The sequence below is a fragment of the Nonomuraea rosea genome, from assembly GCF_039539705.1.
GTDB lineage: Bacteria > Actinomycetota > Actinomycetes > Streptosporangiales > Streptosporangiaceae > Nonomuraea > Nonomuraea rosea.
The window spans coordinates 115,344-173,014 of the sequence record NZ_BAABDQ010000012.1 but is presented as its reverse complement, the minus strand read 5'-3'; the positions used below and the strand labels follow the sequence as shown (position 1 = coordinate 173,014).

The window sequence follows — 57,671 nt, the reverse complement described above, 5'->3', positions numbered from 1 at the left end:
GACGGGCGGGCCGGTGAGGCGGCGTGGGTGGCGGCGGCCGGTGCGTTGCGGGTGGCGACGGCGGGGATGGCGACCGAGCTGCAGAAGATCATGGCGCAGCGTGGCCTCGACCCGCGCAGGTTCACCCTGGTCCCGTTCGGCGGCGCGGGCCCGACCCACGCCGCCATGCTCGCCGAAGAGGTCGGCATCGCCCACATCGTGGTCCCGCCGACGGCCGCCACGTTCTGCGCCCTGGGCGCGGCGGGCGCCGACCTGCGCCGCGACTTCGCCCGCAGCCTGCGCCGGCCTCTGGACGCCGAGAGCGCCGCCCGGCTGACCGGCGTGCTGGCCGAGCTGTCCGCCCAGGCCCGCGACTGGCTCACCGAGCAGTCCGGTGACGGCGCCGCGTCCGTGGCCCGGTTGTCCTCCTCGGCCGACATGCGTTACTCCGGCCAGGCGTACGAGCTGCGCGTCGCGCTGGAGCCGTACCGGCTGGACGCCGGGACGATCGCCGAGGCGTTCCACGCCGAGCACGAGCGCCTGTACGGCTTCCGCGACCAGAGCGCCCGCATCGAGCTGGGCACCGCCCGGCTCGGCGTCGTCGCCCCCGTGGCCGAGCTGCCGCCCGCCGCCGCCCCGCGCGGAACGGGCGACCCCGGCCCCGCCGGGCACAGGCCGGTGCTGCTGGCCGGGGCCTGGCACGACGCCGGCGTGTACCTGCGGGCCTCCCTGGGCGTCGGGGACGCGTTCGACGGCCCGGCGATCGTCGAGCAGGACGACACCACCGTGGTCGTCCCGCCCGGCTGGTCCGGGGACGTGGACGGCGCCGGCAACCTGCACCTCCGTCGAAAGGCCTGACCCGTGCGGCTCGACCCCGTCACCTTGGAGATCGTCGGCAACCGGCTCAGCGCCATGACCGAGGAGATGTGCCTGACCCTGCAGCGGACGAGCCGGTCCCTGTACGTCAAGGAGACCGCCGACTTCTGCTGCGCCTTCGCCGGCCTGGACGGCGGCTTCGTGGCCTATCCGAGGGGCATCGGCGTGTCCGGGTTCGTCGGGTTGAACGTGCTGACCGCCGTCCGCGCCGCCGGGCCGCTGGAGCCGGGCGACGTGATCATCACGAACGACCCGTACCGGTCCGGCGGCCTGGCCACCCACCTGACCGACATCCAGCTCATCGAGCCGTACTTCCACGAGGGTGAGATCGTCGGCTACGGCTGGGCGTTCATCCACTGCTCCGACATCGGCGGGCGGGTGCCGAGCAGCCTGTCGCCGATCAACGACGAGATCTTCCAGGAGGGCCTGCAGATCCCGCCGGTCAAGCTCGTCCGCGCCGGGGAGCCCGTCAGGGACGTGGAGGCGCTGATCTCGGCGAACAGCCGCACCCCCGAGGCGAACCTGGGCGACATCCGGGCCATGCTCGCCTCCCTGCGCACCGGGCGCGAGCGGCTGTCCGGCGTCATCGCCCAGCACGGCGTGGACACGGTGCTCGCCGCGCAGAGTGACCTGGTCGGTTACACGGCGGGCAAGGCGCGCGCCGCCCTGGCGAGCCTGGGCGACGGGACCTACCGATTCGTCGACTACCTCGACGACGACGCCGTCTCCAGCATCCCGGTACGCCTGTCCGTCACCGCCACGCTGCGCGCCGGCGACCTGCACCTCGACTTCACCGGTACGGATCCGCAGGTCGCCGCCGCCTTCAACATCGCGACCCTGGGCCGGCCGCACGCCTGGATCACCACGCGCGTCCTGGCGCTCATCTGCACCCTGGACCCCGGCATCGCGCTCAACGCCGGGCTCATCGCGCCGATCAGCGTCACCACGCCCGAAGGGTCGCTGGTCAATCCCGTGCATCCGGCCGCCGTGGGCGTGCGGCACGCCTCGGCCAACCGCGTCAACGACGCCATCGGCGGCGCGCTCGGGCTGGCCGCCCCGCACGTCCTGCCTGCGGCCTCCAGCGGCCTGGTGGTGCCCGTCGTGGTCGCCGAACAGCACGAATCAGGGCAGAACGTCCAGGTGCTGGAGCCGATGGTGGGCGGGACCGGCGCGCGCGACGGCGCGGACGGGGTGGACGGGCGCGACAGCGGCATCTCCAACCTGTCCAACAACCCGGTCGAGACCGTGGAGACGGAGATCGGCGTCGAGATCCTCCGGTACGGCCTGCGCGCCGACTCGGGCGGCGCGGGCCGCTGGCGCGGCGGCTGCGGGCTGGAGCTCACTTTCCGTGTGCTCGGGGAAGGCTCGAAGCTGCTGGCCAGGGGGCTGGAGCGGATGTGCTTCCGCCCGTGGGGGGTGCTCGGCGGCGGGCCTGGGGCGCCGACGGAGCTGATCGTGAACCCGGGCACGCCAGGGGAACGCCGGCACTTCAAGATCGACGTGCTGCCGCTGCGGCCGGGTGACGTCGTCAGCCTGCTGACCTCGGGCGCGGGTGGCTATGGCGACGCGTACCGCAGGGATCCGCAGGCCGTGCTGGAGGACGTGCGACGCGGCGTGGTGACGCGCGCGGCCGCGGCCCGCGACTACGGCGTCGTCCTCCGCGACGCACGCGACAGCGCACAGGGCGTCGTCCTCCGCGACGCACGTGACAGCGCGCGGGACGGCGCGCACGTAGCGCAGGACGATGTGCCGGGCGGTGCACGTGACGACGCGCAGGACGGTGTGCTCGTCGTGGACGAGGAGGCGACCGCGGCGGCCCGGCGGGAGCGCCGCGAGGTGGCCGCCGCCGGGCCCGAGCGCCAGGCGTGGGAGTCCGTCTTCGGCACGGAGGCCGTCGATCGCCTGGTGGCCGCGCTGTTCCGGCTGCCCAGGCCGGCTCGCGGGGCGCGCCGTGCCGCCGTGTACGCGGCCGTGCTGGGCGACCTGCCGGCCGGCTTCCCCCGGACGGCTCCCACCTCCGAGCAGGCCCGCGCCGCTCGTCGTACGCTCGACGACGAGATCTCCGCACTGGAAAAGGTGATGGTATGAGCGGTTCCGACGCGATCGGCGCGATCATGAAGGGGCTCGAAGGGCCGGCGCTCGACGAGCTCACGACGCTCTACCAGGACCTGCACCGGCACCCGGAGCCCGCCTTCAAGGAGGAGCGCACGGCGGGGATCGCGGCCGACCGGCTGCGCGCTGCCGGGTTCGAGGTGACCACCGGCGTCGGCGGCACCGGCGTGGTGGGCGTGCTGCGCAACGGCGAGGGTCCAGTGGTCGCGCTGCGGGCCGACATGGACGCGCTGCCGGTGCTGGAGGCGACCGGGCTCCCGTACGCGAGCACCGCGACCACCCAGGACGCCGAGGGCAGGAAGATCCCGCTCATGCACGCCTGCGGCCACGACATGCACGTGACCTGCCTGAGCGGCGCGGCGAGCCTGCTGGCGGCCGGGCGCGACCGGTGGCGCGGGACGCTCGTGGCGCTGTTCCAGCCGGCGGAGGAGATCGCGGCCGGGGCGCAGGCGATGGTGGACGACGGGCTGTTCGACCGGATCGGCACGCCCGACGTCGTCCTCGGCCAGCACGTCTTCCCGAACCCGGCGGGCACCGTTCTCATCCGCCCCGGCGAGATCCTGGCCACCGCCGACAGCATCGAGATCCGCCTGTACGGCCGGGGCGGGCACAGCTCCCAGCCGGAGCGGACGGTCGACCCGGTGCTCCTGGCCGCCGCCACCGTCATGCGGCTGCAGGGCGTCGTCTCGCGCGAGGTGTCCCCGTTCGAGCGCGCGGTGCTGACCGTGGCCCAGATCCACGCCGGTCACAAGGAGAACGTCATCGCCGACGAGGCGACCATCACCCTGAACATCCGCGCGTTCTCCACCGACGTCCGCCGCACCCTGCTGGCCGCGATCAAACGCGTCGTCAACGCCGAGGCCGACGCGTCGGGGGCGGCCAGGCGGCCCGAGTTCCGCACACTGAACTCGTTCCCGCTGACCAGCAACGACCCCGCCGCCACCGCGAAGGTGAGCGACGCCTTCACCGCCCGGTTCGGGGGCGAGCGGGTGGCGGAGATGACGCCGCTGATGGGCAGCGAGGACTTCGGCGTCTTCGGCGCCACCGTCGGCGCGCCGTCCGTGTTCTGGGGGCTGGGCAGCGCGGACGCGGACCTGTACGCCCGGGCCGAGCGGGAGGGGCGGCTCGGGGAGGACGTACCAGGCAACCACTCCCCCGCCTTCGCGCCCGCGATCCTTCCCACCCTGCCGATGGGCGTCGAGGCCCTGACCACCGCCGCCCTCACCTGGCTCACCACCGACTGACCGGCCCCGCTCGCGGCGGCCGTCAGACCTGCCATTCGTCGTTTCTGAGCAGCTCGATCGCGCCGCCGCCGGCCTCGATCCCGGTGACCGCGACGTCCGGGGCCGCCGACCTTGAAGTCGACGTGCACGCCGGAGCCGTTGACCCCGGCCGCGTCCAGCCCGGCGGTGTCCAGCGCGCGCAGGCGCGCGGGCACGCCGGGCGGCAGCCCCGCGTCCCAGGCCAGGTGGCAGGTGGCGTTCTCGTCCAGCAGCGTCTCCAGGTCCCGGATGACGCTCCCGTTGAGCGCGAGAGGCCGCGTCGAGCGCACGGTGCCCTCGACCCTGCGGTAGTCGGGCGTGGTGAACACCTCCTCCGTCGGGAGGTTGGCCGGGAACTCGTGCCCCTTGACGGATTCGAGCCGCACCGCCGTCCAGTGCGCCCTGTGCATGATTTACGGCGTTCCCCGGGTTCATGGCACACAAGCCGAGCGATGTAGGCGCCGGCAGCACGGGGATCAGGGTCGCCGGCTGCGCGTGGTCCCCCGAAGGCCACCGGCTGGCCGCCACGGGACCGGCCGGGCTGTACCTCTTCGACTTCGTTCAGAGGCGCAGCCTAGCGGGAGCGTCGGTGAGCTCTGACGCGTTCGCGGGTTGCGCAGCGGCGTGAGCAGTAGTGGCGTTCCGGGCCGCTGCCCTGGGCGATGAAGACGTTCTGGCAGCCGGATGCTGTGCAGATCCTGCCGGGTGGACGCTGGCGGTCCCAGACGAGGACGGTCAGCGCCATGCAGGACGAGGTCAGGAACCATTCGTCCCAGGGGGCGTTGTCGTCGCGATCGAGGTGCGGGTGCCAGGGGGTGCTGCCGCCGTGTGAGGTCAGGCGGAGCGGTCCGGTGTGCTCCCGCAGGAGGCGGTTGAGGATCGTGGCGGCCTCGTCGGCGCTGCCGGCGGCGAAGACCTCCCGCAGCAGGGCGGAGGCCGTACGCATCGCGGCGACGTCACGGGCGGTCAGGTCGATGGGGTCCAGCTCGCCATATTCGCGAAGCACCTCGGCGACGGCGCCGGGGGCGGCGGAGTCGTCGGCGACGGCGTTGACGAGGGCGGCGGTGCGGCGCGCCATGGACAGCACGGAATGCCGGGTGGACCAGTCGTCGATGGGGACGGACACCATGGCAATGTAACGCATATTGCTATGTTTTGCGTTACTTCAGTAGCGTCCCGCAGATGGAAAGGCGTTACTCCCTCGGGCCCTATCTCGCCGGAGCGGTGGCGGCCCGCGCGGGGGATGAAATGTCGGGACCGGCGCTGATGCTGGCGGGGTTCGCCATCGCCGGATCAGCCACAGAAGCCTCGTCGCTGCTCGCGGGCATCACGGCCGCCGCAGCCGTCGGCGGTCCCGTGCTGGGGGTGCTCCTCGACCGAGCGGAGCGACCAGGTCGTCTGCTGGCCTGCGCACTCTTGCTGTACGCGGCGGGCCTGGGGACGATCCTGATGGGGCTCGGTCGTCTCCCGATCGCCGTCAGCGTCCTGATCGCGGTGTTCACCGGACTGCTGGGGCCCGCGCTGTCGGGCGGCTGGACGGCTCAATTGGCTCGGGTGGTGCCGCGTGCCGGCCTGTCCCGCGCGAACGCGCTCGATGCGATGACCTTCAGCGTGGCGAGCCTGACCGGACCGGCGCTCGCCGGCGGCGTGGCCGAGCTGCTGGGGGCACCGGTGGCCGTGACGGTCTCCGTGGTGCTCATCGGCATGGCGGTGCCCAGCGCGTGGACCCTGCCGGTCCATGCCGGTTCTGCGCGAAATGGGCCGGCGACGCGGAGACGGGGGCGGCCGAGCTCGGTGATCGGGTCCCTCGTCTCCGGAGCGCGGGTCATGGTCAGGCGCCCGTATCTGGCCCGGGCGACCCTGACCTCGGTCATCTGCTGCGTGGCCGAAGGCATGCTGACCGCTTGTCTCCCGCTCCTCGGCGAACGCGTTCTCGGTGACGCGGGCCGCGGCGCGCTGCTGCTGTCATGCGCGGCGGCGGCCTCCTTGGGAGCCAATGCCGTGCTCTCGCGGTCGCGTCATTCCATCACCCCCGACACGATCATCTGGATCGGCGCCCTGGTCCAGGCGGCCGCCTTGGCCATGGCCGCGATCGATCAGCCGGCCGTGCTCATCGTCGCCATGATCGTCACCGGCATCGGTCAAGGGCCCCAGCTCACCGCCTTGTTCGCGGTACGCCACCGGGAAGCCCCGGAGAGCCTGCGCAGCCAGATCTTCACCACCGGCGCCAGCCTGAAGATCACCGGCTTCGCGCTGGGGGTGGCGGCCGCCGGGCCGATCGCCACCTGGTCGCTTCCCGCCGCCCTGGCGCCGGCGGCCACGCTGGCGGCTCTCGCGGCATTCCCCTTCCGGGTCATCCACCGGCGGACGTAGGGATCAAGGGTTCTCTCTGGCCGCGCGGCGTGCGGCGTCGATGGCCTCGGCGGGGGCCGAGCGGGCGGGCCGGGTGAGGATGCGCCGTACGGTCTCCATCGGCAGCTTGGGCTCGCGATCCTCGGTCAGCAGCCCATTGGTCTCCTGCTCGGTGTCGGTGAGCTGGGTCCAGCAGAAGCCGGCGAGCTCCGGGCTGTCCAGCACCGCGTCCACGAACTGGGCGAACGCCTCGGCCAGCTCCTCGGTGGAGCCGACGGTGGCGTACCCGTGCCAGGACTCGTCCTGACGGGGCCGCAGGCTGGTGCCGCCGATCTCGGAGAGCACCACCGGCTGCCCGCGCCCGGTGCCCTCGGTGAGCAGGGCGACGCGCCGCGCGGGCGGACGGTCGCCGAGTATGCGGCCCATCGCCTCCCGGTCGGCGTAACGCTCGCTGATGGAGGCGCCGGTCGGCGCGTAGTCGTGCAGCCCCCAGATGTCGCTCTCGGTATGCTCCCAGCCGTCGTTGGAGATCACCGGCCTGGTGCCGTCGATGGCCTTGGTGAGGTGGTAGAGGGCGGTGAGCGCGTGCCGCTGCTCGGCCACGTCGGCCGCGTGCCACACGCCCCAGCTCTCGTTGAACGGCACCCAGGTCACCACGCACGGGTGGCTGCGGTCGCGGGCGACGACCTCCAGCCATTCGCGGGTCAGCCGCTCGACGGTCCTGGGCGCGTACTCGTAGGCGCTGGGCAGCTCGCTCCACACGAGCATGCCGAGCCGGTCGCACCAGGCCAGGAACCGGGGATCCTCGACCTTCTGGTGGATCCGGACGCCGTTGAACCCCAGCTCCTTGGCCAGCTCGACCTCGCGGCGCAGGGCCGCGGAGCCGGGGGCGGCCAGGTGCGAGCCCGGCCAGTAGTTCTGGGCCAGGACCAGGCGCAGGAAGCGGGGCTGGCCGTTGAGGAGGAACCTGCCGTCCCTGAAGCCGACGCTGCGCAGGCCGACGTAGGAGGTGGCGGCGTCGATCGGCCGGCCGTCGCGGCTCAGCTCGACGCGGGCGTCGAGCAGGTTCGGCGTCTCGGGCGACCACAGCAGCCGCGCCTGCTCCATCTGGTGCCGGGCAGCCGGTACGGCGACCACCCACCGCCCGTCCCGCCTATCGGTGCGGAACGTCTGGTCGGCCAGCACTTCCTCGCCCAGCGTGAGCACGACGCGGACGTCCGCGGGGATCTCGGGCCTCCGCGAGAGCTCGACCTCCAGGGTGACCGCCGCGCCGGGGACGTCCGGCGTCCAGTGCAGCCGCCGCAGATGCAGCGCCGGCACGACCTCCGCCCAGACCGGCTGCCAGATGCCGGTGGTCCTGTGGTACCAGATGCCGTGCGGCTCGTCGCGCCAGTCCTGCTTGCCGCGCGGCTGGGTGGCGTCGTCGTGCTCGTCCTCGGCGCGTACGACGACTGTCTGCTCGTCCCCCGGCACGAGAGCGTCCGTGACGTCGAGCGTGAAGGGCGTGTGCCCGCCCTCGTGCTCGCCGGCGTGCACGCCGTTCACCCAGACGTGCGCCCGGTAGTCCACCGCCCCGAAGTGCAGCAACAGCCGCTCCCCCGCCGCGGGCACCCGATCGAGCCGCAGCGTGCGGCGGTACCACACGACCGGCGGCGTGCTCTCGTGGATGCCGGACAGCTCGCTCTCGGGCGGGTACGGCACGGTGATGGTCCGCGTGTAGGCGGCGGCGTCGCGGTGCCAGCCGGCGGCCAGGCCGCGGTCTCCCTCGTCCGTCGCGTACCCCCACGGTCCTGACAAGTCCTGCCAATCCGGCCGGACCAGCAGCGGGCGGGGGTATTCGAGGTGGTCTGTCACAGTTCTCCAGATGTCAGAGCGGTCGGCACGGTCGCAAGCACACCGTCAGAGGGTCAGCACGGTCACCGAGTGCGGCGCGACGGTCCAGGCGCCCCCGTCGGCCTCGACGCGGCCGAGGTCGCGGACCGCGATCGCGTCCGGCGACTTGAGCGTGTTGACGGCGGTCACGCCGGTGGCGTCGGCGCCGAGGGTCCTGACGTGCGCGTGGCCGGGCGTGTTCGCGGCGGCCCCGTCGAGCACGATCCGCAGGCGCACGCTCTCGTCGCGGTGCCGGTTGACGACCGCGATCCGCACCGAGCCGTCGTCGGCGCGGGTGGCCGACACGTCGAGGTAGGGCACGGTCATGGGCGCGGCGAGCAGCCGGCCGTCCGGGCCCCGGTTGTCGCCGAGCCTGACCGACGTGGTCCGCGCGGGCCCGTCCACCTCGGACGGCAGCACGATCCGGCCGGTGTGGTGCCGGTAGAGGTGCCAGACGTGGTAGATGGCCGAGCGCAGCGCGCCGTCCGGGCGGGCGACGACCAGGCCGTTGGCGTTCACCAGGTTCACCGGGTTGGCCATGCTCACGGGTGCGGGCAGGCCGGCGGTCCGGTGGATGGCGTGGAACACGCCCGCGCAGAACACGGCGTCGCCGACCGTGCGCGGGCTCCAGCGGTTCACCCGCGTACGGCCGGGGTCCGTGCCGTCCGCCGGCTCGGCCAGGTCGCGGGGCGCGGTGCCGCCGTCGTCGCCCGCCTCGGGATGCGGCCAGGCGGCGGGCTCCAGGTGGCGCATCGTCCACTCGTCGAGCGCGAGCGCGGGCGGGCGCTCCAGGCCGGCCTCCGCGGCGATCGCGGTGACGAGCTGGGAGTAGGCGTGGATCTCCCGTTCGAAGTAGAGGGACTGGGCGGCGATCTGGTCGTAGTCGTCGCCGGTCCACAGGTGGGTGCTCGCCCCGTACAGGTGCAGCGAGAGGTAGTCGAGCAGGCCGCCGGCGCGCGCCAGCAGCGGGCGCGTCCACTCCTCCTGGTCCCAGGGGATGCCCACGCCGATCAGCCGGATCGACGGGTCGACCAGGCGCATGAAGCTCGCGTGCTCGCGGGCGGCGGCGGCGTACTGCTCGGCCGTGCGGTGGCCCATCTGCCACGGGCCGTAGACCTCGTTGCCGACGCCCCAGTAGCGCACGCCCCACGGCTCGGCCCGCCCGTTGGCCGCGCGGCGGGCGGTGAGCGTGGTGTCCACGGCGGCGTTGGTGTACTCGATCCAGCGCACCGCCTCGTCCACGTCCCGCGCGGAGTGCACCAGGTACGGCTCCGCGCCCGCGGCCTGGCACCACGCCAGGAACTCGTCGGTGCCGAACCGGTTGGTCTCCCGCAGGCCCCAGGCCAGTTCGAGGCGGCTGGGCCGCGCGTCGCGCGGGCCGATGCCGTCCTCCCAGTGGTAGGCCGAGGTGAAGTTCCCCCCTGGCCAGCGGATGGGGCCAGGACCCAGCTCGCGGACGAGCTCCAGCACGTCGGCGCGGACCCCGCGCAGCAGCCCGGGCTCGTCGAGCGACAGCGGCGAGCCCTCGTCGAACACCCCGCCCTCGATGTTGCCGAAGAAGGCCGACTCCAGGAAGTGCCCGTAGACGTCGTCGTCGATCCGGCCCGACGGGTGGCGGGTGTCGACCGTCGCGAGGGCTTCACGGACAGGCATGTGTGGTGACTCCGTTTCCGATCATTGCTTCACCGCTCCCGCGATGCTGTCGACGAACTTGCGCTGGAGGGCGACGAAGACCGCGATGACCGGGATCAGCGAGATCACCGCCGCCGCGGCCAGCCCCGACCAGTCCGTGCCGCGCTCGCCCAGGAAGACGGTCATACCCACGGCCAGCGTCCGCAGGTCGGGCTCGCTCAGGGTGAACACCAGCGGCAGCAGGTAGACGTTCCAGGCGAACAGGTAGGTGAGGATGACCACCGTCGCGGTGATCGGCCAGGCCAGCGGCAGCATCACGCGGAAGAAGATGGTGAAGTGCCCGGCACCGTCGAGGCGGGCGGTCTCCTCCAGCTCCTTCGGCAGCCGCCGGAAATATCCGGCGTAGAGCAGCGTCGCGGCGATCTGCCCGCCGGCGCCCAGCCCGAGTATCACGCCGGCGTGCGTGTTGAGCAGCTGGAGCTGGTCGGTGAGCTGGGCGATCGGGATGATCGTGTACCCCTCCGGCAGGAAGAACGTGACCAGGAAGAGCCCGATGAGCGGCTTCTTGCCGATGAAGTCGTAGCGGCCCAGGACGTAGCCGGCCAGGGCGCTGCGGACGACGACGAGCAGCACCGTGCCGACCGTGATGATCAGCGTGTTGACGAAGTAGCTGCCGAAGCCCACCTCCGTCCAGGCCCTGGAGTAGTTCTCCCAGACCGGGTTCTCGGGCACGAGGCCGAGCCCGCTGCCGAAGATCTCGGGCGTGCTCTTCAGCGACGCCGAGATCAGCCAGATGAACGGGTAGACCCACAGGCCGCCGAGCACCAGCAGCAGGACGAAGGTCACCACCCGGCCGGTGCTCGGGCGGCGCCGGTGGCGGACCGGCCCGGCCGGTGCGACGGGAGCGGCCGCCCGCGCGGGGGCGGTCGCGGGCGCCGCCGTCATGACGTCCCGATCCGGCCACGGGCCCAGCGGACGCCCAGCGCCTGGACGATCGCGAGGAGCACGGTCAGCAGGCCGAACAGGACCGCCGCCGCGGAGGCGTAGCCGAGCTGGGGGACGGTGGCCTGGAAGGCCGTGCGGAAGATGAAGATCTCGATCACCTCGGATGAGAAGGACGGGCCCCCGCCGGTGAGGGTCTGCATCAGGTCGAAGACGTTGAACGCGGCCACGGTGTCGATCAGCGTGATGATCACGAGGAACGGCACGAGCAGCGGCATCGTCACGTGGCGGAACTCCGCCCAGGCGCCCGCCCCGTCGATCATCGCGGCCTCGTGCACCGCCTGCGGGACCGTCTGCAGCGCGGCGAGCCAGTAGATCAGGGTGATGCCCAGCCACTTCCACACCCAGACGGCGATCCCGGCGTAGAGGGAGGTGCCGGCGTCCGCCGCGAAGTTCGCCGGCGAGTCGATCAGCCCGGCCCACACCATGGACAGGCTCACCGGCCCGCTCGCGTCGAGCAGCAGGGTGAACACGACGCCGACGATGGCGCCCGTGGTGACGACCGGCAGGAAGAAGAGCGTACGGAAGAAGCCCTTGAACGGCGTCTTCTTCCTGTTGAGCACGATCGCCAGGAGCAGCGCCAGGCCGACCCGCAGCGGCACGGCGATCAGGAGGAACACGATCGAGTTCCAGAACGCGTTCCAGAACAGGTCGTCGCCCAGCAGCCGTTCGAAGTTCTCCAGGCCGATGAACGTTCCTCCGGTCGCGAACCCCGGCCAGTCCAGGAACGCGAACCACCACGAGGCCGCCAGCGGGTAGACGGTGTAGGCGCCGTACCCGACGATGGTCGGGAGCAGGAAGACGTAGATCCACCAGTCTTTCCGCAGGCGTTGCGGCCACCCCCGCCGTAGGTGGCTCCGCTCGTGCATTGTCGTCATCGCGCTCCTGTCCGATCGGCCTGGCGGGCCACGGCTCTCCGGGGCCGCGGGCTCAGCGCCCGGCGTAGGCCTGCTGGTCGTAGTCCTTCTTCGGGTCCCAGTTGGCGAACACCCAGGCCTTGCGGTCGACCTTGGCGCCCTTCTCCTCCTGGACGACCTTGATGGCGCGGTCCCGCTCGGCGCTGATCTTGTCGTTGAAGCGCTTGAGCTCACCGGCGATGTCGGTCGTCGAGCCGGTCAGCACCGACTGGACGATGTCACCGAGGTTCGGGTGGAGGTCGCGCATCTCGGCGAGGACCTGCCACACGGCGGGGTTGCCGACCTCGGGCACCGGGCCGATCCGCACGTCGTCCTGGAAGTTGGCCACGCACTGCCGGTAGGCGGCGTGCACCTCCGCCTCCGCGACCACCTCGGCCAGCGCGGGCGGCTGGTCCATCGCGGAGGCCAGCTTGAGCTGGAACTCCTTGGTCGTCATCTGCAGCATCACCTCGGCCGCGGTCTTCGCCTGCTTCGACTGGCTGGACACCCAGAAGGTGCCGGCCTGCGCCCCGTTGTAGACGAAGTTGCGGGTGCTCGTCGGGCACGGGAGGTGCCACGTGCCGACCCCTCGTTCGACCGCCTCGGGCTCGTCCACGAGCAGGCCGCCGACGAACCACGCGCCCCAGAGGTAGATGCCGGCCTGCCCGGCCGCCCAGCGGGCGCGGCCGTCGCGGGCGCCCATCGAGGCGGACGCGGGGTGCACGACCTTGTCCTTCTGCAGCGCGACCAGGAACTCGATGGCCTGGACGTACGGCTCGGAGTCGAAGACGTAGTCGCCCGTCTTCCAGTCGATGGCGCCGGGGCCCGGCGCGCCGGCCGCCATGGCCAGCCGGTGGACCAGGTTCTGCAGGTATTCGGCCTCCTTGCTGGGCACCACGGTCCCGTAGACGTCGCCCTCGGTGCCGTTGGTGACCTTGCGCGCGTACTCGCGCAGCTCGTCCCAGGTGCCCGGCCCCTCCTCCGCGTCGACGCCGGCCTCCTTGAGCAGCGCGGTGTTGTACCACGGCACCGCGTCGTGCCAGCGGCCGGAGAACGGCGGGAAGGAGTAGATCTCGTCGTTGAAGCGGTGGACGCCGTCGTAGAGCTGGTCGCCGAGCGGGCTGCCCGCGAAGTCGGCGAGCTTCCCGATGGGCTGGAACCAGCCCTCGCTCACCAGCGCGGCCGGGGAGATGCCGCCCAGGCCCGCCATCGAGTGCACGTCCGGCATCTGGTTGCTGCGGCGGCCGACCTGCAGCGCCTGCCCCAGGTCCGGCGCGTCCATCTGGCGGCGCTCGATCTTCACGCCCGGATGGGACTGCATGAACGGGGTGAAGAGGTCGTTCTGCAGCATCTTGGTCAGCGGCCGGAACTGGTCCCACCACTGGAGGGCCCCGCCGCTCCCGCCCGCCGCCGCGACGCTCTGCCGGCTGGTCTGCCCGCCGCCCGTGCACGCGGCGAGGAACGCCGCCAGGGCGCCGGCGGTCGAACCTCCGATGAGCTGACGCCGGCTGACGCTCCGGCCCGTAGTGCGGGTGACGCTGCGGCGGCCGGCGCTCGCCGCGCCCGGGCTGGATCCGAGAATCCGGTCATGCGGCCCCATGGCGACTCCTGTTCGTGTCGACTCGGTCATCGACCTACTCCCGCCCGGGACCAATTCCATGGAATTCCCGTAGGGATTTTTCTATGTTTGCGCTAACCTATGGCTGTTGTCTATCAGCGTCAAGACCGCAATGGTGCGGTTTTTCCAAACGGCTTCGGAAGTGGTCCCTCTCGGCCGGTCGGCCGCCACCGGAGTCGTACGAATGTTCGCGGAAACATGGAGGCTCTGTGAGTTCGCCCACCAACATGCTCTTTTTGATGACCGACCAGCACCGCGTCGACACCATCGGGGCGTACGGCAACCCCCACGTGTCCACTCCGCACCTGGACGCGATCGCCGAGGCGGGCACCCGATTCGACGCCTGCTTCACCCCGTCGGCCATCTGCACCCCCGCGCGGGCCAGCCTGCTCACCGGCGTCCTGCCGTACCGGCACCGGCTGCTGGCCAACTACGAGCGGAACGTGGGCTACTCGGAGGAGCTGTCGGACGAGTTCACGCCCTTCTCGCTGCGTCTGCGCGAGCGCGGCTACAACGTGGGCATCGAGGGCAAGTGGCACGTCGGGCGGCGCAGGGGGCCGGGCGAGTTCGGCTTCGACGGCGCGCACTACCCGGGCTGGCACAACCCCGTCGGCCATCCCGACTATCTCGCCTGGCTGGCCGACAAGGGCCTGCCCGCCCCCGAGATCGACGGGGAGGTGCGCGGCGTCTTCCCCAACGGCGAGCCGGGCAACCTGCTCGCCGGCGTGCTGCACCAGCCGGCGGAGGCCACGTTCGAGCACTTCCTCGCCGACCGGACGATCGACCGGCTGGAGGAGTACGCCCGCGGCTACCACGACGACGGCCGCCCGTTCTTCATGGCCGTCCACTTCTACGGCCCGCACCTGCCGTACCTGCTGCCGCGCGAATACCTGGAGATGTACTCCCCCGACCTCGTCGAGCTGCCGCCGTCGTTCGCGGAGACCTTCGAGAACAAGCCGTCCGTCCAGCGGCGCTACTCCGAGCACTGGACGCACGACACGCTGAGCGAGGAGACCAGGCGCTGGCTGGTGGCCGCGTACTGGGGCTACGTCACGCTCATCGACGAGCAGATCGGCCGGCTCACCGGCGCGCTGGAGCGCCTCGGCCTCTGGGACAGCACGGCGGTGGCGTTCACCGCCGACCACGGCGAGTTCACCGGCGCCCACCGCCTGCACGACAAGGGCCCGGCGATGTACGACGACATCTACCGGATCCCCGGCCTGCTGCGCGTCCCCGGCTCACCCGGGGGCGGCTCGACCGAGTCGTTCGTGAGCCTGGTCGACTACACCGCGACCATCCTCGACCTCGCCGGCGCGGAGCCCGACCCGGAGGCGGACGGCCGCAGCCTGGTGCCGTTCGCGCTCGGCCAGGAGCCGGACGGCTGGCGCACGGACATCACCGCGGAGTTCCACGGCCACCACTTCCCCTATCCGCAGCGCATGCTGCGCACGCCCCGCTTCAAGCTGGTGGTCAATCCCGAGAGCGTGAACGAGCTCTACGACCTGGAGAACGACCCGTACGAGCTGGCCAACCGCTACGGCGACCCCGCGTTCGACGAGGTCGGGGCCGAGCTGCTGCAGCGCCTCTACCAGCGGCTCCGGGACTCCGGGGACAATTTCCACCACTGGATGACGTCGATGTACCCTGTCGGCGGCAAGGACTACGACACGTCGTTGAGCGACTTCGAAGGGGCCAATCACCAGGGCCTCGCCTGAGATCATCGCCCGCCCGCGGCGCGGTATCGTGCGCTTCTGCATGCGGTTTCGACGAGGGGAGAGCCTGGCGTGACCCGACCACCAGGGACGAGGGCATCCGGCGGGGCGTCCATGGCCGACGTCGCCAAGCTCGCCGGAGTGTCGGGCCAGACCGTGTCCCGGGTGGTCAACGGCAACGACCGGGTCACCGCCGAGACGCGGCTCAAGGTCGAGACGGCCATGAAGCAGCTCGGCTACCGCGCCAACATCGCCGCCCGCGCGCTGGCCACCGGCCGGTTCGGGACGATCGGCGTGGTCATGTTCAACCTGAGCGCGATCGGCAACGTGCGCATCCTGGAGGCCGTGGTGTCCGGGGCACAGGCCCGCGGCTACTCGGTGAGCGTGGCGGTCGTCGACGCGCCGACCGAGCAGGACGTACGCGCCGCCGTCCGCGGCCTGACCGACCGCGCGGTGGACGGCGTGATCGTGATCGAGGCGCGGGTGCTCGACACCCCGCACCTGCAGCTCCTGGAGGAGGTGCCGCTGGTCATCGCCGACAGCCGGGCGGCGCACCGGCACCCGACGTTCGGCATGGACGAGGCCGCCGGCACCCGTGCCGTCGTCGACCACCTGCTCGGGCTCGGGCACGCCACCGTCCACCACATAGCGGGGCCGGCCGGGTCCAACCCGGCGCAGCGGCGCAGGGCCGCCTGGCAGCGGCAGCTCAAGCGGTCGGGGCGGGCGATCCCGCCGGCCGCCGTCGGCGACTGGTCGCCGCAGTCGGGCTACGACGCCGCGCTCCGGATGCTGGCCGGCGACGGCGTGACCGCCGTCTTCGCGGCCAACGACCAGATGGCGGCCGGCGTCCTGCGGGCGGCGGCCGAGCTGGGGCGGCGGGTGCCGGAGGAGCTGAGCGTGGTGGGGTTCGACGACCTGGACTTCGCGCCGTTCCTCAGCCCGCCGCTGACGACGGTACGCCAGGACCTCGCGGCGGTGGGACGCCGCTGCCTGGAGCACCTGGTGGCGCGCATCGAAGGGCCGGCCGACTCGGCCGAGGTGACCTCCCGGTTCGTACGGCCCGAGCTGGTGGTCCGCGCCTCCACCGCACCCCCGCCCGCCTGACCCTCCACGGGCTCCGCACGCGCCGCGCGGCCGGTTTTCCGCAGACCCCGCACGCTCTGTACGCGTGACCGCGTGCGGGCTCCGCACGCTCGTCTCACCGTCACCCATTGACAGCGTGATCAAGTTAGCGCAAACATGAACCGGCAAGTGAGTCGATGACCATGTCGATCACCCGTCAAGCCCTCCGCGCACACCAGGGAGCACCGCCCATGCTGCGTCGACTGTCGATCATCGCCTTGACCGCGGTTCTGGCCGCCTCGACCACCCAGGCGGCCACCGCCGAGGGAGGAAAGCCCGTGAGCCATGACAGACCTCTTAGCCGCGCGTACGGCGCCCTGGGAGCCAACTTCAACCAGAACCTCGACGCGCTCGACTACCGGGAGCTGCGCGAGTCCGGCACGAAGTGGGTGCGCGGGTTCTTCCCGATGCCCGCGACCGACCAGGGCGACCCCGCCGGGCACTTCGCGATCAGCACCATCACCGAGACCGCCGGCCGCGGCTACGACACGATCCTCAGCCTGAAGTTCCCCTACGACCGCGCCTCGTTCCCCGAGCCGGGCAGCGCCGGGATGGCCGCGGAGCTGGCCCGGCTGGACAAGGTGCTGCCGGCCGTCCTGAACAAGGTGGACATCCTCACGATCGGCAACGAGCCGTTCATCGAGAGCCTGCCCGCCGAGCGCGACCAGCGGCTCAACGCCTTCTACGAGACCGTCGCCCGGCACGTGATCGACTTCCGGCGCGAGCACTGCGGCGCGAGCTGCGGCACCGCGCTGTACATGGGCGCGCTGAACCGGCTCGATCTGGCCGACCGCCGCACGCCGGCGGCCGAGCGCTGGATGACCTTCGTCCGCGAGACGCCGGAGATCGAGGGCGTGGACATCCACCCGCACGTGCCCGCGCAGGCGGACGCGCAGGCCTTCCTCGACTACATCCTGCCGAAGATGCGCGCCGACCAGACGTTCCTCGTCACCGAGTTCTCCCTCGTGTGGCTCTGGAAGCAGCACCTTCAGGACCCGATCCCGGCCGAGTTCGCCCAGCGGTACGGGTTCGCCGCGGACACCCTCGTCTGGCAGGTGATCAAGGCCGCCATCGACAGCCCGTTCAGCGAGCGGCAGTGGACCGACTTCTTGACCGGCAGTCCGTGGTTCATGAGCCAGTCGGGGTTCCTGCGCGACCAGATGCGGCTCTACCGGGGCACCGGGCGGCTGGCGGTCGCCACGTACGGCTTCAAGCAGGACGACCTCATGGTCACGAACTTCGGCCCGGCCAAGGACCCGTGGCTGCTGAACAGCGTGTTCGCGCCGTACACGGTGCAGCCGCGCGCCAACGGGCTGTCGGGCCGGGGCTTCTGGCTGGCGGACTTCAAGGCCCTCCAGAAGCGCGCCGGCGCACGGTAGGCGGCTACTCGGCGGGCACGTCCGCCAGGTACGGCGGCGCCGGGTCGTACTGGATGTGACGACGCACCGCACGGGCGTGCTCGCGCCCGTGCAGGCGCCCCATCAGCCACAGCGCGCTGTCGATCCCGGCCGACACGCCCTGGCTGCTGCCGACGGCGCTGCGGCTGCGGCTCACGCCGTTCAACGCGAACGCCTGACCGCTGGGCTCTCCAGCGTGCGGCCCGGTCAGGACTGTCGCCGCCTCTTTCGATAGATTTGTCTATAAAATGGATTAAATCATCGGATTTGAGGATCCACGTGACCACTCCCGATCTGACCGACGTCCACCCAGCCTGGCTGCCCCCAGAAGCCTTCCGGGCGATCGGTTCGCGTCGCACCCTCGTACGCGGCGACGGCCTTCTCGCGGAAACCGTGCGCGAGGAGGTCGCCCGCGCCTCCGCCCTTTACGGCGGCGGCCCGGCGGACCCGGCCGGCCCGGCCGATCTGGTGCTCGCGCTCACCACGGCGACGCCGCTGCCGCCCGCCGCGCAGGCGCTCCTGGACGGACCGGGGGCCGACGAGCTCGCCGGTCTTGGGGACGAGGGGTACGTGCTCGCCCGCCACGACGGCGTCACGGTGGTGCTCGCGGACGCGGCGGCGGGCCTGCTCCACGGCCTGTTCCACGTGGTGCGCCTGGGCGAGCGGGCGTTCGGGGCGGCACGGCCCGCGCAGGCCCACCGGCCGGCGATGCGGCGGCGCATGCTCGACCATTGGGACAACATCGACGTGCACCCCGTGATGGGCCAGGTCGAACGCGGCTACTCGGGCGGGTCGATCTTCTGGCGGGACGGCGCGCTGACCGGGGACCTGGCACGGGTGCGCGCCTACGGGCGGCTGCTGGCCGCCACCGGCGTGAACGCGATCTCGGTGAACAACGTGAACGTGCACGCCACCGAGGCCCATCTGCTGACCGACCGGCTCGGCGACGTGGCGGCGATCGCGGACGAGCTGCGTCCGTACGGGATCCGCGTGCACCTGTCGGTCAACTTCGCCTCCCCCATCGCCCTGGGCGGGCTGTCCACCGCCGACCCGCTCGACGCGGACGTGCGCGCGTGGTGGGCGGCGACGACCGAGCGGGTGTACGCGACGATCCCCGACTTCGGCGGCTACGTGGTCAAGGCCGACTCGGAGGGGCAGCCGGGACCGTTCGCGTACGAGCGCACCCATGCCGACGGCGCCAACATGCTCGCCGACGCGCTGGCCCCGCACGGCGGGGTCGTGCACTGGCGGGCCTTCGTCTACAACCACCGGCAGGACTGGCGCGACCGCTCGACCGACCGGGCCCGCGCGGCCTTCGACCACTTCGCGCCGCTCGACGGGCAGTTCCGCGACAACGCGATCTTGCAGGTCAAGCATGGTCCGCTGGACTTCCAGACCCGGGAGCCGGTATCGCCGGTGATCGCGGCCATGCCGTCCACCCGCCTGGCGGTGGAGCTGCAGGTGACGCAGGAGTACACCGGGCAGCAGCGGCATGTGTGCTACCTGGCCCCGATGTGGAGTGAGGTGCTGGGCTTCCGCCCCTGGGGCCCGGACGGCCGCGACGTGGCCGCCCTCGCCACCGGCGGCACGGCGGACGGCAGCGTGGCGGACAGCGGCACGGCGGACGGCGCTCTGGCGGGCAGCGGTGCGGCGGACGGCGGCGCCGGCGGTCCTGGTGGTGGTCTGGTGGCGGTCTCCAATGTGGGCGACGACCGCTTCTGGACCGGTCACCCGCTCGCCCAGGCGAACCTGTACGCGTTCGGCCGGCTCGCCTGGGCGCCGCGCCTGGACCCCGGGGCCGTGCTGGACGAGTGGATCGGCCTGACGTTCGCGGCCAGCCGGGACCGCGCGGCGCTCGGGCGGACGCTGCACGAGATGATGGACGGCTCCTGGCACACGTACGAGCGCTACACCGCGCCGCTCGGCGTCGGCTTCATGGTCCGTCCCGGCCACCACTACGGCCCCGACGTGGACGGCTACGAGTACACGCCGTGGGGCACGTACCACTTCGCCGACCGTGACGGCGTGGGCGTGGACAGGACGCGCGCCACCGGCACCGGCTACACCGGCCAGTACCCGGAGCCGTGGTCAGAGGTGTACGAATCGCCGGAGAGCTGCCCCGACGAGCTGCTGCTGTTCTTCCACCACGTCCCGTACGGACACGTGCTCCAGAGCGGCTCGACGGTCGTCCAGCACATCTACGACACCCACTTCGCGGGCGCCGAGCAGGCCGCGGAGACCCGGCTGCGCTGGCAGAAGGCCGAAGGTCTGGTGGACCCGGCGCTGTGGGCCAGGGTGAAGGAGCGGCTGGACGAGCAGGTCCGCTCCGCCGAGGAGTGGCGTGACCAGGTCAACGCCTACTTCCTGCGCAAGTCGGGCGTGCCCGACGCCCATGGGCGCCGCATCCACTGAGACCGGTTACTGAGGTGCGGTGAACCTCTCCTGGACCTCGGCGGTCAGCTTGCGGCTGTTCCACAGGAGCACCGCGGCGGCCACCGAGGCCAGCACGACGGGCACCACCTCCGAGGCGAACAGCGTGAGGCCGCCCGCCACGATCAGCAGGCACGCGTTGGCCAGGGTGGCGCCGGGGAAACGCCCGAGCGAGTACGCCGCCAGCCTGGCCACGTCCATCCCCCTGAACGCGAACAACGAGGTGATCACCAGCGCGTTGGCGACCCAGAGCGTGGCCACCACGGCGATGACGACGAGCAGCACCGCCCACCAGCCGGGCACCCCGGCGGCGGAGAAGTTGCCGAGGGTCATGCCGACGATCGTCAGCCACACCAGCCACGGCGCCCATACCTTCAGCGCCCCGGCGGCGTTGAGCCGGTAGCCGCGCCAGAACACCGTGGCCGGGCGCAGGTCGATGAGCTCGGCGCGGCGGTGGCGCATCGCGTACAGGGCGGCCGAGAGCGCGGGGCCGAGCGGCAGCAGGCAGAGCGCGGCCAGCGGCACGTTGCTGGCGTCCCGGTCGAGCAGCACGAGACCGGCCAGCCCGGGGGCGGCGGTGAGCAGGAACAGCAGCTCGACGATCAGCAGCGTGTAGATCAACGCGGCGGCCCGCGAGAGCGGCCCCGTGCCGAAGCGCCGCCCCATACCCGTGCCCACATCCGTGCCCGCGCCGCTCATGCGAAAGCTCCCATGCTCACGTCGCTCATGTCAGGCCCTCCCCCAGGCCGAGTATCCGGCTGTCGTCCCACCACGGCGGGGTCTCGTCCACCACCGCCGTCAGCTCGGCCAGCGTGACCTCGTGGCGTTCGAGCGTGAGGTCGAGCTCGACCGATCCGCCCGCTACGGGGAGGTTGCGATGGCTGCGGATGGGTTCCGCCGCTTCCCGGAGGATATCGAGCTGCCGGGAATGGGGAGACCGGGGGCGGCCCATCTCGCACCAGGCCGCCCAGGCGTTGCCCTGCTCCTCGCTCACCGACGAGCGCAGCATGAAGACCGAGGCCGCGTCCCCGACGGGGATGGACAGGCGCACGGTGTGCCCGGCCGTGTGCCCGGCCGTGTGCCCAGCCACGGGGTCGCCGCCGGTGACGTCCACGGGCGCCCACGCCAGCACCGTGACCCGGCCGGTCGCGTCCCTCGTGACGAGGTGGTCCGCGCCCCTGGTCAGGAGCTGGTCGCCCATCCTGGCCATGAACGCGTACAGGTGGTACGTGGGCTTCTTGATCTGGCGGTGGGTCAGCAGGCCGAAGCCGCCGTGGAACAACGACGTCGGGATCCCGACCTCCTCGAACATGTCGCTGAAGGTCCAGTAGGAGAAGGAGTCCGCCAGCTCTCCCCCGGCCGCCAGCACCGGGGCCAGGTAGGCGGCGTTGAACGCCGTGTCGTGGAGGGGGTTGTCGGGCCGGTAGGAGGAGTTGAACTCGGTGATGTGCACCGGCAGGTCCGCCAGCGGGCCGCCGGCGAGCTGGCGGCGCGGCATCCCGAACTGTTCCAGCAGCTCAGCGGCGGGCCGCAGCGTCTGGTGCACACCGAACGGGACGTGCTGGGCCGGGCCCGAGGTGTAGGCGTGGCGGCTGACGAAGTCGACCGGCACGGAACGTTCTGTCACGAAGCCGGCGAACCGCGTCATCCACTCGTCCGAGCCGGGCGAGATCGCCGGGCCGCCGACCTGGAGCGCGGCGTCCACGTCCTTGACGGCGTGCGCGGTGACCTCGTACAGGCGGTGGTAGGCGGCCTCGTCCGCGTCCTGCCAGAAGTCCTTGAGGTTCGGCTCGTTCCACACCTCGATCGGCCAGGTACGCACCTCGTCCAGGCCGTACCGGTCGATCAGGTGCGTCACGGTGGCCTTGACCAGGGCGGCCCACTCCCGGTGCGAGCGGGGCGGGGTGACGTTGCCGCGCCACCAGAAGACGGTCTGGTCGCCCGAGGCCAGGCCCGAGGGCATGAAGCCCAGCTCGACGAAGGGCTTGATGCCGAGCTCCAGGTAGGCGTCCACGATCTGGTCCACGTACGTGAACGAGTGCCGCACGTGCCGCGAGCCCGCGTGCTCGTACGGCCGGTGCACGCCGACGCCGTCGCTCAGCAGCCCGTGCCCGCGGATGTGCCGGAAGCCGATCTCCCGCTGGACGAGCGCCAGCGAGTCCTGGTAGTCGCGCCGCAGCGCGAGCTCCAAGCGTCCCGTGCCGACGCAGAAGCGCCAGGCGTCGGACAGCCGCCCCGAGGGACGGCCGGGAACGAGGTTGCGCATGATGATCCTCAGGCCGGGGCCGCCCCCGGGAGGGGAGCGGCCCAGAGGGGGCAGGTCAGCCGTGTTCCTTCTTGAACCGCTCGTAGGCGCCGTTGACCAGGTTCAGGTAGGTGGTCGAGTTCTTGCCCTCCAGCTCCTTGACGTAGGCGTCCCACTCGCTGATGTCGCGCTCGCCGAGGATGAACTTGAGCGTGTTCTGGGTGACGGTGTCCTTCAGCGGCGTCTCCCACAGGCTGGCCTGCTCGCGCTCCTCGTCGTTGAACGGGTGCGGCGGATCGACCGGCCACGGCTTCCTGGCGTTCATGACGTCCTGGAAGGCCACCTCCTCCTCGGAGAAGGTGGAGTTCAGCAGCTTGGTCGTGCCGCCGTAGGCGAAGACGCCGTTGGAGAAGCCGAAGTCCTTCTGCAGGTGCTTCGGCGCCCCGGGGTTGAGGCCGATGAAGTCGACGTCCTTGGCGATCTTGTAGTCACCGGCCGCGTCCTTGGTGAACGTCGTGCCCTCGATGCCCCACTTGGCGAACTCCTCGCCCTGGTCGGAGTACCAGAGCCAGTCCAGGAACTGCATCATGGCGACGAAGTTCTTGTTCTCCAGGGCCTTCTTGGAGATCATGACGCCGTTCTCGAGGCGGGTGCCGATCTTGTAGTCCCCGACCGGGCCCATGGGCACCGGAATCTTGGCGATCTTGGCGTCCGGGTTGTTCTCGGTCAGCGCCGTCCGGTAGTCGTTGATCAGCGACTGCGCGTTGCTGCTGATCACGAACGACTTGCCGGAGGTGAACTTGGCCTTGGCGGCGTCGTCCGACTGGGTGAAGCTCTCGGGGTCGAGCAGCTTCTCCTTCACCAGCTTGCCGAGATACTCGATCATCTGCTTGTACTGGGGCATGGCGCCGGTGTAGGCGAACTTCCCGGCCGCCGGGTCCCAGGTCGCGTGCTGGAAGTCCCACCCGCCCCTGCTGCCGAACGCCTGGGCGACCAGCTTGATCAGGTTGCCGCCCGGCGTGGGGACGCCCCACCGGTCGGTCATCGGGTACTGGTCGGGGTACTCGGCCTTCATGGCCTTGAGCACGGTGTAGAGGTCGTCCCAGGTCTTGGGGACCTCCAGCTTGAGCTTCTCCAGGATGTCGGTCCTGATGGCCAGCGAGTAGTCGACCCAGATGTCCTCGTGGAGACCGGGCAGCAGGTAGAAGCGGCCGTCCGTCTGACGCAGCGTGTCCAGCTCAGGCTCCAGCTTCCACTTGGCGACCTTGTCCTTGAAGTTCGGCATCAGGTCGAGGTAGTCGCTGACCGGCAGAATCGCGCCCGAGGCGACGAACGTCTCCTCCGCCGGGTGATACGTCTTCGGGATGATGAGCGGGGCCTGCCCCGAGCCCACCAGCAGGCCGCGCTTCTTCTCGTAGTCGCTGAGCGGGACGGTCACGGCCTTCAGCGTCACGTTGGTGCGCTTGGTCAGCTCCTGCCAGAACAGCCAGTCGTTCTTGTGCGGATAGAACGGGTGGTTGTTGTAGAGCACGTCGAACGAGATCGGCTCGGTGGCCTTGAACTGCTGGTTGACGCCGTAGCCTGCCATCGCGCCCGCCTTGTTCGCGGACACGTCGGCGGTCTTCTTCGGTGCCTCGTCCTCGCCGCAACCGGCGAGGACGAGGGTGAGCGCACCCAGGCCGACTATCGCCTGACGTCGTGAGAATTCGCGCATGGGGGATTTTCCTTAGGTGAGGGGCTGACGAAGAGGGCTAACCCTTGACCGCGCCGATCATGACTCCAGAGACGAAGTACCTCTGGACGAAGGGGTAGACCGCGAGGATGGGCAGGACGGTGAGCATGACCGTCACCGACTGGATGTTGGCGGCGGCCTGCGTCACCTCGGACGTCACCGCGCCCGCGGACTCCGCACCGGTGGCGCCCGCGATGAGGTTGCGCAGGTAGATCGTCACCGGGAACAGCTCGGACTCGTTCAGGTAGAGGAAGGCCGTGAACCACGAGTTCCAGTACGAGACCGCGTAGAACAGCACCATCGTGGCGATGACCGCTTTCGACAGCGGCAGCACGATCTTCCACAGGATGCCGTAGGTGTTCAGGCCGTCGATGGCGGCGGCCTCCTCCAGCTCCTGCGGCAGGCCCTCGAAGAACGCCTTCATCACCAGCAGGTTGAACACGCTGATGGCGTTGGGCAGGACGATGGCCCAGATGGAGTTCGTCAGTCCGAGGCTGTTGACCAGCACGTACTGGGGGATCAGGCCGCCGGAGAAGATCATGGTGAAGACGGCGACCCAGACCAGGATCGTGCGGCCCTTGAGGTGCTTCTTGGACAGCACGTACGCGTAGCACGTCGTCAGCACCATGGCGATGACCGTGGCGACGACGGTGTAGATGACGGTGTTGCCGTAGTTCGTCCAGAACATCGGGTCGGTGATCACGATCCGGTAGGTCGTGAGGTTGAACCCGCGCGGGATGAGGTTGACCTCGCCCGCGACGATGTAGCGCTCTTGGCTGAAGGAGCGGGCGATGATGTTGACGAAGGGATACAGCGTCACGATCACGACACCGGTCAGGATGACGGCGTTGATCCCTTGGAACACGCGGTAGCCACGGCTCTTGGCGGTCGTTACCACAGGCTCGCCCCTACTGTGCGGCGGGAGATCACGTTGGCCGAGCTGATGAGCACGATCCCGATCAGGGCCTCGAACAGGCCGATGGCGGCGGCATAGCTCATGTTGCTGGACTCCACGCCCATCCGGTACAGGTACGTGGAGATCACGTCGGCGGTCGGATACGTCAGCGGGTTGTACAGGAGCAGGACCTTCTCGAAGCCCACGGCCATGAACGTGCCGATGTTGAGCACGAGGAGGGTGATCGCCGTCGGCCGGATGCCCGGCAGCGTGACGTGCCAGATCTGCCGCCACCGGCTGGCGCCGTCCATCCTGGCCGCCTCGTAGAGCTGCCCGTCGATGGTCGTCAGCGCGGCCAGGTAGAGGATGGTCCCCCAGCCGACGGTCTGCCAGACCTCCGACGAGACGAAGATCGTGCGGAACCAGTCCGGCTTCTGCAGGAACACGGTCGGCTCACCGCCGAACGCCTTCACCATCTGGTTGATCGGCCCGTCGATGGACAGCATCTGCATGACGATGGCGGCCACGATGACCATCGACAGGAAGTGCGGCAGATAGGACACCGACTGCAGGAACCGCTTGAGCTTCGTGCTGCGCACCTCGTTGAGCAGCAGCGCCAGCACGATCGGCAGCGGGAAGCAGAACACCAGGGTCAGCGCCCCGAGGACGAGCGTGTTGGTGAACACGGTCCAGAACGTGGGGTCGCTCAGGAACATCTTCACGTAGCGCAGGCCCACCCACTGCTCGCCGAAGATGCTGCCGCCCGGCTCGAACTTCCTGAACGCGATGACGTTGCCGACCATCGGCCCGTACCGGAAGATCAGGAAGAACAGCAGCGGCAGGATCGCCAGCGAGTAGAGCTGCCAGTCGCGGCGCAGCGCGGCGCCCCAGCCGGTGCGGGCGCGTGCGCGGTGTCCGGGGGCCCGGTCCGGCCGTTGCGGGCCGCCGCGGGTGCCCGGTGACGGGTCCAGCGTCTGGGATGTGCTCATCCAGTGACCTCCGGTGCGATGCGGTCCATGCGCGCCAGCGGCTGCAGCTCCCGCAGGTGACCGACCTCGCGCTCGGCGCCGGTCAGGCGCAGCGGCAGGGCCGCGGTCACCTCGCCGCTCGAACGCCCGAACCGCAGCTCGACGTCGCCGGGCTCGACGATGCGGGTGCCCCGCACGCCGGTGAACGACGTGACGTCCGCGGGGACGGTGAACGTCGCGCGGGCGGACTCCCCCGGCTCCAGCGGGACCCGGAGGTGGCCGATCAGGCGGACGACCGGGCGCGTCGTCTGCGCGACGGGGTCGTGCAGGTAGAGCTGGACGACCTCCGTGCCGGCCCGCGTGCCGGTGTTGCACACCGTGACGCCGACGCTGACCTCGCCGTCGACCGGCCACGCGGTGCCGCCGCCGGCCACGTCGGCGTCGCTCCACTCGAAGGTGGTGTAACTCAGCCCGTGCCCGAACGGGAACGCGGGGGTCGGGTCCACCGAGGACACGTCGGAGCGGCGGCCCAGCATCGGCGACAGGTACGTCGAAGGCAGCCCGGCGGCGTCGCGGAGCACGCTGACCGGCAGCCGCCCGGACGGGTTCACCGCGCCGGTGAGCACCTCGGCCAGCGCCTGGCCGCCCCGCTGGCCGGGGAAGAAGCCGTAGACGATGCCCGCGGCGGCGTCCACCTCGGCGCCCAGCGCGTACGGGCGGCCGGCGAGCAGCACCAGCACCACCGGGGTGCCGGTCGCCAGCACGGCCTGGACGAGCTCGGCCTGCACGCCGGGCAGGCGCAGGTCGGTCGCGTCGCAGCCCTCGCCGGAGGTGCCGCGCCCGAACAGGCCGGCCCGATCTCCGACGGCGACCACGCACACGTCGGCCTCCGCCGCCGCCGCGACCGCGGCCGCGATGCCCGAGGTGTCGTCGCCGGTGATCTCGCAGCCCGGCGCGTACGTGAGGTCCCCGCCCAGGTCGCCGAGCGCCTCGCGCAGGGACGGGATGTCGAGCCCGAGCCCGTGCTCGGGGTGCGGGCCCACGTGCGCGGGGAAGGCGTAGCAGCCGAGCATGCCCATCGGGTCGTCGGCGAGCGGGCCCACCAGGGCGATCCGCCGGCCGGGGGCCAGCGGCAGGATCCCGCCGGTGTTCCGCAGCAGGACGACGGACTGCCTGGCCAGGCGCAGGGCGACGTCCTGGCTGGCCTCGTCGTCGAGGCGGAGGTTCTCGACGTCGGCGGGCAGCGGCTCCCAGCCCTCGTCGAGCAGGCCGACCTCGGCCTTCTGGGTCAGCACGCGGCGCAGGGCGCGGTCGATCAGCGCCTCGTCCACCTCCCCGGCCTTCACGGCCTCGATCAGGGGGGTGCCGAAGGTGTCAACGGTGGGCAGCTCGACGTCGATGCCGGCCCGCAGGGCGAGCCCGGCCGCGTCGGAGGCCCCGGCGGCGAGGCCGTGCAGCTTCTGCAGGAAGCGGATGGCGAAGTAGTCGGCGACCACCGTGCCGGCGAAACCCCATTCCTCGCGCAGCAGCCCGGTGAGCAGGCTCTCGTCGGCCGCCACGGGAAGGCCGTCGATCTCGGCGTAGGAGTGCATCACCGACCGGGAGCCGCCCAGGCGCAGGGCCATCTCGAACGGCGGCAGGATGACGTCGGCCAGCTCGCGCCGGCCCATGTGCACGGGGGCGAGGTTACGTCCGCCGCGGGAGACCGAGTAGCCGGCGAAGTGCTTCAGCGTGGCGACGATGCCGGTGCTCTCCAGGCCGCGCACGTAGGCCGCGCCGATCGTGCCGACGAGGTAGGGGTCCTCGCCGATCGTCTCCTCGGTACGGCCCCAGCGGTAGTCCCTGGTCACGTCCAGCACCGGGGCCAGGCCCTGGTGGATGCCGGCGGCCCGCATGGAGCGGCCGATCCGCCCGGCCATCTCCTCGATCAGGTCGGGGTCGAAGGAGGCGCCCCAGCTCAGCGGCGCCGGATACACGGTCGCCCGCCAGGCGGCGAACCCGGTCAGGCACTCCTCGTGGACCTGGGCGGGGATCCCGAACCGGCTGGTCGCCACGATCTGCGCCTGCGAGGCCGCCAGCGAGCGCGCGCCGGCGACCGGATCGACCGGCGCCGTGCCGAACGGCCGGGTGAGCTGGCCCAGCCCCTGGCTGATGACCGTGCTCCACTCCACACCCTCCATGTCGGACTGGTGCGGGGCGACCCCTCCCCCGGAGGCGTCGGCGCCGACCCACACGCCGACGAGTTGAGCGATCTTCTCCTCGAGAGTCATCAGCGGGATGAGCGTCTCGGCCCGCTGGGCGGGCGACAGCCGTTCGTCCTGCCACGGCGCGCTCTCTCCGGACGCAGGGCTCGTGTCGATTGGTACCTGGCCCCTCATGCCATCCCTTCGGCCGGTGACGGCGCAGGACCCACGCACGGCGAGTGGGGGGTCACGCTGGCGTGTCGCGCCGAAACTTTCACGACGATTTGTTTAATATTGCGGCAACATATGGGCACCGTTGGGGCGTGTCAAGAGTGCCGCCATCTGCAACGTTGCGGAAGCGACCTGTCAAGGCCAGTTCGTGTCACAGCCTTGGATCGGCGCCGATCGAGCGGTAAGTTGCCCGAAACTTTCGGAAATCTGGGACGCGACTCCGGCGGCACCGGAAGCCCGGCGAACGGGTTACCGGATCGCGCCGTTCCCGGCGGTCCGCGAGCGGCCACCAGAGAACAGCCATTATCGCGAAATATTGACTCATATGGTCAATCGGCGCCGCAACCGCCTCAGCCAGGGAGGACACGCGGGGGGTACCGGGGGATGACTCGCTTCTCATACCCGAGTCGGATGCGCTTGTCCGGCCTTCTGATTCACGATCAAGTACCCGACGAATGGATGGATGATGCGAAGACTCGTCCTCGTACCCACCGTTTTATTGGCCCTCGTCGTCCCCTCGCTGCCCGCCACGGCGAGCAGCGCGGCGGGCGCCGTCGCGTGGGCGCCGTGTCAGGAGGATCCCACCGCCGAGTGCGGCACGCTGAGCGTGCCCGTCGACTGGAGCCGGCCCGGCGGGGAGAAGTTCGAGCTGGCGCTCGCGCGGCGCACCGCCACCGATCCCGCGGCCAGGACCGGCTCGCTGGTGATCAACCCCGGCGGGCCCGGCGGGTCCGGCGTGGACGCCGTGCTGAAGAACTGGCTGGGGTTCTCCCCCGAGATCACCCGCCGGTTCGACGTCGTGGGCTTCGATCCGCGCGGCGTCAGGCGCAGCAACCCGATCCTGTGCTCGCTGGAGCTGGCCGTGCAGGCGCCCGATCCGCTCTCGCTGAAGAGCCAGGCCGACTTCGACGCGCTGCTCGCCTTCAACGAGCGCTACCGGCAGGACTGCAGGAGCCGTACCGGGCCGCTGTTCGACCACGCGGACACCGGCAGCGTGGTGCGCGACCTCGACGCCCTGCGCGCCGCCCTGGGCGAGGACAAGCTGACCTACTACGGCGTCTCGTACGGCACGCTCATCGGGCAGCTCTACGCCGAGCGCTTTCCGCGGCGGGTGCGCGCGCTGGCGCTCGACAGCAACATGGACCACAGCCTCGGCACCGCGGCGTTCCTGGAGTCCCAGGCACTGACGGTCCAGGACTCCTTCGACGAGTTCGTGGCCTGGTGCGCGGAGACCGCCTCGTGCGCGCTGCACGACAGGGACGTGCGCGCGCTCTGGCACGAGCTGCTGGCCCGCGCCGAGCGGGGCGAGCTGCACCTGCCGGGGTCGCCTGAGGTCACGCTGAGCAGGTTCGACCTCATCGGGCAGGCCTTCGGCGCGTTCTACGGACCCGCCTACAAGGAGCTGGCCGAGTTCCTGGCGGCCCTGGAGAGCGGCGGCCAGACGGCGCGGGCGTTCCTCACGCCGCCCTCGGCGCTGGCCGAGAACGTGATCAACGACCCCACCCAGGTCTTCTGCCAGGACTACCTGCTGCCCATCCGCGACTACCGGGACTTCGCGCGTCACATGCGCAGGTCGGCGGCCGTCGCGCCGGACATGCTGCTCAGCGCGGCGGCCCACCCCATCACCTTTGCCTGCCTGGGCACACGGGGCCCGATCCCCAACCCGCAGCACCGGCTGCGCGTGGACCACACGCCCACGCTGCTGCTGGGCAACGCCCTGCACGACCCCGCCACCGGCTATCCGTGGGCGGTCGGCGCGGCGCGGCAGATCGGGCGCGAGGCCAGGCTGCTCACCTACGAGGGGTGGGGGCACGGGATCTACGGTCGTGGTGACTGCCCGACGGCCGCGTTCGACGGCTATCTGACCTCGCTCACCGTGCCGGCCAAGGGCGCGAGATGCCCGGCGGTGCCGCCGGCCGAGCTGAGCACCTTGAAGGCCCGGCCGATCCCCGGTCCCGTCCCCGGCCTGCCCGGCTGGACGCCCGCGACCCCATAGTCCGGATCCGGTGGTCCGTCCGCGCACGGCGCGGTCAGCCACGCATCGGTGCGGGAGAGGCCATGACGGGCCTTTCCCGTGCCGGTCTGCCTAGAACGGCAGCACCCGGCCTGCGGGGGTGCGAAGGTCGAGTGAGCGGCTCTTCGCCTTTCTGGGCTTGCTGATCCTGATTCGTTTCATGATTCGACAGTAGAGAAGTGCGGCTTTCGTCCACTATCGTCCGAGTATTCGGGAGCGCACGGCGCACGGCCGTGGCGACCGCGGCCAGGGCGGCCGTCTCGGCGTCCGCGCCCGAGCCGACGCCCCACCAGAGCTGGCCGCGCACGCGGCACTGCGCGTAGACGGTCACCTGGCGGCCCAGCTCGGCGCCGCCTGTGCGGTGCAGGGCGCGGACGTCGATGCCCTTGGGGGCGAGCGCGGCCGTCACGCGCTGCACCGCGTCCGCCCGGTCCGCGCCCACGTCGAAGGGGACGCCGTCGAGATAGAGGTCGGCCGCCACCGGCTCATCCGGCGCCACCTCGGTGAGCGCCCCCTGGGGGCTCACCCGGTACTCGCGGTCGAACAGGTCCTTGATCCGCTCCGGCGTCAGCTCGCCGCCCGCCGCGTCGGCGTCCGCCTGGACGATCCTGGCGAACTCCGCCTGCAGCGGGCGCGGCAGGCGCAGGCCGTAGCGGGCGCTCAGCACGTACGCGACGCCGCCCTTGCCCGACTGGCTGTTGATGCGCACGATCGCCTCGTACGTACGGCCCACGTCCTCGGGGTCGAGCGGCAGGTACGGCACCTCCCACGGCAGGTCGCGCACGGGCACGCCACGCCGCACCGCCTCACCCTCCAGCGCGTCCAGGCCCTTCTTGATGGCGTCCTGGTGCGAGCCGGAGAAGGCCGTGTACACGAGGTCGCCCCCGTACGGGTGGCGCGGGTGCACGGGCAGCTCGTTGCAGTACTCGACCGTGCGCCGGACCGCGTTGATGTCGGAGAAGTCGATGCCGGGGTCGACGCCCTGGGTGAGCAGGTTCAGGCCCAGGGTGACGAGGTCGACGTTGCCGGCCCGCTCCCCGTTGCCGAACAGGCAGCCCTCGACCCGCTGCGCCCCGGCGAGCAGCGCCAGCTCGGCGCTGGCCACGCCGGTGCCGCGGTCGTTGTGCGGGTGGACGGACAGGCACACGTGCTCGCGCCTGCTGAGGTTGCGGTCGAGCCATTCGATCTGGTCGGCGAACACGTTCGGCATCGACCGCTCGACCGTCGTCGGGAAGTTGAGGATGATCCCGCGGCCCGGCTCCGGCTGGTAGACGTCCATGACCGCCTCGCAGACCTCCAGCGCGAAGTCCAGCTCGGTCTCGTTGAACAGCTCCGGCGAGTACTGGTAGCCGAAGTCGCAGCCGGCGAGCAGGCGCTCGGCGTACTTCATCGCCAGCCGGGTGCCGTGCACCGCCAGGTCCTTGCACTCGTCCCTGGTCATGCCGAACACGGTCCTGCGGAACTGCGGCGAGGTCGCGTTGTAGACGTGCACGGTCGCGGCGCGAGCGCCCTCCAGGCTCTCCACCGTGCGGTGGATCAGCTCGTCGCGGGCCTGGGTGAGCACGGTGATGCGGACGTCGTCGGGGATCAGGTCCTTCTCGATCAGCAGCCGGACGAAGTCGTGGTCGTCCTGGCTGGCCACCGGGAACCCCACCTCGATCTCCTTGTAGCCCATCGACACGAGCAGGTTGAACATGGCCAGCTTGCGGTCGGGGCTCATGGGGTGGGGCAGCGACTGGTTCCCGTCGCGCAGGTCCGTCGACAGCCAGCGCGGCGCGGCGGTGAGCCTCCTGTTCGGCCAGGTCCGGCCGGGCAGGCGGACCTGCGGGAACATCCAGTAGCGGGCGGCGGGTCGTCGGGCCTTCATGTGTACTCCCTGGATTGACGATGCCGAATACGGTCGACAGGCACAGATCGCGCGATCCTTCTGCCGACCAGAATGGGCACGCCCGCTATCGGCCTGGCTTCGGCCCGCTATTGGTGGCCATGCCGGTAGGGGATCCAGGGGTCGGTCTCGCCGCGTCACGGCGTTTGTCGAGCTCGGCCCGTAGCTGGTGGGCGACCACGGGGTCCATCTCCTCGGTGCGCTCCACGGCGCGGTCCAGGGCCACCCGCGCCGCGTCCGCGTCGCCGAGCCCGGTGTGGGCGTCGCTGAGCAGCGCCAGGGCGAGCGCTTCGTCGAACGGCACGCCCACCGTGGCGAACAGGGCCAGCGCCTGCTCCGAGGTGGTGACGGCGGTGGCGGGATCGCCCTCCGCCAGGGCCAGCTCGGCGAGCGCGTTGAGCACCCGGCCCTTGGCCAGCCGCTCGCTGGTGGTGCCGGCCAGCAGCAGGGCGTGGCGCAGGTCGTCGCCCGCCTCCGCCAGGTCGCCCAGCCGCAGCCTGGCCAGGCCCATGCAGTGCAGGATGTACGCCTCGCCGGTGGAGTCGCCGATCTCCTGGATCGCGGCCAGCGCCTCCTGCAGCGGGTCGAGCGCCTGCCGCAGCTCACCGGCCTGCAGATGGGTCTGGCCCAGCCGGAAGAGCACCTGGGCACGCAGCCGCGCACCGCCCTCGTTCTCGGCCAGCTCCATGGCGTTGCGCAGCAGCTCCTTGGCGCCCTGCGGGTCGTTCCTGAGGAGCTTGACCTGGGCGAGGTTGTGCAGCGCGTAGATGGTGGCGCTGTGCGCCCGCGAGGAGCGCGACAGCTCCAGCGCCCGCTCGAAGAACGCGGCGGCGTCGTCCAGCCGGCCGGTCACCAGGTCCAGGTGGCCCCGGTTGGCGAGCACCGAGGCCAGCGCCCGCTCGTCGCCCACCTGGATGAACAGCTCGACGGCGGCGTGGAAGTCCGCGCGGGCGGCGTCGAAGCGGTGCTCGGCGGTGGCCAGGGCGCCGCTGGAGTAGAGCATGGCCGCCTGGCCGCGCAGGTCTCCGTCCTGCCTGGCGGCGGTCAGCGCGATGCGCATGGTCTCGCGCCAGTCGTCCAGGTAGACGCGCGACTGGAAGAAGGTCGCCGCGCCGAGCGCCAGCCCCCAGCTGATCTCGGCCAGGCCCGCCTGGGCGGCCTGCCTGATGCCGGAGACGAGCATGCTGCGCTCCCGCTCGAACCAGGCGGCGGGCACCGCGACCAGCCGGTCGATCAGCGTGTCGGGCAGCGACCACGTGGCGGTGGCGCCGGGGATCATGATGCGGTCCTCGTGCTCGCGCCGCCGCGCGGCCTCCACCATCGACAGCAGCCCGCCGAGCACCCTGGCCAGGGCCGCGGCACGGTCGCCGGCCGGCTCCTCGCTCGCCAGCCGCTCCCTGGCGTAGACCCTGAGCAGGTCGTGGAAGCGGTACTGGACGTGCGCGCCGCGCCCGCCGCCGGTCGTCTCGATGAGCTGGGTGTCGGCCAGGTCGTCGAGCAGGTCGGCGGCCTCGCCGATGGGCTGGTCGAGCAGCGCGGCGCTGAGCCACGGGGAGAACACGTCGGAGTCGACGATCGCCAGCCGGCGGAACAGCCGCCGCGTGTCGTCGCCGAGGCTGTCGTAGGTGAGGGAGATGCTGGCCCTGATCCCCATCTCGCCGTGCTTGAGCTCGTCCAGCCGCCTGGTCTCGTCCTCCAGCCGCTCCACGAGCTGTTCGACGCTCCAGTGCGGCCTGGCCGACAGCCGCGCGCCCGCGATGCGCAGCGCGAGCGGCAGGTGGCCGCAGAGGTCCGCGAGCGCCGCCGAGGCGACGGGCTCCGCGCGGATGCGGTCGGTCCCCGCGATGCGCGACAGCAGCTCCAGCGACTGGCCGGAGTCGAACACGTCCACGTCGACGTGGACCGCGCCGGACAGGCCCGCCAGGCGGCTGCGGCTGCTCAGGATGACGGCCGAGTCGACGCTGCCGGGCAGCAGCGGCAGGATCTGGCTCTCGGTGCTGACGTCGTCCAGCACGACCAGCATCCTGCGGTCGGCCAGCAGCGCGCGGTAGAGCTCGGCGCGCTCCTCCAGCCCGTCGGGCACCGCGGTCCCGGTGACCCCCAGCGCTCTCAGGAACCGCTCCAGCACCTGCATCGGGCCGACCGGCCTGGCCGAGCCGCCGTGCAGGTCGGCGTAGAGCTGGCCGTCGGGATAGTGCTCGACGACGCGGTGGGCGGCGTGCACGGAGATGGCGCTCTTGCCGATGCCGGGCTTGCCGGCCAGCGCGACGATGGGGACGGCGTAGCCGACGCGGCCGCCGTCGGCGACCACCAGGTGTCTCATGATCTCGTCGAGCTGCCGCGTCCTGCCGGTGAAGTCGGCGATGTCGGTGGGCAGCAGCCGCGGCACGCCCGTCTGCGGCTCTGCGATCCTGGGCTCCGCGGTGAGCTGCACGGGGGCGGCCGGCGGGTCCAGGTCGGGGTTGGAGCTGAGGATCGCGTGCTCCAGTTGCTGGAGCCGCTCATTGGGCTCGATGCCCAACTCCTCGATCATGGTGCTTCTCGCGTCGCGGTAGGCCTGTAACGCCTCGGCCTGGCGGCCCGAGCGGTAGAGGGCGAGCATGAGCTGGCCGCGCAGGCGTTCGCGAAGGGGGTGCTCCGAGACGAGGGCGGTGAGCTCGCCCACCAGCTCGTGGTGGTGGCCCAGCTCCAGCTCCAGATCGATGCAGTCCTCGCAGGCGGCGACGCGGTCTTCGTTCATCCGGCTTGCCGCCGCCTGCAGCACTCTGCTGTCGATGCCTTCGAGTGCGGGCCCCCGCCAGAGTGCGAGGGCCTCCCGGTAACGTTCTACGGATTGCTCGGCCTTGCCTTCGCGACGTTCGAGTCTGGCCTGTCGGACCAGTCCGTCGAAGTGGCTGGCGTCGAACTCCTCCGCGGGCACCCTGGCCACATAGGCATGTGACTGGGTGACGATGATGTCTGGTCTCCCCTGAGCCGCGAACAGGCGGCGAAGTGCTGAGATACAGATCTGGATCTGCGCTCTGGACGTCGTCGGCGGGGCGTCCTCGTAGATCGTCTCTGTCAGCCGGGCGATCGTGACCGCTCGTCCCTCGTTGAGCAGGAGGAGGGCGAGGACCGTCTGCTGTCTGGCCCCTCCCAGATCCAGCCGGCGGCCGTTTGCGACAACCTCCAACGGCCCGAGGATGCGAAACTCCACATCCGTCTCCCCAAATGGTGCTGCGCTCACTCCCCGTGAACCGCATCTCTCCGGACAGACTAGGCCATAGCTACTGCCCCCTGCTATGACGGCCGGTCCGTGCTCTGGTCAGGGAAGACGGTCAGGGCCAGGTGCCGCAGCACTGCTCGGGCTGATCGGCGTTCACGATTACGGTGCTCTCCACGGTGATCCCGGCACCGATGGTCGTGGCCGACGCTCCGGTGCTGAAGGCGGAGATCGCGAGGACGGTGGCGATGAAGGTGGCGGCGGTGAGCCGGCCAAGGCGGGTGATCGTCTGCTTGTTCATGGTGTTCCCCGGCGCTTTCTGAGTGAGTGTTACTCCGATGGGCAGAACACTAGAAAGGGCCGCCATTGCTTCGGTATCGAATCGTCATCGCGCAGCTCAAAGGGGTTGTGCGGGCTCTTGACCGGGCTCTGGGAGCCTCGGCGCGGAGGCCACCAGCCGCCGCGTGCAGGGGTGGAGGGGCGAGCCGAGCACGTCCGCCGTGCCTCCGCGCTCGGCCACCCGGCCGCCTTCGAGCACCACGACCTCCTCGCACAGCTCGGCCACCACCGTCAGGTCGTGCGAGACGAGCACCACGGTCAGGTCCCTGGTGTCGCGCAGCTCGGCGAGCAGATCCACCAGCCGTACCCGCGTGACCAGGTCGAGCGCGCTGACGGGCTCGTCGGCGAGCAGCACGCGCGGGTGGCAGACGACGGCCCGCGCGAGCGCGATCCGCTGGCGCTGGCCGCCGGAGAACTCGTGCGGATAGCGGCCCGCGGCCTCCGGCGGCAGCCCGACCGCGCACAGCGCCGCGGCCACCCTGCGGTCCGTCTCCGCGCGCCGGCCAGGGCCTTTGACCAGGCCGAGCGAGCGCAGCGGCTCGGCGACGATCCGGTCCACGCGCTGCCTGGGGTCGAGCGAGGTGTAGGGATCCTGGAAGACGGGCTGCACGGCCCGCCGCAGCGCCCGCTCGTTCCCGCGCAGCGGCTCGCCGTCGAAGAGCACCTGGCCGCTGCCCGGCCGCAGGAGGCCGAGCAGCAGGCGGACCAGCGTCGTCTTGCCCGCGCCCGACTCCCCCACCAGGGCCAGGCCGCGTCCCGGCACGACCTCGAAGCCGACGCCGCCGAGCACGGGCGGCCCGTTGCGGTAGGCGAACCCCAGGTCGCGCACCTCGATCAGCGGCGTGGTCATCGGCGCGGTCAGCGGCGTGGTCGGCGGCGTGGTCATCCGGGCCCCCGTGAGACGCGGCCGCCGTCGCCCGCGTCCCGCCGGGCCAGGCCAGCGAGGGTGCCGTGCAGTCGGCGGGCCGCCGCGACCAGGTCCCGCGTGTACGGGTGCGCGGGCGCCCGCAGCAGCTCGGCGGCCGTCCCCGACTCCACCTCGCGGCCGTCCTTGAGCACCAGGACCCGGCTCGTCACGGCCGCCACCACCGCCAGGTCGTGCCCGACGAACAGCAGCCCCATCCCCCGTGCCCTGACCAGGTCGTCAAGCAGCGCGAGCACCTCGGCCTGGACCGTGGTGTCGAGCTGGGCGGTGGGCTCGTCGGCGATCAGCAGCGCGGGCTCGCAGGCCAGCGCCATGGCGATGGCGACCCGCTGGCGCTGGCCGCCGGAGATCTCGTACGGATAGGACCTGGCGACGCGCGTGGTGTCGGCGAGCCGTACTTCCGCCAGGGCGTCGTGCACCGCGCCGCGCAGCGCACGCCCCCGCAGCCCTCTGTGGCGTCGTAGCGGCCCGGCGACCTGTGCCCCCACCCGCATCAGGGGGTCGAGCGCGGCGAGCGGCTCCTGGAAGACCACGGCCACGGACCGGCCGCGGAGCCGGTCGAGCCGCCGCTGGGACGCTTCGAGCACCGCCAGGCCGTCCAGGAGCACGCTGCCCGAGGCGGTCATGCCCGGCGATAGCAAACCGATAAGCGCCAGTACGGTGAGCGACTTGCCCGATCCTGACTCGCCGATCAGCCCCAGCCGGTCCCCCCTGCCCACACGGAACGACAGACCGGAGACCAGCGCCCGCCCGCCGTCCGCGCGCACCGACAGATCGTCCACCGTCAGCAGGCTCATCCGCGCCTCCGCAGCACCGGGTCGGCGGCCTCTCTGATGCCGTCGGCGGCCAGGTTCACGCCGATCACGAGGACGGCGAGCAGGACGCCGGGCGCGATCACGCCGATGGGGGCGGTGAACGCGGTGGCCTGGGCCTCGTTCAGCATGTGGCCCCAGGAGGCGTTCGGCGGCGGCGCGCCGAGCCCGAGGTAGGACAGGCTCGCCTCGGCGAGGACGGCCACGCCGAACTGCAGCGCCAGATTGGTGGCGAGCACGGGCCAGATGTTGGGCAGCACGTGGCCGAGCACGATGCGCGGCCACGTGGTGCCGGACGTGCGCGCGGCCGTGATGTAGTCCTGCGCCAGCACCCGTTTGACGAGCACCCGGACCAGCCGGGCGATCACGGCCGACATGGCCAGCCCGATCGCGAACACGGCCGCGTCGAGCGAGCCGTGCCGCCCCGCGATCACGAGCATCGCCAGCAGCAGCGTCGGGAAGGCGATCAGGATGTCGAGCATGACGGCCAGCGCGTCGTCCGACCACCGGACGGCGAACCCGGCCAGCAGCCCGGCGGCCAGCCCGAGCGTCCCGCCGACCGCGACCGCCCCCGCTCCTGCCGCCACGGCGGTCCTGGCCCCGATCATGAGCTGGGTGAACAGGTCGCGCCCGAGCCTGTCGGTGCCCAGCCAGTGGGCGGCGCCCGGCGGCTCCAGCCGTCCGCCGGTGGTGTCGGCGGGATCGTACGGCGTCCAGAACAGCGACAGCAGGGCCGCCACCGCCACGACGGCGACCAGCGCGCACCCGACGGCGAGCGTCCGCGCCCTCACGCCGCCGCCCCCGTCACGGTACGCCGCAGCCGCGGATCGACGAGCCGCTGGACGAGGTCGGCCACGAAGCCGATGGCCAGCACCGCGCAGGTGCTCAGCACCAGCACGCCCTGGATGACCGGCCAGTCGTGCTGCGCGAACGCCTTGACCAGCAGCGACCCGAGCCCCGGCAGGGCGAAGACGTTCTCCACCACCACCGCGCCCAGGAACGTCGTGGCCAGCTCGACGCCGAGGATCGGGATCACGGGACCGGCGGCGTTGCGCAGGCCGTGCCGCCAGACGGCCCCGGCCAGCGGGGAGCCGAGCGCCCTGGCGGTCCGCAGGTAACCGGCGTCGAGCACGTCGATGGCGGCCGAGTGGACGTAGCGGATCAGCGAGGCGGACATGACCAGCGTGATGGTCAGCATGGGCAGCGCCAGCGAGGTGAGCGCGGCGGCCGGGTCGCTCCAGTCGCCGGCCGGGAATCCGCCGGCCGGCAGCCAGCGCAGGCGCAGCGCGAACACGGTGATCAGCAGCATGCCGATCCAGAAGACCGGCACGGCCAGGCCGAGCTGGCCGAGCCCGGACAGCAGCGTGCCGTACCAGGTGTTCCTGCGCAGCGCGGTGACGAACCCCGCGGGCACCGCGATCAGCACCGACAGCAGGAAGGACAGCAGCGTGAGCGGGACGGTGACGGCCAGGCGGCCGGCGACCTCGGCGGCCACGGGCAGTGAGCTGACGAAGGACCGGCCGAGGTCGAGCGTGGCCATGCTGCATGCCCAGACGGCGAACTGCTCGGGCAGCGGCCGGTCGGAGCCCAGCTCGTGGCGGGCCGCGGCGATCTGCTCCGGGGTGGCCCCCACGGACAGCAGCGCGTTGGCCGGGTCGCCGGGCAGGATCCTGAGCAGCGCGAACAGGACCACCGCCGCGACCGCCAGCGACAGCACCAGCAGCAGGCTTCTGCGGAGCACGTAGCCGGCCATGGCGGGTCAGTGCTTGTCGATCTCGATGGTGTACGCGGGGAACTGCGCGTTGAGCCCGTTGACCGCGTACCCGGAGACCTTCGAGGAGCTGACCACGATCTGCGGGTTGAGATAGAGCCAGTCGCTGGCCGCTTCCTCGGCGATCCGGCGGGCCGCGCGGCGCAGCAGCGAGGCCTGCTCGGCGGCCGTGTCCGCGGTCTCCGAGCGCTTGATCCAGCCGGCCACCTCGGGGTTGTCGTAGCCCCAGTAGAAGCCGGGGTCGCCGTACCAGCGGATGTCCCGGTCGTTGACGTGCTCCTGCAGCGTCGCGGTGAAGTCGTGGCGCTGGTAGACCCGGCTGTACCACTCGTCGGCCGTGATGATCTTGATGGTCACCTGGACGCCCACCTTGGCCAGCTCCGACTTCACGAAGGTGGCGATCGTCGGGTGGGGGTCGTAGGCGGGCGTGTCGAGGGTGAAGGAGAAGCCCTCCGGGAAGCCGGCCTCCGCCAGGTGCTTCCTGGCCAGGGCGGGGTCGTACGCGTTGACGGCGCTCTCGTCCTGGTACCAGGGATCGGTGGGGGGCACCATCGAGCCGATGAGCTCGCCGTAGCCGTTCCAGATGGAGCGCAGCAGCTTGGCGTCGTCGATCGCCTCGCTCACGGCCTTGCGGACCAGCACCTTGTCGAAGGGCGTCCGCCGGTCGTTGAAGGCGAGCAGCAGCTTGGTCGTCGAGTGCCCCTCGGCGATCTTGAAGGCGGGGGTGGCGAACTGGGCCAGCGCGTCGGGGTTCTGCTCGCTGGTGATCAGGTCCACCTCGCCGGACAGCAGCGCGTTGTTGAGCGCGGCGGCCTCGGTGAAGTAGCGGAAGACCACCTGGCCGGTCTTGGCGGGCGGGCCCCAGTAGCCGTCGTACTTGCCGAGGGTCAGGGTGGAGCCGCGCTTCCACGCGGTCAGGGAGTAGGGGCCGGTGCCGTCCTCCTTCGTCGCCGGGTCGGCGACGGCGCTGTTGCCGATCCACACCTGCGTCAGGTTGTACAGCAGGGAGATCGACTTGGTCGACAGCTCGACCACGACGGTGTGCTCGCCGGACGCCGTCACCTTCTTGATCATGCTCAGCGTGCCCGTGCGCGAGGACTTGGATGAGGCCGCGAGTATGCGGTCGATGCTGTGCTTGACGTCGGCGGCGGTGAGGGCCTTGCCCGAGTGGAAGCGCACGCCGGGGCGCAGGGTGAAGGTGTAGGTCAGGCCGTCGCGGCTGACGGTGTGGGCGCGGGCCAGCAGCGGCTCGACGCCTCCCGCGTCGGTCAGCCTGAACAGGCCCTCGTAGACGTTGCCGCCCAGGGCCTCGGTCGCACCCTGGCCGCCGCCGCCGGCGTTGTCCAGGTTCTGGGGCTCGTACAGGGAGCCGATGGAGAGCGTGGGGGCGGAGGTGTCCCGGCTAGGGGGCTGCGTGGTGCAGGCGGCCGCGAAGGCGAGAGCGACAAAAAGTACGATAGTGCGCGTTAACCGACATTTCACAATCTCTCCTGGATTGCTGTGTACAGGACAACCCGCAGGGCCCATTCTGAAGGCTGTCCAGCGGTATGACTACGGCGTAAACCCGAACACATGCTCATGTTCCGCCGAGCTCCAGCGCGTTCCCTATCACTTATCCGAAAAAGTGTGCGGCCACATCGCCGGGCGCGATCTTCCCAGACGGCCGGTCACGCACGTTCCGACACTGCCATGGAACGCGGCCGTACCAACCCCTGTCCGCCCCTCGATCCGGCCGATCCGCGAAAATACCGGCCGCGGAAATGGTGGGGGCGCATAAGGGGTTCGTAGGGGATTCGCCGGAGGTTTCCCCCGCGTAATGTCCGGCATTAATCGAGAATTCTGGAGGAAGGGCGGGGATGAGTCGATGTCTCTTGTGCAGGAGCGCCTCCTGGCACCCGAGCTCGCCGACGCGCGGCCATTGTTCCGCACCCCTATGGGGGTCGAGATCACGGGAGTGCCGCTGTCCGGCATCCCGGTCGCCGAGCGGCTGCGCATGGTCCTCGCGACCCGCGCGCTCACGCAGCACTGGCCGATGCTGATCGACGCGGCGCTCCCGACCCAGCTCGAATACCACTGGACGCTGCCGGACATCGCGATGCCGCTGAAAGAGGTCCTGGCACGGGCGAACGGGCTGAGCCCCGGCGACGAGCCGGACGCGCGGCCGGCGAACGTGGTGTGGCCCGAGTTCGGCCGTACGGAGCGGGTGGCCCGCCCGGCGTCGGCCCCCGGCGGCCTGCTCCCCGGTGAGAGCCAGGTGTACCTGGCGCTGATGCCCGTCGAGTCGGGCTGGCAGGTGCCTGGGCTGCTCAGCTACGGCGGCTGGAACCGCTATCCGGAGCCGGTGGCGCACACCGCGCTGCTGCGCGACTGGTACCGGCGCTTCGGCGCCGAGCTGGTGGCCATGACCGACTGCACGGCGGAGTTCGTCGTCCGGCGCCCGCCGCGCACCAGGGCCGGCGCGTGGGCGCTGGCGTGGGAGCTGCTGCGCTACAGCGACGCCGTACGCGGCAAGTCACCTGACGCGGCCGTCAATTTCGCGGCCGACCTGCTCGGCGCCGGCCACTGGGTGGCCTGCTGGCGATGAGCCGATCCGGCGGAGCGGCGCGGTCAGGCCGCGCGCCGGGGCGGCCTTCTCGCGCGCGGGCTCCAGGACGATCGAGGTCAGCAGCAGCCCGTGCTTGGCCTGCCAGCGCCCGGCGAACCTCCTGAGCGGCCGCCCGTCGACCATCGCGCCGGGGACCAGCAGCCGCGCGGAGAACGTGCCCGCCGGGTCGATGACGATCAGCGCGTTGTCGAAGCCGAGCCAGCACTGCGTCAGCGGGAACCACGCCTTGTAGACCGACTCCTTGATGCTGAACAGCAGCCTGTCCCAGCTCACGTCCGGATCGGCCGCCCGCAGCCGATCCACCTGCGCCGTCTCGGCGGGCAGGGCGATGGCCTCCAGCACGCCGTAGGGCAGCTCCTCGTCGGGCTCGGCGTCGATGCCGATCGTGGTGACCCAGGGCGACTCGCCGAGCACCACGCCGCGATATCCCGTGCAGTGCGTGATGCTGCCGACGACGCCCGATGGCCACAGCGGCTCGCCGCGGGCGCCGGGCAGGATCGGCGCGGGCTGCCTGCCGAGCAGGCCGAGTGCCTTTCGCGCGCACGCCCGAGCGGTGGTGAATTCCCTCCGGCGTTTCTCGACGGACCGTTCGATGAGCGCTTCCTCCTCCGGGAACAACGCTTCCTCGTAGATATCCGCCAACGTGTCCGCGGCGACGACCGAAGGCGGCAGAATGTCTTTGATCACGAATTCTCCTTGGTCGTGGTGCTCACCAAAAGCGTAGGCAAGCGCCGGTCGACCAGAAAAGGACGCGGACCTGGGTTAAGGGAAATAGGGGTTGCCCGCGCCGAGCATGTCCTCGATTTGAGCGGTCGGCCGGTCCCCGAGCCAGGGGTCGAGTTTCCCGGCGAGCGACATCGCCGCGTCGAGCGCGTCGCGGGCCGGCTGCTCCTCCCCCTGCGCCCGGTGCGCGCCGCTGAGCATGAGCAGGGCCCGCGCCTCGTGCATCGGCACGTCCATCATCCGGAAGTGGGCCAGCGCCTGCGTCAGGGGGCGCACGGCCTCGCGCGGGCGGCCCGCGCGCATCGCCAGCTCGCCCAGGCCGACCAGGATGCGGGCCTCGGCGTGGCGCGCGTGGGCGACGCCGGCCAGGGAGAGCGCGCCGCGCAACGCCTGGCCCGCCGCGGCCGGGTCGCCGGTGCGCAGGAGCGCGACGCCGATGCCGTACCGGGCGTAGCTCTCCCCGACGACGTCGCCGATGTCGCGCACGATGGCCAGGGACTCCTCGAAGCTGCGCACCGCGCGAGCCGGCTCGGCCGCCCTGAGGTGGGCGTGGCCCAGCCGGTGCAGCACCTGGGCCTGCATCCGCCGGTTGCCGCCCGCCGCGCTCAGCCGCAGCGCCTCGGCCAGCAGGCTTCTGGCCGCGGCGAAGTCGCCCGCCTCCAGCTTGAGCTCGGCCAGGTCGTTGAGCACGTACGCGATGGCGATCGGCTCGCCGAGCCCGCGGAAGAGCTCCAGCGCCCGCTCGTGGCGGAGCACGGCGTCGTCCAGCCGGCCGGTCAGCCGGTCGACGACGCCGAGGTTGCGGATGACCAGCGCCGTGCCCTGCTCGTCGCCCACCTCCTCGAACAGCCGCACCGCCGACTCGAAGGACGCGCGGGCGTCGTCGAAGCGCTGCTCGGTGAGGTGGAGCGAGCCGGTCGAGTAGAGCATGGCGGCCTGACCGAGCTTGTCGTCGGCCTGCCGGGTCACCTCCAGGGCGATCTGGTGGGTCTCACGCCAGTCGTCGAGGTAGACGCTCGACTCGAAGAGCGTCACCGCGCTGATCGCCAGCCCCCAGCACAGGTCGGCGAAGCCCGCCTGGGCCGCCTGCCTGATGCCGGTGACCAAGGGGGCGCGCTCGCGCTCGTACCAGGACATGGGCGCGGCCACGAGCTGGTCGGCCAGCCCTTCGGGGAGCTGCCAGCGCAGCGCCCTGCTGCGGATGTGGACGGAGTGGCCGCCGTGCTTGCGCCGGTGCGCGGCGTCGGCCAGCGACAGCAGCCCGCCGAGCACCCTGGCCAGCGCCGCCCGCCGCTCGGCCGGCGGCTCCTCCGCGGCCAGGTGCTCGCGGGCGAAGACGCGGATGAGGTCGTGGAAGCGGTACTGGCTCTGCGCGCCCCTGCCGTCGCCCACGCTCTCCACGAGCTGGGCGTCGATGAGGTCGTCGAGCAGGTCCAGAGCCTCGGCCAGCGGCCGGTCGAGCAGCGCGGCGGCGACCCAGGCGGAGAAGAGCTGGGTGTCCAGGATCGCCAGCCGCCTGAACAGCCGGCGCGCCTCCTCGCCGACGGTCTCGTAGGTGAGCGAGATGCTGGCCCTGATGCCCATCTCGCCGTGCTTGAGCTCGTCCAGCCTTCTCGTCTCGTCGCGCAGCCGGTCCACGAGCTGGCCGATGGTCCAGTGGGGGCGGGCGGCCAGGCGTACGCCGGCGATGCGCAGCGCCAGCGGGAGCCGGCCGCACAGCGTGGCCAGCTCCTCCACGGCCGCCGGCTCCGCGGCCGCCCGCTCCGCGCCGATGATCTTGGCCAGCAGCTCGACCGACTGCTCCAGCTTGAACGTGCCCAGCGAGACGTGGATGGCGCCGGGGAGCCCGGCCAGACGGCTGCGGCTGGTGACGATGACGGCGGAGTCGGAGCTGCCCGGCAGCATGGGCAGGACCTCGTTCTCGCTGTGCACGTCGTCCAGCAGCACCAGCGTCCTGCCCGCGCACAGCAGCGCCCGGTACGTCTCCGCGCGCTCGTCCAGGGTGGCGGGCAGCGCGTCGCCTGGCACGCCCATGACGCGCAGGAACCGTTCGAGCACCTGCATCGGGCCCACCGGCTGGGACACGCCGCCGTGCAGGTCCGCGAAGAGCCGGCCGTCAGGGAACTGGGCGGCGACGCTGTGCGAGACGTGCACCGCGATGGTCGTCTTGCCGATGCCGGGGTTGCCGACGAGCACGATGATCGGCACCGCGCGGGTGGTGCCGCCCGTGCCGAGCAGCAGCAGCTCCCTGATCGTCTCGACCTCGCCCTCGCGCCCGGTGAAGTCGGCGACGTCGGTGGGCAGCATCATGGGGGCGCCGGGCACCCTGGCGGCCGGGGTCACCGTCGCCGTCTGGCGCGGCTCGAGTGCCGGGTCGCGGCCCAGGATCTGGCGTTCGAGCTGCTGGAGCGAGGCGTTGGGCTCCAGGCCGAGCTCGTCGAGCATCACCTTCTTGGTGTTCTCGAAGACCTCCAGCGCCTCGGCCCGCCGCCCGGACCGGTAGAGCGACAACATGAGCTGGCCGCGCAGCCGCTCGCGCAGCGGATGCTCGGCCGTGAGCGCGGTCAGCTCGCCGACCAGCCTGTGGTGGCGGCCGAGCGCCAGCTCCTGCTCGATGCACTCCTCGTTGCCGGTGACGCGGTCCTCGGCCAGCCGGCCCGCCATCGACTGGACCAGCCTGCTGTCGATGCCTTCCAGCGCGGGACCCCGCCAGAGGGCGAGCCCGGCGCGGTAGTGCCTGATCGCCTCGTTCCTGCGGCCCGAGTCGCGGGCCTGCCTGGCCTGCTCCAGCAGCCGCTGGAAACGGTAGGCGTCGATCTGCTCGTACGGCACCTGCAGCGTGTAGCGCTGGGACTGGGTGGAGATGAGGCCCTGGAGCCCGTGCGCGGCGAACAGCCGCCGCAGCGCCGAGACGCAGATCTGCACCTGCGAGCGCGCCGTCGGCGGCGGCGAGTCCCCATAGAGCGACTCCACGAGCCGGGCCATGCCGGCCGTCCTGGCCGGCTCCAGCAGCAGCATGGCCAGAATCGTCTGCTCCCTGACGCCGCCGAGCTTGACGAGCCTGCCGTCGAGAACCGCCTCAAGGAGTCCGAGCACGAAGAAGTCCACCGGAGCATCCCCTAGCGCAGCGGCCGCCTGACGCGCCCCTCTGCCTATTCATGCTGAGCGCTGCCGGGAGAAACAGCAAGGATCCACATATAGCTAAAAAGACACTCAATGTGGACTGTGAGTTTTATTTTCTACTTATCGGTCAAGGGGCGGGAGCAGGGCGATTGCCCTGCTCCCGCCCCTGTCATGGCCTGGTTCCGGCCCTGCCGCGCCCTGGTGGACGGCCCTTAATGCACTCCGGCCACGCCCGGATCTCCGCTGCGCGGGGGCGTCAGGTCGAGGGTGGCGGGCAGCTCGGTGCGCCGCGAGATCCCCAGTTTCCGGTACGTCCGCGTCAGATGCTGCTCGACCGTGCTCACCGTGAGATACAGCTTGGCCGCGATCTCCTGGTTGGTGTGGCCGGTCGCGGCCAGCACCGCCACCCGCTGCTCGGCCTCGCTCAGCAGCTCGGCCGAGCGGCCGTGGACGCCCGTGCCCCTGCTGTGCCGCCCGCCGGAGCTCTCACCGCTGGACAGGGCCGCCAGCAGCGGCTCGGCCTGGCAGCGGCTGGCCACCGAACGCGCCCAGGCCGCGATCATGCCCGAGCGCCGGAACTCGCCCAGCTCGTGGAAGGCGTCCGCGAGGTCGACCAGCACCCGCGCCAGCTCGTAGTCGTCGCCCGCCTGCCGCAGCAGGTCGGCCGCGCGGCGCAGCAGCATGGGCCGGTGGCGCAGCTCGCTGAGCCCGGCCAGCACGCGCATCGCCATCCCGTGCGCCCTGGGCGTCTCGGGGGTGCAGCGCTTGAGCTGCTCGCCGACGAGCCGCGCGCTCTCGTCCACGTCGCCCATGAGCAGGCACGCCGCCGCGGCCTCGGCCCGCCAGGGGATCAGCCCCGGCGCGTCCATCTCCCAGCTCTCCATCAGCTCGCCGCAGCGCAGCAGGTCGCGCAGGGCCAGCGCCGGGTGGCCGGTCGCCAGGCTGTAGCGGCCGCGGGCGTGCAGGTAGGCCAGGCCGTACCTGGTGTCGAACATCGAGTCCAGCACCACCTGGTCGAGCTGCTCATGCACGAGGTCGTACGCGCCGGTCGCGGTGGCCGCCAGCATGAGGCTGCCGAGCGGGCCGCCGGCGGTGACGCCCCAGCTCGTGAGCGGGATGGCGGCCAGGGCGGCGCGGGCGTGGGCGATCGCGGCGGGCATGTCGCCCTGGCGGACGGCGATCTCGGCGCGGATGGCGGCCAGCCTGGCCCGGCGGCTGGGCGCGTTCCTGGTGGAGGCCTCCTGGATGAACGCGTCGCACCAGGGCGCCGCCAGGTCGGGCCGCTCGCTGAAGGTCAGGGCGAGCAGCGCGTTCTCCACGGTCTCCATCGACATCTCGTCCAGGTGGCAGCCGCGCAGGATCGGCTCGACGGCCAGCGCCTGCTCTCCCGGTCGTTCGGTGAGGACGCGGACCAGCGAGCGGGTGGTCTTGAGCCGCCGGGCCGCCGCGACCGAGCGCACCTCCACGTCGGGCGGGGCGGGCAGGCGCACGCCCGGGTGGGTGACGCGCAGCCACGGCACGATGATGAGCAGCTCGGCGGCGGTCTCCGGATCGCTCTCGGCGTCGCGCAGCACGTGCTGGAGCACTTCCTCGGCCTCTTCCGCGCGGCCGTGCCAGAGCAGGGCGCGGGCGAGCACCGCCGCGTCGCTGCCACGCAGCCAGCCGCGCCGCAGGGCGTCGGTGAGCTGCGTGAGCCTGACGGCGGGGGCGGCAGGGTTGATGCGCCACTCCGCCCTGATCAGCATCGTGGTGATCTTGGTTCGCTCGCGCTCGTCCGCGCACTCGGTCCAGGCCAGGCGCAGGTACGACACGGCGCGCTCGACGCTTCCCTCGCGCAGGGCGTGCCTGGCCGCGTCCTCCAGCACGGGCACGACCCACGGGGCGTCCACCCGGTCGGCGCGCAGCAGGTGGGCGGCGACGTCGGCGGGCTGGGCGCCGCGCTCGTAGGCGAGCACGGCCGCCTTGTGGTGCAGGCCCATCCGGTCCTCGTCGGTCATCCCGGCCAGCACCGCGGCGCCGGCGGCCTCGGTCCTGAACCGGCCGTCCACGACCAGCCCGGCGCCCGCCAGGGCCAGCAGCCCGCCGGCCACGTCCTCGGGCGTCTCGCCCACCAGCCGGTCGAGCTGCTCGGCGGTGCCGAGCGCGGCCAGGCCGCGGGCGGCGGGCAGCATGCGGTGCTCGCCGCGGGTCAGGCAGGCGAGGACGGCTCTGCCGTACCAGCCTTCAGGGACCAGCTCCTCGGGCGGCTCGCCGCCGCGGGCCCGCTGCTGCGCCTGGTAGTCCTGGACGAGCGCGGTGATCAGCAGCGGGTTGCCGCCGGTGGCGGCGTGCCAGCCGCCCCCGAACCGCTCGGCGGCGGTGAGCCCGACCGCGTCCACGGCCATCGCGGTGGCGCCGCTCTCGGACAGCGGGGCCAGGTGGACGCGGCGGCAGTGCTGCTGGCGCAGCAGCTCCGCCTCCAGCAGGCCCTCGCTCCCCGCGCCGTGGTCGACCGTGCTGAACACGGCGCTGATCCGCGCGAAACGCACCCGCCGCGCGAGGTAGGCCAGGCAGATCATGGACTCGCGGTCGGCGAAGTGGACGTCGTCGATGATGAGCACCAGCGGGCAGCGCTCGGACAGCTGCAGCAGCACGGTGCACAGGGCGTGCACGAGCTGCGCGTCGACGTCGGCGCCACGGCCGGCCGCCGCGGCCCCTTCCGCCAGCATCGCCAGGGCCAGCTCCAGCTCGGCGGCCATCAGCGGGGCGTCCTGGATGAGCTGCCCGATCACGCCGAGCCGCAGATCGCGCTCCAGCGGCGAACCGGTCGCGGTCACGGCCAGCGCGCCGCGCTCGATGGCCTGCTCGGCCACGGCCTCCAGCAAGGCGCTCTTGCCGACGCCCACCGCGCCGCTCACCATCGCCACCCGGCCGCGGCCCGACAGCGCGCCCGCGAGCTGCTCGTGCAGGACATCCAGTGCTTCGTCTCTCTCAATCAAAACCATCAGGCTCACGCCCTTCTCGTCAGTCCTGCGAGCCGCAGAAGATCGAATAGGAGTACGGGGAGATCAGGACTTGGATCCGGTACGCGTCGAGGTCATCTCTTATCCGGAACAGCACGTTGATCTCGGGATAGGGGGCACTCAGCCCCAGGCCCACGAAGTAGTAGTCGCTGTCGAAGACGATGCGGTACAGCCCGCGGGTCAGATGCTGCGTGTCCCATGCGCCGATTCCGCCGGTCCCATCCGTCTTGGCCTTGGCCACGACGGACCAGACGCCGTCCTCGTGCTTTTCCAGGCCCACGCGCATGCCGACGACCGACCTGCCGTGAATGCCATCGAGAGCTTGCACGCTGATGCTCATGGGATCGAAGCCAATCTGCTGGGCCCGCCGGAGCGGACACACTCCATCTGCTGACAGAGTGACCTTCGCCCCTATTCGTTCACCATCGGCCTTTTATCGCCCCCCACATGGAACCGCCGCAGGCCTGTGACCTGCGGCGGCGCGAGACATACGGGGGCGGCGAGCTCACATCATCGGGAGCGCTCCGGAGCCGGCCCCGGCGGTGGCCGGCAACCGTTCCTCCTCCAGCGGGGTGTGCTGGATGCGGGCCATCGCCCAGCGCAGCAGCGGCGGCGCCATCAGTGACGTGATGACCGCCACGAGCACGATGATCGTGTACGTCTCGACGGTCAGGACGCCGAGCCGCAGCCCGGCCATGGCGACGATGACCTCGATCACGCCGCGGGCGTTCATGGCGGCGCCGAGCGCGAGCCCCTCCCAGTGGCCCATGCGCGCCACCCGGGCGCCGATGTAGGCGCCGGCGAACTTGCCTGCGATCGCGATGGCGAGCACCACCACGGCCATCGCCAGCACGTCCCCGCGGCCGAGCGCGGTCAGGTCCATGCGCAGCCCGGCGGTCGCGAAGAAGATCGGGGCGAACACGCCGAGCACGATCGTGCGCAGCGGCGCCAGCTTGGTGACGATGCCCTTGCCGTGACCGGAGATCAGGATGCCGCACAGGAACGCGCCGAAGATGGCCTCCATGCCCAGCGCGTGCGTGCCCGCCGCGCACAGCAGGATGAGCACCACGGTGATGGGGATCGGCAGCCAGGTGTCCGGCGAGCGGTCCGCCATCTCGTAGACGCGCCGGGTGAGCGGGCGGCCCAGCGCGATCGCCACGGCGACCACCGCGCCCATGGTGGCCAGCGAGAGCACGACCGACCCCGCCCGTAGCTGCGAGGTGGCCATCGCGGAGACGACCGAGAGCATGAACCAGCCGAAGGCGTCGTCCACCATGCCCGCGGCCAGCGTGATCTGGCCGATCTCGCGGTGCATGAAGTTCATGTCGAACAGGACCTTGGCGATGACCGGGATCGCGCTGACGCACATGGCGACGCCGAGGAACAGCGCGAACACGGTCGAGTCCACCTGGCCGCCGACCAGGGCGGGCGGCAGCAGCAGCCCCGTCCCGATCCCGAGGCCGAACGGGATGATCATGCCGAAGAAGCTCACCCAGGCCGGTTTCGCGCCCATCCGCCTGACCAGCCCGCTGTCCAGGTGCACCCCGGTGATGCCGACCAGCAGCAGCACGCCGATCTGCCCGACACCGTCGAGGAGGTGGAACTGCTCGGCCACCGGCGGGAACAGGCCCCGCTGCAGCTCCGGCCACGCGTGGCTGAGCAGGGAAGGGCCCAGGATCACGCCGGTGCACAACTCACCGACCACGGCGGGCATCCCGAAGCGGGCGGCCAGCCGGCCGAGCGCCACCGCCAGCATGAGCAGCACGCCCACCTGGAGCAGGAACAGCATGAGGGGGTGGGCGGGGATCGGCGGTACGGGAATGGCGAACGGCATCGTGCTCTCCTGATCGGTCGCTCGTCCGAGCGCGTTCCGGTGGCTCGTAGCTCGAAGCGTGACCGCGCGGGCTTAAGGACCGCCAAAGCCCGCCGCGCGATGCGCGCGACGGGCGGGTGGGAGGATCTCTCTCTATAGGGGGCTTCGGCTCGGTAGGGGGCTTCGGCTCTGCAGGGGGCTTCGGCTTTGTGAGCGGCTCATTCCGCGATGAAGGTCCGCTGGTACCACTCCATCACCGGGATCAGCTCACCGTTCAGGTGGGTCTCCTCGCCGCGGTGCCTGAAGTGCTCGTACCCGGCGCCGTACGGGAGCTTGAACGTGTCCTTGACCTTCGTCTTCGAGACCCGCTGCACGCGCAGGTCGATGGGCAGGTAGGGCGGACCGCCCATGAGCAGGATCTTGACCATGACCGTCTCCTTACAAGGGGATGTTGGAATGACGCCCGCGGGCCATCGGCGCGCGGGACAGTGCCTCGGCGAGGCGATGGAGCGTGGTGGCGGGGACGATGACCTCGTCGACCACCCCGATCGCCATGGCCCGCTCCACGCCGCCGGCGATCTCCTGGTGCTTCTCGACGAGGTGGGCGCGCAGTGCGGGGCGTTCGGCTTCGGGGACCGCGGCCAGCTTCTTCCTGTGCAGGACGCCGACCGCGGCCTCGGCGCCCATCACCGCGACCTCCGCGCCCGGCCAGGCGAAGACCTTGGTGGCGCCGAGCGAGCGGGAGTTCATGGCGATGTACGCGCCGCCGTACGACTTGCGGATGATGAGCGTGACGCGCGGCACCACGGACTCCGCGAAGGCGTGCAGCAGCTTGGCGCCGCGCCGGACGATGCCGTCCCACTCCTGGCCGACGCCGGGCAGGTAGCCGGGCACGTCGACCAGGACGACCAGGGGCACGCCGAGCGAGTCGCACATCCGCACGAAGCGGGAGGCCTTCTCCGCCGACAGCGAGTCGAGGCAGCCGCCCTTGCGGATCGGGTTGTTGGCCATGACGCCGACCGTCCGGCCCGCCAGCCGGCCCAGGCCGATGACGAGGTTCGCGGCCCAGCGCGGCTGGAGCTCCTCGAAGTCGTCCACGATCGTGTGGATCAGCGGCTTGATGTTGTAGGCGCGGCGGGGCGAGGCGGGGATGAGCTCGCGCATGCCCTCCACGTAGGGGGCCGCCGCCAGGTTGAACTCGCCGGGCTTGGCGAAGAGCGTGGCCAGGTTCCTGGCCTTGACGTAGGCGTCCTCCTCGTCGGGGACGGTGATGTGGCAGACGCCGGACTTGGGACCGTGCGCCTCGGGGCCGCCGAGCCCGGCCATGTCGATCTGCTCCCCGGTGACCTGGCGCACGATGTCCGGGCCCGTCACGAAGACCCGGCCGGCCTCCGTCATGATGATCACGTCCGTCAGCGCGGGGCCGTAGGCGGCCGCGCCCGCCGCCGGGCCGAGGATCACGGAGATCTGCGGCACCACGCCGGAGGCCCGGGTCATCGCCGCGAACATGCGGCCCACGCCGTCCATCGACTCGACCCCGTCGGCCAGCCGCGCGCCGCCGGAGTGCCACAGGCCGATGACCGGGGCTCCTTCGGCCACGGCCGCGTCGATGGCCTGGACGATCCGCTCGGCGCCCGGGGCCCCGAGCGCGCCGCCCATCAGGGTGGCGTCCGTACAGAAGGCGTAGACGGTCGCGCCGTCGATCTCTCCCTTCACCGCCAGCACGCCGCTGTCGTCGTGGGGGTGCAGCGGCTCTGGCGTGCCCACGTCGAGCAGGCGTGCCAGGCGCAGCGCAGGCACTCTCGCGTCGATTTCCAGGACTGTCGTCATCGGTTACTCCCCTAAATTCGCGGGCTTTCCACCTCGAATGTCCCTTGAGACCCCTATCGCGACCAACCCCTACGCCCCCTTATCGCGTCATGCGCCCCCTCTTTTCTCTCGCGTCGCATTAGCGGAAAAGCCGGACCGGCCGGTAACCCCTAAAAATCCCCAGTCCCCCGGATATTCCTTGAGCCGCCCGGCCACCCGGCCTATGGTCGAAATCCGACCGTTCACCCAGATAACGGATGAGGGCCGAATGATTGAAATCAGGAATCTCACCAAGCGCTTCGGCGACGTCGTCGCCGTGGACGACTTGACGTTCACCGTCCGCCCGGGCACGGTGACCGGCTTCCTCGGCCCCAACGGCGCGGGGAAGACCACGACGATGCGCTCGATCCTCGGCATCGACCGGCCCACCTCGGGCAGCGCGACGGTGGCCGGGCGCCACTACAGCGAGCTGCCCAGGCCCATGCGGCAGGTGGGCTCGCTGCTCGACGCCAGGGCCGTGCATCCGGCCAGGAAGGCCCGCGACCACCTGCTCTGGCTCGCCAGGAGCAACGGGATACCGGCGCGCCGGGTCGGCGAGGTGCTGGAGACGGTGGGGCTGGAGGGCGTCGGGGGCAAGCGCAGCCGCGGGTTCTCGCTCGGCATGGAGCAGCGGCTCGGCATCGCCGCCGCGCTGCTCGGCGACCCGCCGATCCTCATGCTGGACGAGCCGGTCAACGGGCTCGACCCCGAGGGGATCGTGTGGATCCGCACGCTGCTGCGCTCACTGGCCGACGAGGGGCGCACGATCTTCATCTCCAGCCACCTCATGAGCGAGATGTCGCTCACCGCCGACCATCTCATCGTCATCGGCCGGGGCCGGCTCATCGCCGACACCTCGCTGCCGGACTTCATCAAGCAGCACTCGACGCCGTCGGTGCTCGTCCGCACGCCGAACCCGTCCGAGCTGGCCACCCTGCTCAAGGACCGCGGCGCGGGGACGACCGAGAGCGAGCGCGAGACGCTGGTGGTGACGGACCTGGACAGCGCCGAGATCTTCGGCGTGGCCGTGGCCAACGACATCGTCCTGTACGAGCTGACGCCCCGTCAGGTCTCCCTGGAGGAGGCCTTCATGGAGCTGACCCGTGAGGAGGTCGAATACCGATGAGCGTCGCACCGGCTCTGGCCGCACCGGCCCAGGTGGGCGGCACGCGCGCGCTGTTCGGCGCCGTGTGGGCCGAGTGGACGAAGCTGCGCAGCATCCCGTCCACCTGGTACCTGCTCGGGGGCTGCCTCGTCTACTCGATCGGCTTCTCGGCCGTGATCAGCTACGGCATGGTGCGCAACTTCGCCACCGTGAGCGCGGAGGAGAAGGCCGCCTTCGACCCGACCGCCACCAGTTTGACCAGCTTCGTGCTCGGCCAGCTCGTCTTCGCGGCCGTCGCCGTGCTGGTCGTCACCTCCGAGCACACGACCGGCACCATCCAGGCCAGCCTGGCGGCGGTCCCCCGGCGCGGCCGGCTCTTCGCCGCGAAGTCCGTGGTGGTGGCGGCGGTGCTGCTGGTGTTCGGGGACGTGGCGGCGTTCGGCGCGTTCTTCGCCGGGCAGGCGGCCATCGCCTCCCAGGGTGCGCCCGCCGCGAACATCGGCCAGCCCGGCGTGCTCGTGGCCGTGGCCGCCGCCGGGCTGTACCTGGCGGTGCTCGGGCTGCTCGCGCTCGCCCTGGGCTCGCTGCTGCGCTCGACCGCCGGGACGATCGCGCTGCTGGCGGTGGTGACGCTGGCCATCCCCGCGCTGAGCGCGCCGCTGCCCGACTGGCTGGCGGCCTGGCTGGAGAAGTACTGGCCGCTGACGGCGGGGACCCGGATCATGGCGGTACGCGATGATCCGGGGCTGCTGGCGCCTTGGACGGGGTTCGCCGTGATGTGCGGCACCGTCGCCGTGGTGCTGGTCATCGCCGTCCGGTCCTTCCGGATCCGCAGCCCCCGCTGAACCCGCCGCCGCCCGCGACGGACACCGTGACCCGGTGCCGCGCGGGCTCCCGGCCCTTCGCCTCACCGCAGTCCGGCGGCCACCCCGCCGGACTGCTTGCTGCGCGGGCCTCTTTCCCACGCCCAGCCGGCCGCCCGGCCCGCCGCGTTGCGAGCCCGCCACGTTGCGAGCCCGCCACGTTGCGAGGCACCGCATGCCCGCCTGCGGCTGGGGTCCCCAGCCACGCCACGGCCTCGCACCCACGCCTGCCGGCCCGCGAACGCCGGGGCGCTCCGGCGTCGCCTGCCGGGCCGCCATCGCCGGGCCGCCACGCGCCCGCCTGCGGCCGGTCCCCACCGCTCCACAGCCCCCCACGCCTGCCGGCCCGCAGTCGCCGGGACGGTCCGGCGTCGCCGGTCGGGTCGCCATCGGTGGGACGCGCTCTCGTGCGGCCTCTCGGGCGCGTGCACGTGCCGGGAGGGGCCGCATGCTCGCCCTTCCGGCCGCCGCCGAGCCCCAGGCGCGCCGCCGGGCCCCCGGGCGCGAAGTCCCCAAGGCCCGGTGCGGGCGGGCGGCCGTAGCCCGTGAAAAGGCTCTGGCCCCTCCCCGGGGGGAAGGGCCAGAGCGGAGTGCGGGGTCAGTTCGGGGACTGGGCGCGGAGCGTGCCCAGGTACGGGTACCAGAGGTGGTCCGGGTCGTTCTCGACCGCCGTCACGATCTCCCGCATCGCCGCCAGCGCCTTCGGCTCCTCGTCGTCGTAGACGTCGCCCTGGAGCAGCTTGAGCACGTCCAGCCGATAACGAGGATCCTGGACGAAGGCGGTGAACAGGATGTTCAGCCGGTAGTACATCGAGATGAACTCGTACCAGTTCCGCACCCCGCGGCGGATCTTAGCGTCGAAGGTGTCGAAGCGGTGGCTGGAGAAGTCCCCCGCCTCGTGCGCCGCGATGATGTCGTACGAGGCGATCCGCGCGCTGTTCATCGCGACGCTCACCCCGTTCGAGAAGATCGGGTCGACGAACCTGGCGGCATCGCCGACCATGACGAAGCGGTCACCGCGCAGCTCCTTCATGGAGTAGCTGTAGTCGCCCTCCGTCTTGAGCTCGCGGAGCTGCTCGCACTCGCCCAGCGCCTTCTTCAGATCGGGCCGGCTGGACACGCAGTCCCAGAAGAACTTCTCCCGGTCGTCCCCCGCGGCCCGCAGCCGGTGCTTCTGCGTCACCACCCCGACGCTGGTGATCGTGTCGGTGATGGGGATCTGCCAGACCCAGCTGTCCTTGATGGGCAGGAAGTGGACGAAGATGTAGTCGGTCAGCTCGGGATCGTTGGCCAGCGACGCCCGGTCCAGCCCGTCGAACCAGCTGTGCAGCGCGTACTGGTTGAAGACCGGGTCGGCCACCTTGAGCTTGAGCTGGCGGCCGAGCAGCGTCTGCCGCCCCGAGGCGTCGACGACCATGCCGACGTCGATGCCGACCTCCTGCGAGCCCATCCGGACGCGCACCTTGACCGACTCCGGGTCGTCGAAGTCGGCCCCGAGCACCCTGACGCCCTGGTACACCTTGGCGCCGAGGCTCTCGGCGTTCTTCAGCAGGATGAGGTCGAACTGGCCGCGGTCCACGTGGTAGGTGAACTCCCGGTCCACGCCGGTCTGCTCGCGCTCGTTGAAGAGGATCTCGGCGTTCCTGAAGTCGTGCGTCAGGCCGGTGAAGCCGTTGTGCGGCACGTCCCTGGTCTCGGCGGAGGTCCAGGCGGCGCCGTACTTCTTGGGGAAGCCGGCCTTCTCGACCTCCGCCATGGCGCCGGTCTCCAGCAGCACGGGCGTGGTCCCGGGTACGAGGGACTCGCCGACGTGCGGCCGGGGGAAGACCTCGCTCTCGAAAACGACCACCGAGATGCCGGCCTTGGCCAGGTAGGCGGCCAGGGTCGCCCCGGCGGGGCCACCGCCGATCACGGCCACGTCATAGTCGATGCCCACGTCAGGCCGCCTCACTGAGCTCGGCCACCAGCGTGGAGATGCCGTTGACGCAACCGAAGTTCCTGCCGCTGATGTGCTGGGCGGGGATGGTGACGCCCAGGTCGTCCCGGATGAAGTTGATCAATACGGCCGTGTTCAGCGAGTCAAGGACGCCCCACTCCAGTAACGGCGTCGATGCGTCCAGCTCGTTCTTCGGGTCCCCATCGAGGAAACGCTTCCTGATGAAGGAGATCAGTCGCTGAGTGAGCTCGTCCTTTGGCACGTTCTTTCCTTTCGAACTGAAGCCCCGCAGATCAGGGGGCACCTCACATGGCCTGATGCAGCCGCTCGGCCAGACGCTGGGTGAGCAGGGTCCGGTCGACCTTTCCGTTGGCGGTTCTCGGCAGCTCCGCCGCGAAGCGGATCTCGTCGGGGATCATGTAAGGGGGCAGCCGCTGGCCGCAGTGCCGCTTGATCGACAGCACCCCCGGCTCATCGCCGGGCGACGGGATGATGACGGCCACGAGCCTGGAGCCCATGCCCTCTCCCGTGACGACCACCGCCGCGTCCTCGACCTCGGGATGCGCGTCGAGCACGGCCTCGATCTCGCCCAGCTCGACCCGGTGTCCCCTGACCTTCACCATGTGGTCGCGCCGGCCGACGTAGTCGAAGGAGCCGTCGTCCAGCACCCGTACGATGTCGCCGGTCTTGTACGGGCCGCTGACCGGCTCCCCGCCCCAGTAGCCGAGCATGACCGTGGGGCCCTCGATGAGCAGCTCGCCCTCGTCGCCCGGCCGCGCGATCAGGCCGTCGCTCCTGACGGCCCACGCGACGTCGCCGCAGGAGGCGGCGCCGATGGGCACGGGACGTTCGCGGAGCAGGTCGTCGGGGGTGACCTCGCGGTAGGTGCAGACGTTGGTCTCGGTGGGGCCGTACAGGTTCAGCAGGCGCGCCCCGGTCCAGGACGCGAGCCTGCGCACGTGCGCGATGGGGAACGGCTCGCCGGCGAACAGCAGCGCGCGCAGCGAGCGGGGCGCGGGCTCGTCGAGCAGCCCGCCGTCGCGCATCATGAGGATCAGCGCCGACGGCACCGAGTACCAGACGGTGATCTCCGTGCGCCGCACGAACTCCACGAGCTGGCTGGGCGCGTACGCCATCTCCTTGGGGATCAGGTGCACCGACCCGCCGGCCGCGAACGGCGCGTAGATGT

43 protein-coding genes and 1 pseudogene (2 of these 44 cut by a window edge) are annotated in these 57,671 nt (G+C 71.4%); 12 read left to right on the top strand and 32 right to left on the bottom strand.

The window, feature by feature from the left end:
* The 3 genes in view from ABEA43_RS27200 to ABEA43_RS27190 are tightly spaced (at most 3 nt apart) and all read left to right on the top strand, a layout consistent with a single transcriptional unit that may run on beyond the window.
* Nucleotides 1–837 carry the 3' end of a hydantoinase/oxoprolinase family protein gene (locus ABEA43_RS27200; RefSeq protein ID WP_345566095.1) on the top strand. It extends 1,407 nt beyond the left edge of the window, so the window shows 837 of its 2,244 coding nt (coding positions 1,408–2,244); its start codon lies beyond the left edge, outside the window; it ends in the stop codon at nt 835–837.
* A 3-nt stretch (nt 838–840) separates the two neighbouring features.
* Complete coding sequence (locus tag ABEA43_RS27195) at nt 841–2,943, top strand: hydantoinase B/oxoprolinase family protein (protein WP_345566093.1); 2,103 nt, start codon at nt 841–843, stop codon at nt 2,941–2,943.
* A complete protein-coding gene (locus tag ABEA43_RS27190; RefSeq protein WP_345566091.1) occupies nt 2,940–4,211 on the top strand; it encodes an amidohydrolase in 1,272 nt (423 codons plus the stop codon). Before ABEA43_RS27195 ends, ABEA43_RS27190 begins: the two co-directional genes overlap by 4 nt.
* 152 nt (nt 4,212–4,363) lie before the next feature.
* On the opposite strand, the pseudogene ABEA43_RS68225 reads toward ABEA43_RS27190, so the two are convergent.
* Together ABEA43_RS68225 and ABEA43_RS27180 are read right to left on the bottom strand one after the other, a co-directional pair.
* A pseudogene (locus tag ABEA43_RS68225) lies at nt 4,364–4,639 on the bottom strand (aminopeptidase); the annotation flags it as partial.
* Between the two features lie 164 nt (nt 4,640–4,803).
* The gene (locus tag ABEA43_RS27180) at nt 4,804–5,373 is read right to left on the bottom strand and encodes a CGNR zinc finger domain-containing protein (protein WP_345566087.1); all 570 of its coding nucleotides are present in this window, start codon (nt 5,371–5,373) and stop codon (nt 4,804–4,806) included.
* Between the two features lie 38 nt (nt 5,374–5,411).
* Here ABEA43_RS27180 and ABEA43_RS27175 point away from each other — a divergent pair, with 38 nt between their 5' ends.
* Nucleotides 5,412–6,602: an MFS transporter gene (locus tag ABEA43_RS27175; protein WP_345566085.1), complete on the top strand. Its 1,191-nt coding sequence runs from the start codon at nt 5,412–5,414 to the stop codon at nt 6,600–6,602.
* A 3-nt stretch (nt 6,603–6,605) separates the two neighbouring features.
* Here the strand turns inward: ABEA43_RS27175 and ABEA43_RS27170 are convergent, their stop codons facing one another.
* From ABEA43_RS27170 to ABEA43_RS27150, 5 genes are read right to left on the bottom strand one after another with little or no spacing between them, the layout of a single operon-like run.
* Nucleotides 6,606–8,435 carry a glycoside hydrolase family 2 protein gene (locus tag ABEA43_RS27170; RefSeq protein ID WP_345566083.1) on the bottom strand — a complete coding sequence of 610 codons (1,830 nt, stop codon included), beginning with the start codon at nt 8,433–8,435 and terminating at the stop codon, nt 6,606–6,608.
* 45 nt (nt 8,436–8,480) lie between these two features.
* The gene (locus tag ABEA43_RS27165; protein ID WP_345566081.1) at nt 8,481–10,106 is read right to left on the bottom strand and encodes an alpha-L-arabinofuranosidase C-terminal domain-containing protein; all 1,626 of its coding nucleotides are present in this window, start codon (nt 10,104–10,106) and stop codon (nt 8,481–8,483) included.
* A gap of 21 nt (nt 10,107–10,127) precedes the next feature.
* Nucleotides 10,128–11,030: a carbohydrate ABC transporter permease gene (locus ABEA43_RS27160; RefSeq protein ID WP_345566079.1), complete on the bottom strand. Its 903-nt coding sequence runs from the start codon at nt 11,028–11,030 to the stop codon at nt 10,128–10,130.
* Nucleotides 11,027–11,965 carry a carbohydrate ABC transporter permease gene (locus tag ABEA43_RS27155; protein WP_345566077.1) on the bottom strand — a complete coding sequence of 313 codons (939 nt, stop codon included), beginning with the start codon at nt 11,963–11,965 and terminating at the stop codon, nt 11,027–11,029. Before ABEA43_RS27155 ends, ABEA43_RS27160 begins: the two co-directional genes overlap by 4 nt.
* Before the next feature lie 52 nt (nt 11,966–12,017).
* Nucleotides 12,018–13,583: an ABC transporter substrate-binding protein gene (locus ABEA43_RS27150; RefSeq protein ID WP_345566076.1), complete on the bottom strand. Its 1,566-nt coding sequence runs from the start codon at nt 13,581–13,583 to the stop codon at nt 12,018–12,020.
* Nucleotides 13,584–13,828: 245 nt separating this feature from the next.
* On the opposite strand from ABEA43_RS27150, the gene ABEA43_RS27145 reads away from it, so the two are divergent.
* From ABEA43_RS27145 to ABEA43_RS27135, 3 genes are all read left to right on the top strand, one after another.
* Nucleotides 13,829–15,316 (top strand): sulfatase family protein, encoded by a 1,488-nt coding sequence (locus ABEA43_RS27145; protein ID WP_345566337.1) that lies wholly within the window; start codon nt 13,829–13,831, stop codon nt 15,314–15,316.
* A 69-nt stretch (nt 15,317–15,385) separates the two neighbouring features.
* Nucleotides 15,386–16,417, top strand: a complete 1,032-nt coding sequence (locus ABEA43_RS27140) for a LacI family DNA-binding transcriptional regulator (protein ID WP_345566074.1) — start codon at nt 15,386–15,388, stop codon at nt 16,415–16,417.
* A gap of 209 nt (nt 16,418–16,626) precedes the next feature.
* Nucleotides 16,627–17,814, top strand: coding sequence for a hypothetical protein (locus tag ABEA43_RS27135; RefSeq protein ID WP_345566072.1), 1,188 nt, complete (start codon nt 16,627–16,629; stop codon nt 17,812–17,814).
* 4 nt (nt 17,815–17,818) lie between these two features.
* Here ABEA43_RS27135 and ABEA43_RS27130 read toward each other — a convergent pair whose 3' ends face one another.
* Nucleotides 17,819–17,989, bottom strand: coding sequence for a hypothetical protein (locus ABEA43_RS27130; RefSeq protein WP_345566070.1), 171 nt, complete (start codon nt 17,987–17,989; stop codon nt 17,819–17,821).
* Between the two features lie 122 nt (nt 17,990–18,111).
* Here ABEA43_RS27130 and ABEA43_RS27125 point away from each other — a divergent pair, with 122 nt between their 5' ends.
* Nucleotides 18,112–20,244 carry an alpha-glucuronidase gene (locus ABEA43_RS27125; protein WP_345566068.1) on the top strand — a complete coding sequence of 711 codons (2,133 nt, stop codon included), beginning with the start codon at nt 18,112–18,114 and terminating at the stop codon, nt 20,242–20,244.
* A 6-nt stretch (nt 20,245–20,250) separates the two neighbouring features.
* Here the strand turns inward: ABEA43_RS27125 and ABEA43_RS27120 are convergent, their stop codons facing one another.
* Genes ABEA43_RS27120 through ABEA43_RS27095 form a run of 6 tightly spaced genes read right to left on the bottom strand, consistent with a single transcriptional unit; the run spans nt 20,251 to nt 28,480 of the window.
* Nucleotides 20,251–20,961: a hypothetical protein gene (locus ABEA43_RS27120; protein WP_345566066.1), complete on the bottom strand. Its 711-nt coding sequence runs from the start codon at nt 20,959–20,961 to the stop codon at nt 20,251–20,253.
* Between the two features lie 25 nt (nt 20,962–20,986).
* Nucleotides 20,987–22,528 (bottom strand): GH39 family glycosyl hydrolase, encoded by a 1,542-nt coding sequence (locus ABEA43_RS27115; protein ID WP_345566064.1) that lies wholly within the window; start codon nt 22,526–22,528, stop codon nt 20,987–20,989.
* A gap of 55 nt (nt 22,529–22,583) precedes the next feature.
* Nucleotides 22,584–24,221: an ABC transporter substrate-binding protein gene (locus tag ABEA43_RS27110; protein ID WP_345566062.1), complete on the bottom strand. Its 1,638-nt coding sequence runs from the start codon at nt 24,219–24,221 to the stop codon at nt 22,584–22,586.
* Nucleotides 24,222–24,258: 37 nt separating this feature from the next.
* Nucleotides 24,259–25,137: a carbohydrate ABC transporter permease gene (locus ABEA43_RS27105; RefSeq protein ID WP_345566061.1), complete on the bottom strand. Its 879-nt coding sequence runs from the start codon at nt 25,135–25,137 to the stop codon at nt 24,259–24,261.
* Nucleotides 25,131–26,123, bottom strand: coding sequence for an ABC transporter permease (locus tag ABEA43_RS27100; RefSeq protein WP_345566059.1), 993 nt, complete (start codon nt 26,121–26,123; stop codon nt 25,131–25,133). The genes ABEA43_RS27105 and ABEA43_RS27100 overlap by 7 nt, the downstream gene beginning before the upstream one ends.
* The gene (locus ABEA43_RS27095) at nt 26,120–28,480 is read right to left on the bottom strand and encodes a beta-xylosidase/alpha-l-arabinosidase (protein ID WP_345566058.1); all 2,361 of its coding nucleotides are present in this window, start codon (nt 28,478–28,480) and stop codon (nt 26,120–26,122) included. The genes ABEA43_RS27100 and ABEA43_RS27095 overlap by 4 nt, the downstream gene beginning before the upstream one ends.
* Before the next feature lie 535 nt (nt 28,481–29,015).
* On the opposite strand from ABEA43_RS27095, the gene ABEA43_RS27090 reads away from it, so the two are divergent.
* Nucleotides 29,016–30,512 carry an alpha/beta fold hydrolase gene (locus tag ABEA43_RS27090; protein WP_345566056.1) on the top strand — a complete coding sequence of 499 codons (1,497 nt, stop codon included), beginning with the start codon at nt 29,016–29,018 and terminating at the stop codon, nt 30,510–30,512.
* Between the two features lie 34 nt (nt 30,513–30,546).
* On the opposite strand, the gene ABEA43_RS27085 is transcribed toward ABEA43_RS27090, so the two are convergent.
* From ABEA43_RS27085 to ABEA43_RS27050, 8 genes are all read right to left on the bottom strand, one after another.
* Nucleotides 30,547–32,397, bottom strand: coding sequence for a 2-isopropylmalate synthase (locus tag ABEA43_RS27085; RefSeq protein WP_345566054.1), 1,851 nt, complete (start codon nt 32,395–32,397; stop codon nt 30,547–30,549).
* Nucleotides 32,398–32,482: 85 nt separating this feature from the next.
* Nucleotides 32,483–35,587 carry an AfsR/SARP family transcriptional regulator gene (locus ABEA43_RS27080; protein WP_345566052.1) on the bottom strand — a complete coding sequence of 1,035 codons (3,105 nt, stop codon included), beginning with the start codon at nt 35,585–35,587 and terminating at the stop codon, nt 32,483–32,485.
* Nucleotides 35,588–35,732: 145 nt separating this feature from the next.
* Nucleotides 35,733–35,918: a hypothetical protein gene (locus tag ABEA43_RS27075; RefSeq protein ID WP_345566050.1), complete on the bottom strand. Its 186-nt coding sequence runs from the start codon at nt 35,916–35,918 to the stop codon at nt 35,733–35,735.
* Nucleotides 35,919–36,014: 96 nt separating this feature from the next.
* Entirely contained in the window at nt 36,015–36,842 is an 828-nt protein-coding gene (locus ABEA43_RS27070; RefSeq protein WP_345566048.1) for an ABC transporter ATP-binding protein, read from the bottom strand.
* Nucleotides 36,839–37,678 (bottom strand): ABC transporter ATP-binding protein, encoded by an 840-nt coding sequence (locus tag ABEA43_RS27065; RefSeq protein ID WP_345566046.1) that lies wholly within the window; start codon nt 37,676–37,678, stop codon nt 36,839–36,841. Before ABEA43_RS27065 ends, ABEA43_RS27070 begins: the two co-directional genes overlap by 4 nt.
* Nucleotides 37,675–38,484, bottom strand: coding sequence for an ABC transporter permease (locus ABEA43_RS27060; protein ID WP_345566045.1), 810 nt, complete (start codon nt 38,482–38,484; stop codon nt 37,675–37,677). Before ABEA43_RS27060 ends, ABEA43_RS27065 begins: the two co-directional genes overlap by 4 nt.
* Nucleotides 38,481–39,434 carry an ABC transporter permease gene (locus ABEA43_RS27055; RefSeq protein WP_345566043.1) on the bottom strand — a complete coding sequence of 318 codons (954 nt, stop codon included), beginning with the start codon at nt 39,432–39,434 and terminating at the stop codon, nt 38,481–38,483. Before ABEA43_RS27055 ends, ABEA43_RS27060 begins: the two co-directional genes overlap by 4 nt.
* Before the next feature lie 18 nt (nt 39,435–39,452).
* Nucleotides 39,453–40,946: an ABC transporter substrate-binding protein gene (locus ABEA43_RS27050; protein WP_345566042.1), complete on the bottom strand. Its 1,494-nt coding sequence runs from the start codon at nt 40,944–40,946 to the stop codon at nt 39,453–39,455.
* Between the two features lie 382 nt (nt 40,947–41,328).
* Here ABEA43_RS27050 and ABEA43_RS27045 point away from each other — a divergent pair, with 382 nt between their 5' ends.
* Nucleotides 41,329–42,048 carry a DUF4253 domain-containing protein gene (locus ABEA43_RS27045; RefSeq protein WP_345566041.1) on the top strand — a complete coding sequence of 240 codons (720 nt, stop codon included), beginning with the start codon at nt 41,329–41,331 and terminating at the stop codon, nt 42,046–42,048.
* Here ABEA43_RS27045 and ABEA43_RS27040 read toward each other — a convergent pair.
* The 7 genes from ABEA43_RS27040 to ABEA43_RS27010 all read right to left on the bottom strand — a co-directional run bounded on the left by ABEA43_RS27040 (nt 41,977) and on the right by ABEA43_RS27010 (nt 52,560).
* On the bottom strand, nt 41,977–42,756 hold the full coding sequence (locus tag ABEA43_RS27040; RefSeq protein ID WP_345566040.1) for a 4'-phosphopantetheinyl transferase family protein: 780 nt from the start codon (nt 42,754–42,756) through the stop codon (nt 41,977–41,979). The two genes, ABEA43_RS27045 and ABEA43_RS27040, sit on opposite strands and share 72 nt — an antisense overlap.
* Nucleotides 42,757–42,831: 75 nt before the next feature.
* Nucleotides 42,832–45,900: an AfsR/SARP family transcriptional regulator gene (locus tag ABEA43_RS27035; RefSeq protein ID WP_345566039.1), complete on the bottom strand. Its 3,069-nt coding sequence runs from the start codon at nt 45,898–45,900 to the stop codon at nt 42,832–42,834.
* 227 nt (nt 45,901–46,127) lie between these two features.
* Nucleotides 46,128–48,899 carry a helix-turn-helix transcriptional regulator gene (locus ABEA43_RS27030; protein ID WP_345566038.1) on the bottom strand — a complete coding sequence of 924 codons (2,772 nt, stop codon included), beginning with the start codon at nt 48,897–48,899 and terminating at the stop codon, nt 46,128–46,130.
* Between the two features lie 19 nt (nt 48,900–48,918).
* The gene (locus tag ABEA43_RS27025; RefSeq protein ID WP_345566037.1) at nt 48,919–49,257 is read right to left on the bottom strand and encodes a hydroxyisourate hydrolase; all 339 of its coding nucleotides are present in this window, start codon (nt 49,255–49,257) and stop codon (nt 48,919–48,921) included.
* Nucleotides 49,258–49,422: 165 nt separating this feature from the next.
* Complete coding sequence (locus ABEA43_RS27020; protein ID WP_345566036.1) at nt 49,423–50,751, bottom strand: cation:proton antiporter; 1,329 nt, start codon at nt 50,749–50,751, stop codon at nt 49,423–49,425.
* 197 nt (nt 50,752–50,948) lie between these two features.
* Nucleotides 50,949–51,158: a DUF5988 family protein gene (locus ABEA43_RS27015; RefSeq protein ID WP_345566035.1), complete on the bottom strand. Its 210-nt coding sequence runs from the start codon at nt 51,156–51,158 to the stop codon at nt 50,949–50,951.
* A 10-nt stretch (nt 51,159–51,168) separates the two neighbouring features.
* The gene (locus tag ABEA43_RS27010; protein WP_345566034.1) at nt 51,169–52,560 is read right to left on the bottom strand and encodes an acyl-CoA carboxylase subunit beta; all 1,392 of its coding nucleotides are present in this window, start codon (nt 52,558–52,560) and stop codon (nt 51,169–51,171) included.
* Between the two features lie 247 nt (nt 52,561–52,807).
* On the opposite strand from ABEA43_RS27010, the gene ABEA43_RS27005 reads away from it, so the two are divergent.
* Together ABEA43_RS27005 and ABEA43_RS27000 are read left to right on the top strand one after the other, a co-directional pair.
* Nucleotides 52,808–53,704 (top strand): ABC transporter ATP-binding protein, encoded by an 897-nt coding sequence (locus ABEA43_RS27005; RefSeq protein WP_345566033.1) that lies wholly within the window; start codon nt 52,808–52,810, stop codon nt 53,702–53,704.
* Nucleotides 53,701–54,528, top strand: a complete 828-nt coding sequence (locus tag ABEA43_RS27000; RefSeq protein WP_345566032.1) for an ABC transporter permease — start codon at nt 53,701–53,703, stop codon at nt 54,526–54,528. The genes ABEA43_RS27005 and ABEA43_RS27000 overlap by 4 nt, the downstream gene beginning before the upstream one ends.
* Nucleotides 54,529–55,144: 616 nt before the next feature.
* Here the strand turns inward: ABEA43_RS27000 and ABEA43_RS26995 are convergent.
* The 3 genes in view from ABEA43_RS26995 to ABEA43_RS26985 are tightly spaced (at most 43 nt apart) and all read right to left on the bottom strand, a layout consistent with a single transcriptional unit that may run on beyond the window.
* A complete protein-coding gene (locus ABEA43_RS26995; RefSeq protein WP_345566031.1) occupies nt 55,145–56,482 on the bottom strand; it encodes an NAD(P)/FAD-dependent oxidoreductase in 1,338 nt (445 codons plus the stop codon).
* Between the two features lies 1 nt (nt 56,483).
* Nucleotides 56,484–56,744, bottom strand: a complete 261-nt coding sequence (locus ABEA43_RS26990) for an acyl carrier protein (RefSeq protein ID WP_345566030.1) — start codon at nt 56,742–56,744, stop codon at nt 56,484–56,486.
* Between the two features lie 43 nt (nt 56,745–56,787).
* Nucleotides 56,788–57,671, bottom strand: the 3' portion of a protein-coding gene (locus tag ABEA43_RS26985; RefSeq protein WP_345566029.1) for an amino acid adenylation domain-containing protein. 607 nt of this gene lie beyond the right edge of the window; only the last 884 of its 1,491 coding nucleotides appear in the window; the start codon falls outside the window, past its right edge; it ends in the stop codon at nt 56,788–56,790.

Bases quoted from the DNA above. Each gene is read 5' to 3' on its own strand.
- ABEA43_RS27190 (WP_345566091.1), top strand. From the start codon at position 2,940: ATGAGCGGTTCCGACGCGATCGGCGCGATCATGAAGGGGCTCGAAGGG.
- ABEA43_RS27180 (WP_345566087.1), bottom strand. From the start codon at position 5,373: ATGCGTTACATTGCCATGGTGTCCGTCCCCATCGACGACTGGTCCACC.
- ABEA43_RS27175 (WP_345566085.1), top strand. From the start codon at position 5,412: ATGGAAAGGCGTTACTCCCTCGGGCCCTATCTCGCCGGAGCGGTGGCG.
- ABEA43_RS27165 (WP_345566081.1), bottom strand. From the start codon at position 10,106: ATGCCTGTCCGTGAAGCCCTCGCGACGGTCGACACCCGCCACCCGTCG.
- ABEA43_RS27160 (WP_345566079.1), bottom strand. From the start codon at position 11,030: ATGACGGCGGCGCCCGCGACCGCCCCCGCGCGGGCGGCCGCTCCCGTC.
- ABEA43_RS27155 (WP_345566077.1), bottom strand. From the start codon at position 11,965: ATGACGACAATGCACGAGCGGAGCCACCTACGGCGGGGGTGGCCGCAA.
- ABEA43_RS27150 (WP_345566076.1), bottom strand. From the start codon at position 13,583: ATGGGGCCGCATGACCGGATTCTCGGATCCAGCCCGGGCGCGGCGAGC.
- ABEA43_RS27145 (WP_345566337.1), top strand. From the start codon at position 13,829: ATGCTCTTTTTGATGACCGACCAGCACCGCGTCGACACCATCGGGGCG.
- ABEA43_RS27135 (WP_345566072.1), top strand. From the start codon at position 16,627: ATGCTGCGTCGACTGTCGATCATCGCCTTGACCGCGGTTCTGGCCGCC.
- ABEA43_RS27120 (WP_345566066.1), bottom strand. From the start codon at position 20,961: ATGAGCGGCGCGGGCACGGATGTGGGCACGGGTATGGGGCGGCGCTTC.
- ABEA43_RS27115 (WP_345566064.1), bottom strand. From the start codon at position 22,528: ATGCGCAACCTCGTTCCCGGCCGTCCCTCGGGGCGGCTGTCCGACGCC.
- ABEA43_RS27110 (WP_345566062.1), bottom strand. From the start codon at position 24,221: ATGCGCGAATTCTCACGACGTCAGGCGATAGTCGGCCTGGGTGCGCTC.
- ABEA43_RS27100 (WP_345566059.1), bottom strand. From the start codon at position 26,123: ATGAGCACATCCCAGACGCTGGACCCGTCACCGGGCACCCGCGGCGGC.
- ABEA43_RS27095 (WP_345566058.1), bottom strand. From the start codon at position 28,480: ATGAGGGGCCAGGTACCAATCGACACGAGCCCTGCGTCCGGAGAGAGC.
- ABEA43_RS27085 (WP_345566054.1), bottom strand. From the start codon at position 32,397: ATGAAGGCCCGACGACCCGCCGCCCGCTACTGGATGTTCCCGCAGGTC.
- ABEA43_RS27075 (WP_345566050.1), bottom strand. From the start codon at position 35,918: ATGAACAAGCAGACGATCACCCGCCTTGGCCGGCTCACCGCCGCCACC.
- ABEA43_RS27070 (WP_345566048.1), bottom strand. From the start codon at position 36,842: ATGACCACGCCGCCGACCACGCCGCTGACCGCGCCGATGACCACGCCG.
- ABEA43_RS27065 (WP_345566046.1), bottom strand. From the start codon at position 37,678: ATGAGCCTGCTGACGGTGGACGATCTGTCGGTGCGCGCGGACGGCGGG.
- ABEA43_RS27045 (WP_345566041.1), top strand. From the start codon at position 41,329: ATGTCTCTTGTGCAGGAGCGCCTCCTGGCACCCGAGCTCGCCGACGCG.
- ABEA43_RS27030 (WP_345566038.1), bottom strand. From the start codon at position 48,899: ATGGTTTTGATTGAGAGAGACGAAGCACTGGATGTCCTGCACGAGCAG.
- ABEA43_RS27025 (WP_345566037.1), bottom strand. From the start codon at position 49,257: ATGAGCATCAGCGTGCAAGCTCTCGATGGCATTCACGGCAGGTCGGTC.
- ABEA43_RS27020 (WP_345566036.1), bottom strand. From the start codon at position 50,751: ATGCCGTTCGCCATTCCCGTACCGCCGATCCCCGCCCACCCCCTCATG.
- ABEA43_RS27015 (WP_345566035.1), bottom strand. From the start codon at position 51,158: ATGGTCAAGATCCTGCTCATGGGCGGTCCGCCCTACCTGCCCATCGAC.
- ABEA43_RS27010 (WP_345566034.1), bottom strand. From the start codon at position 52,560: ATGACGACAGTCCTGGAAATCGACGCGAGAGTGCCTGCGCTGCGCCTG.
- ABEA43_RS27005 (WP_345566033.1), top strand. From the start codon at position 52,808: ATGATTGAAATCAGGAATCTCACCAAGCGCTTCGGCGACGTCGTCGCC.
- ABEA43_RS27000 (WP_345566032.1), top strand. From the start codon at position 53,701: ATGAGCGTCGCACCGGCTCTGGCCGCACCGGCCCAGGTGGGCGGCACG.